We start from the raw sequence: 53276 nt of genomic DNA, 5'->3' as shown, positions 1-53276 counted from the left end.
GACCGCCCTGCTCGAAGGCGGCACTGGCAGCGCCGCCCGCCAAAAGCTGATCGAGAAGCTCATTCGGTATGGCAGGTTCTTTGCGTCGTGACATAGTGGGACTCCTTGTTGCCCATTATGCCCGGCCGCACACGGAAATCCTGACAGTCCCTGCCTCGATAAGGTTCTGCGGCTGTGGAATGTCAACGATGCTGACGACGCGCCCCATGTCAGCGAGCGCCAACGGACTACGCGTCAGCGTATCGCCACCGATCGCGTCGAACACGACGTCGACGCCGCGACTGCCCGTCAGCCGCGTTGCGGCACCGACATAATCCTCTGTGCCATGGTCGATCGCCTCGTCGGCGCCGAGCGACCGCACAAACGCATGGTCTGCGGCACGCGCGGTGGTCAGCACGCGGGCGCCTATCGCCTTGGCAACCTGGATCGCGATCGTTCCCACGCCGCCGGCACCGCCGTGGATGAGAACGGTTTCACCGACAGCAAGGCGCGCACGCGTCACGAACGCTTCCACGACGGTGCCCCCGACCGCTGCAACTGTCGGGGCAGGCAAGGCTGGCTGCTCGCTGATCTGCACCTCCGCAAATGCCGGCTCGGCCAACTTGCGAACCCCGGCAAGCTCACCGGACATCGCCTGGCGCCGCCAAGTGTAGATCGAGCCGCTGCCGACATCATGGCGTTCACAGGCCGCGCGCACGCAGCCCTCCGGCCCGAATGCATCCCGCAGCACGGCCAGCTTCTGCTCTACCGTCCACCGCCGCCGGCCTGACACACGGCTAACGATCTCTATCCGACTACTCATACGACCGCTCGTATGAGCAGTCGCTGCGCCGCTCGCTGAATCCTCAATCTCGTCCGACACCGGCCGCCCCGCTCAAAGAGCGGCAATCATCCCCGCGAATGGGCGCCGTGCAAGGCGGCCGTCAGACCTCGCTTACGGCGTACCATCCACGCTATGCCCTCAATCGCGCGTAACCTTGGCCTGGGAAAAAATCGTCGCCACAATCATCGGACGTGCGAGACAGGACTGCGCCCCTGAACACGAAATAGTCAGACTGGCCGTAAACGCGGTTGGCAGCGCTAGACGCCTGTATAAAGTTCACTCGGGCGGGAAGTTTCCCGCATCAGCTTCATCCATGCAACTGTCGCGTCAGAAAGATAGGCATTACGCCGCCATGCATGACCCATCACCCAGGCCAGCTCCGCTTCGTCGAGGGGTACTGAAACGATACCTTGCAGGTGTTTTTCATCGACGATCTCGCTTGGCAGGAACGCTACTCCGACATTGGTTGAAACCAGTTCGATCATGAAATCGATCTGGCTGCTCGTAACGGCAACGGTCGGCTCGAAGCCTGCTTTACGACTGGCATTGAGGATCATGCCGTGCAGACGGAAGCCGAGGTCGAAGAGGACGAAAGGGACATCGCGCAAATCCGTCAACTTGAGACTGCCGCAGCGGCTGAGGGGATGGACTGACGAAAGTAAGGCAACGATCGGTTTGCTCCGTATCGGCTCCCATTCAAAGTCAGGAGACTGCGGCTCCAGAATGCCGGCGATATCGATGTCACCAGCCCGCAAGTGCTTTTCGAGCTGGTTGCTTCCATGTTCGATCAGACGTAATTCGATTTGTGGATAACGCTCGCGGTAGGTGCATACCACGGGCGCGAATAATTTAATATTGCCAACGGAGGGGATGCCAAGTCGTAAAACGCCCCGTTGCAAGCCTCGTATTTCATCGAGTTCGGCCAGTACGTCGTCGCGATCGGCCAGCAACTTGATCCCGCGGCGATATACCACTTCTCCCGCAGGGGTCATCACGCAGCGGTGCCCGGAACGGTCGAGCAATATTGTTCCCAGCTCATTCTCGAGTTGCTTGACTGCTTTGCTGATCGTGGACTGCGTGGAAGCGAGCGAACGCGCTGCTTGCGAGAAACCGCCGCAACGCACGACTTCAGTGAACGAGCGTAATAGCCGGAACTCCATGGCCATTCGTTACTGGAATATTCACAATTCCGCAAATTCATTTCCTTCATACACAAAAGCGAAATAAAGGACCGCGCATGAATGCGGCACCCAGGTCTAACGACCGCGCTTCCGATTGATAGATATGAATTAGTGCCATTTTGCGCGTATTTCACAATATAGACCGCGTGCAGAATCCAAAAATAAAATGGGATAATATACCAGCGCCGCCGGATTTCTTGTGAAAATCCAGTATAAATATGGAAAGGCAACTAAGTGAACAACCGTCAAATGCCGTTGGACAGATTGGCTGATGTAGATTCGTTGAGCAGCCGTCATGAATGACTACTCTTCACTTCATCGCTTGAACGGCCGCAGCATTTTTCGCGTTCTGTTCTCCGCCCTAACCCTCGCCGTTGGCCTTGTCCTTGCCGCAGGCGGATTGAGGCTGATCACACTTGGAGGGTCATCCTATTATGCCCTGGCAGGTGTGGCATATGTTATTCTCGCGTTTCTTTACCTTAAAAGGCACCCCGCTGCTTTACATCTGACGATCGCCATTTTTGGTGCGACGGTCATCTGGGCCCTTTTCGACACGCCCGAGTTCGGCTTCTGGGCGCTGCTGCCACGTCTGGTGGTTCCCGCCCTGATGTTTGGTCTCGGGCTTTGGGCGAGTGCGACGCTGGAAGCCGTGCCGGCGAAACTGCGCAGTGCCAGCTTCTGGGGTGGTGCAGCAACCGCCGGTGCGCTGATATTGACGCTCATTTCGGCTTTCTTCCCGCACGGCGCCATTTACGAGCCGGGCAATCTGTCCGCACAAACGCCCCTCGCGCTCGACAAGATCGACGCGCCGGGCAACTGGGCGATGTTCGGGCGCAACGCCAACGGGACGCGCTTTGCGCCATTCAACGACATCAATCTCGAAAATGTGAGCGATTTGCAGGTTGCGTGGACCTATCGCACCGGGCGCCGCACGACCGGGCCCGGGATTGGCGTCGACGAGAACACGCCGCTGCAGATCGGCAACATACTCTACTCATGCACGCCTGAAAACATGGTCACGGCGCTCGATGCAGACACCGGCAAGGCGCTGTGGAAATTCGATCCACATGCTCATTCCGCCGAACACGTCACATGCCGGGGTGTTGGCTATTACGACGTCGACGCCGATACCCGCTTGACGCCCTCGCAGAAAGCTGCGCTCCCCGACGGTATATGCAGGCAGCGGCTGCTCATCTCCACGGTCGATGCACGTCTGATCGCCATCGATGCGGCCACCGGCAAGCCTTGCGCCGATTTCGGCAAGGGGGGCACAGTCGACCTGGCCCCAGGCATGGGCCCGGTCGAGCGGGGCAAGCGCTATCATCCGACATCGGTTCCGGTGCTGATGGGGCATGTCGCCGTTGTCGGTGGCTGGGTCCGTGACATCGTCCACGGCGAACCCTCGGGCGCGGTGCGCGCCTATGATGCCCTGACCGGCAAGCTGGCCTGGGTCTGGGACGTGGGTAGTCCCGACAATGCTGTCGCCGCGCAGCAGAATCCGCAATTCTCTCTCGAAACCCCCAATGTCTGGACGGTCCCGACTTACGACCGTGACCTCAACCTCGTCTACCTCCCCACCGGGGCTGGTCCGCCCGATTATTGGGGGGGTGACCGCAACCAGGCCAAGGAAAAGTTCGGCGCCGCCATTGTCGCGGTCGACGCCTCGACCGGTCGGACACGGTGGGTCTATCAGACCGTACACCACGACGTGTGGGACTATGACGTGCCCTCACAACCCGTTCTCTATGATATGACGAACGACAAGGGCCTGAAGGTTCCCGCGCTCATCCAAACCACCAAGACGGGCAATATCTTCGTTCTCGACCGTCGGACCGGCAAGCCGGTTACTCGCGTCGTCGAACGGGCCGTCACCAACAATCCGGCTGCCGAAGGCGATCGGCTATCGCCGACACAGCCATTTTCGGTAGGCATGCCAATCATTGGCAATGATCGCCTGAGCGAACGCAAGATGTGGGGCGTCAGCACCTTCGACCAGCTGTACTGCCGCATCATGTTCAAGGACTCGGTTTATACCGGTGCCTTCACGCCTCCGGGTGAGAAACCCTATATCGAATATCCGAGCCTGCTCGGCGGTATGAACTGGGGCGGTGTCTCGATCGACGAAACGCGGGACCTGATGTTTGTGAACGACATGCGCGTGCCGCTACGCATGATGCTGGTCAACGAGAAAAACGCCGGCAAGTACAAGATCTCGATGGACGAAGTTCCCGGCTTCATGGGCACGCTTCGTCCGCAGGTCGCTGGACCCTATCGCGGAGTCCGGATCGACGTTCTCCAGTCGCCGCTGGCCGTACCTTGCAATACGCCTCCCTTCGGCACGATGACCGCGATCGACCTCAAGACCAAGAAAATCGTCTGGCAGGTACCGCTTGGCACGGTGCGCGATACTGGGCCGATGGGTATCAAAACCCACCTGCCGATCCCGCTTGGCATGCCTACTTTGGGTGGACCGACCGCAACGGCCTCTGGTCTGGTTTTCTTTGCCGGGACCCAGGACAATTACCTGCGCGCGCTGGATTCGCTCACGGGCAAAGAAGTGTGGAAGGCCCGGCTGCCCGCCGGTGCCCCGGCCGCTCCTTTGATCTACCGCTCGCCGCGTACCGGACGTCAGTATGTCGTGATCTCGGTAGGCGGTATGAGCCACGCGGCTGACGTAGGCGACTATATCATTGCCTACGCCCTCCCACAAAAAGGCTTGGCTGCCCGCTAGGGATGACATCGCCACGTCGGAGCGGCCTTTCGGCTTTACCCCGAACAGCCGCTCCGGCCTCTTATTTGATCGCGGATTCCTGGCGCTTCTATGGATCGACCCGGCCTGGAGAAACGCGCCTAGCTGGTCAGGGCTTCATAATGCAAAAATTTCCCCGGCCGTTTTCGCACAGTCGCGCTTCTTTGCCGATGCTGACAACTTTGTCTGCAACCTTGATCTCCTGCGCCAGCCCAGTGATGGCCCATTCCGAAGACAGCGTTCTTCAAGCCAGCGGTTCTCAGGACGGTGCCCCCCTTGAACGGGAGATCGTATCGCCGCTGACGTCGTCCAAGTTTTTGTCCGCAGCGTCGCCCCATGAAACGGCGTCCGTTGTCACCGCCGTGTCGGTGGGGGCAAATGCAGCACCCACGCCATCAGATGATGACGATGCTGAGGGTGATCATGACACTCCTGCCACCGATACGGCCCCTCTCATGCCCGACACCGCAGAAGGCCTTCGCCGCAATATTGGCGGCAGCAGCCTGCGTCCTCTGACTGACAGTGAGGCTATATCCTGGCTGTTGCCATCCGAACTCGACTCGCTGCGCCGTACCGACATTCCCGATGCCTATTATGTGCCGACCACTGTGGGCGGCCATCTGATCACGCCGCTCGATCGGTTCCGTGCCAGCCTGAAGCAGAAGGGATTGACATTCTCCCTCTCCTATAAGGCGGAAGCGATGGACAACCTTGATGGCGGCGTGGAACGCGGCGCAGACTATGTTCACGAACTCACCCTGCAAATGCATTTCGATCTCGACAAGCTGGTCGGGCTGCGAGGCTGGACGCTGCACGCCTTGGTAATGAACCGAGTGGGGCACCAGGTGTCGACCGATCGACTGGGCGAGCGTTATATCAACTTGATGGAAGTGTATGGACTAACGGGAGGCGTCGCCGCTCATCTTGTCGACTTCTACCTGCAAAAAACCATGTTAGACGGGCGCCTTGATGTGGCGGTGGGACGCATGTCGCTGACCCACGTGTTTGCGACATCGCCGCTACTATGTTCGTTCATGGTGACGTGCTCGGCGCCGGTTATACTCAAGCGGGCACCCGGGTTCGCCGTTTATCCCAAGGCTACGATGGGTGGGCGTGTACGCTTGCGCCCCACGCGTGATACCAGCGTACAGTTGGGTGTTTATCAGGTCACGCCGCTGGCGAGCAATCCATCGGGCTGGGCCTGGGGCAGCGAGCGAACCACCGGGGTCATGCTGCCGATTGAATTCACGTGGCAGCCGTTTCTCACCGACAAAAAGCTACCGGGCCATTATGTGTTCGGCTATGCCCGCGACACCTCACGTTATGCCGACCTGATGACAACCGGCGCAGCCAACGCGATTAAGCGGGATAGTACGCCGCCTAGCGCACCGATGAATATGTACTGGTTCGAAGGTGATCAGATGATCTACCGCAAGGGCGGATCGGACCAGATGTCGGGTGGTTACCTGATGTTCGGCTATGTCCACAACACCCCGCGCGTGGCGGCGTTGTCAGACCAATATTATGCGGGCTTTTCATTCAACGGGGTGGTCCCGCATCGCGATACCGATCGTTTTGGCGTGCTATGGTCGTGGTATCATGTCAGCGACCGATTGCGCCTCAACCAGATGTACTTGATCGATAGCGGTCAGTCGCTTGGGGCTTCGGTGCTGGCACCGCAGACCAGCTCTCACGTGATCGAGGCTTATTATAGCATTGATGTCATGCCCGGCCTTCAGCTTCAGCCCGAATTTGACTATATGATCCGTCCGGGTGAAACCACCAAGACCTCGGACGCGACGCTACTAGGCATGAAGATCATCGCAAATTTCTGAAAACTACCATCAACTGCTTGCTTCTAACGTTCGGTGCCCCGCCCAATCGCGGCGATGATCTGGCCCTTAAGCCAGTTGGATGCAGCGAGTCGAAACGAGTCCGGATGCCAGCATACCCTATTGGGTATGTACGATCTATTTGCATGTGCCACGCGGAGAATGTCTCTGGACGGGCGCTAGGCGCCGAGGAAGAACGATGACGATGGACAGGACCATGGCATCATGGGCGATGGGGTGGGTATCCCGACGCACCGCACCGACCACCGTCAGACTAGCTGCGCGATGGCTGGAACTACGCTCCATTGGGCTGGCGCCGGAACATTTCAGCCTTGCGGAGGGGTTCCGCGCCGCGCTGGCTGTCGGCGTACCGCTGGCGATCGCGGTTTCCTTCGGGCGGGCGGCGCTAGGCTGGGCGGTGTTCGCCGCCTTCTGGACCTGCCTATGCGACGCGCCTGGCCCGGACCGGCTGCGACGCCGTCTGCTCCTGCTGTTCGTCGTGTGTGGGACGCTGGTCACGCTCGCCGGAGCCTGGGGGGCGTCGGCAGGTGCTATGGCCGGCATGATAATCGGGCCGGCGCTGGTGTTCCTGTCGATTGTCGGAGGATCGCGCGTTGCCTGGAGCGGGCCGCTCGGCACTCTGCTGGCGGTTGTTGGGGTCGTCGCCGTCGGCTTTCCGCGCCCCTTGGATAATGCCCTTTTTCAGGCGGGCGCCTTCAGCGCGGGATCGGCCTGGGCCTATCTCCTGATAAATGCGCTGTGGCGGCTCGACCCTGCGGCTCCGCTGCGCCAGCTCGCCGATGCCGTCACCGCGCGGCTGCTGGACATGAGCGGCGATCTGGCGACGATCGGGGATAGCCGCCATCGCGACGAGCAATGGCACAGCGAGCATGCCGCACATCGCCGCGCCGTGCGCCTGTCGATCGAGCGGCTGCGCGGGTTGATCGCCCCTTACGCCCGCGATCCTGGTGTAACCGCGCCGCTTCTTCGCCTCCTTGACACGGCGGAAACCATATTCGGGGCATTGATCGCGCTCGACCAGGCGTTCATCGACCATATCGGCCCCGCCCCCCAGCGCGTTGCAACTGCGCGGGCGGTACGGGTGGCGCTGCTCGCCTGGCGATCGTCGATGCGCGCGGGGGAAGCCGGCCGGAAAACGAGACACCGCGCCGTCAAGCGGTTGCGGCGAACCGAAGGGCGTCTCTCGGACAACCTGTGCATCGGGTGCGTGCGCGCGATCGCGCAGGCGCTGGACGCTTTCGACGCCCACCCTACCGACCTGCCCATCATCACCAGGACCGCCGACCTGGCAACGGCCCCGGCGACCGGGTGGCGGCAGGCTTGCCGGCAGGCGCTACGCCAGTCCGCCGGGCTGATGGCGGTCTATTACACAGCGATCGTCTTTCGGCTGGGCTATCCTTATTGGGCGGCGATGGCGGTGGTGGTCGTATTGCAGGGCGGCGCACGCGTGACATGGACGCGCTGTCTGGAACGCATTCTCGGAAGTCTGCTGGGCGGGTGCATCGCGCTACTGGTGTTGCATGTCGCCACCGCGCCGGCAGTTTTGGCCGGCTTGGCGATCGGGCTGGCGGGAACGGCGGTGTCGCTGCGGTCGGTGAACTACACCGTGTTCGTGGCGTTCCTCACCATGCTGTTCATTCTGGTCACCGAACTGCTTCAGCCCGGTGCCGGGATCGCCTCCGCCAGGATGCTCGATAACGTCATCGGCAGCATCGCCGCGCTGCTCGCCGTGCTGCTGCTCTGGCCCGATTTTGGCGCCTCCCCCACCGAGCGCATCCGGTCCGGCATCGCGGCCAACCACGCCTATGTCGCGGCGGTCGAGGCCGCCCGCCCGATAGGAGAGATCGAGGCGGCGCGGCGCGCGGCCGGCCTGGCCAGCACGGAGGCCGAGGTCGCGCTGCACGACTTGGGCACAACGGTACGCCGCTTCCACGTGTCGTCGGAAGATCGCGCGTCGATAGCTGCACTGCGCCGCTTGGCAGGCGACGCGGCGATCGCCTGGCACCGGCGCCTCGCCGCAGCGAAGGCGCCACCGGAGGAATCCTGCTAAAGCACTTTGGTCAGACCAAGTCATTGCAAATTCTCGCGGACACCTTGACTCGCGCTGACCACTCACCCACGGAGAGGAAGAGAAACCGGGAGCTTGGTAGGACCATTGGTGCAGACAGCCACAACTTGGAGCCAGACTTATGATCCCTTGGGCAACCTCTGGCTGTCCGGCTTGGTCGCGGCGATACCGATCCTTTTCTTTTTCGCCGCGCTGACCGTGCTGAAGCTGAAGGGGCACGTCGCAGGCACGATCACCCTGTTGCTGGCTATGGCAGTGGCGGTCACGGTTTTCGGGATGCCGGCCGGCATGGCGCTCGCGGCCGCGATCTACGGCTTCTGCTATGGCCTGTGGCCCATCGCCTGGATCATCGTCGGCGCGGTCTTTCTTTATAAGGTGTCCGTGGAAACGGGCCAGTTCGCGATCATCCGGCGGTCGATCCTGGCCATCACCCAGGATCAGCGGTTGCAGCTGCTGCTGGTCGGCTTCGCCTTCGGCGCTTTCCTGGAAGGGGCGGCGGGATTCGGCGCCCCGATCGCGATCACCGCAGCGCTGCTTGTCGGCCTGGGGTTCAAGCCGCTTCACGCCGCGGGCCTGTGCCTGATCGCCAATGCCGCGCCGGTCGCCTATGGCGCGATGGGCATCCCGATCATCGTCGCCGGCGAGGTGACGGGGATCGGGCCGTTCGCGATCGGACAGATGGCGGGCCGTCAGCTGCCCCTGCTGGCGCTACTGATCCCGTTCTGGCTGGTTTTCGTCATGGACGGCATGCGCGGTGTGCGGGAGACATGGCCGGCCGTGCTGGTGGCAGGCGGATCGTTCGCGACCGTCCAGTCCCTGACCGCCAACCATGTCGGACCGGAACTGCCCGACATTCTCGCCGGCCTGGCGACCCTGATCTGTCTGCCGCTATTCCTGCGGTTCTGGAAACCCGCCCGCGTCTTCCGCTTTGAGGACGCCGGCGAAGCGGGAATGGCGCTACCCGCCCAAGACGCCGCGCCTGTGACGCGCGGTCAGGTGGTGCGCGCCTGGTCTCCCTTTCTGATCCTCACCGCCTTTGTGACCCTGTGGAGCATCGCACCGTTCAAGCGGCTCTTCGCGCCCGATGGCCCGTTGTCCTCGATGGTGGCGCATGTCAGCGTCCCGCTGCTCGACGGGCGGGTGCTGAAAGGACCGCCGATCGCCGCGCAGGCAACGCCGTTTCCGGCCGATTACAAGTTCGATTGGTTCTCCGGGACGGGCACTGCGATCTTCATCGCCGCGCTTGTCACATTGCTGGTGCTCGGCCTGCGCCCGCGCCGGGCTCTCGTCACCTTCGCCGCGACCGTCAGGGGCCTGCTGGTCCCGATCTACTCGATCGGCACCGTGCTGGCCTTCGCCTTTGTCGCCAACTATTCCGGGCTGTCCGCGACGCTGGCGCTGCCGCTGGCGCAGACGGGCCGCGCCTTTACCTTCTTTTCGCCGTTCCTTGGCTGGCTTGGCGTTTTCCTGACCGGCTCGGACACCTCGGCCAACGCGCTGTTCGGCGCGTTGCAGGCGACCACGGCGCGCCAGATCGGGATCAGCGACGTGCTGCTGGTCTCAGTCAACACCACTGGCGGGGGCACGGGCAAGATGATCTCGCCCCAGTCGATTGCGATCGCCTGCGGCGCGGTGGGGCTGGTGGGACGCGAATCGGCATTGTTCCGCTTCACAGTAAAGCACAGCCTGTTGTTCGCCGCGCTGATCGGCGTCCTGACCACCGTGCAGGCCTATATGCTGCCCTGGATGATCCCATGACGACGGTGCCCCCTGCCTCCTCGGCCCCCGGTCCCGCTTCCTCCAATCGCGTAGTCGACCGCGCCGTGGCGGCGATCGAGGCAATCATCGCGGAGCGTGGCCTGACCCCTGGCGCGCGCCTGCCCTCGGAACGCGCCATGGTGGCGATGATCGGCACGTCGCGCGGCAGCCTGCGCGAGGCGATCGGGCGGCTGAGCGCGGCGGGTCGTCTATCGGTCGGGCCGCGCGGCACCACCATCGCCGCTCCGCTGGCGGCGCGATGGGCGGAAGGCACTATCGCCGCACCGCTGGGCGCGCGGATCGCGGCCGATCCCGGCTATGGCCGCGATGTGCTGGAGGTGCGGCAGGGCCTGGAGCGGCAGGCCGCCTTTCACGCCGCGCGGCGCGCGCTGCCTGCGGATCGCGACCATATCCGCCGCTGCTTCGACGCGATGATAGATAGCCATGGATCGGGCGATGCGGGCGACGAGGCCCAGGCGGACGCCGCCTTTCACCTCGCCATAGCGCGCGCATCGCACAATGCGGTGCTCCATTCGGTAATGTCGAGCATGTTTGGGCTGCTGCGATCGAGCATCTCGGATAGCCTGGAAAAGCTCTACACCGTGCCTCGCACCTTTGAGCAGCTATCAGACCAGCATCGCCGGCTGATGGAGACGATCCTCGCTGGCGACGCGGAGGCGGCGCGCGATGCTTCCGACGCGCATATCCAGTTCGTGGAGACAACCATCCGTGGGATCGACGAGGAACGTGCACGCCAGGTGCGCGCGGCCGCGCTCCACGCCCCTTCTATTCCCCAAGACAGGCAAAAGAGCAGATCGTGATCATTTCCGCCCCCACCGACTATCGCGAGGCGGCGCGGCGCCGCCTGCCGCCCTTCCTGTTCCATTACATCGACGGGGGCGCCAATGCGGAGCATACGCTGCGGCGCAACGTCACCGACCTTGCCAATGTTGCGCTGCGCCAGCGCGTGCTGCGCGACGTGGCCGACCTTAGCCTCGAAACCGAACTGTTCGGTAGCCGGCTCGCTATGCCTGTCGCACTGGCGCCGGTAGGGCTGACGGGCATGTACGCGCGGCGAGGCGAGGTGCAGGCCGCGCGCGCGGCCGCCGCTGCGGGAGTACCCTTCACTCTGTCTACCGTCTCCGTCTGCGCCATCGACGAAGTGCAGCGCGCCTCCTCCGCGCCCATCTGGTTCCAGCTCTACGTGCTGAAAGATCGCGGCTTCATGCGCGACGCGCTGGAACGGGCGCAGGCCGCAGGGGTGACGACGCTCGTGTTCACCGTCGACATGCCGGTGCCGGGCTCGCGCTATCGCGATCGTCATTCAGGCATGTCGGGACCCGGCGCGCCCCTGCGCCGCGTCGCACAGGCGATCACGCATCCCCATTGGGCGTGGGACGTCGGGCTGCGCGGCCGGCCGCACGACCTGGGCAACATCTCCACTTATCGCGGGATGCCGACCAAGCTGGAGGATTATATTGGTTGGCTCGGAAACAATTTCGATCCATCGATCGCGTGGCAAGACCTGCAATGGATCCGTGATTTCTGGAAGGGGTCGATGGTCATCAAGGGCATCCTCGATCCCGACGATGCGCGCGACGCGGTGCGGTTCGGCGCGGACGGGATCGTCGTGTCCAACCATGGTGGACGCCAGTTGGACGGCGTGCTGTCCAGTACCCGCGCGCTGCCCGAGATCGCCGAGGCCGTGGGGGGCCAGATCAAGGTGCTTGCCGATTCGGGCATCAGGTCAGGTTTGGACGTAGTGCGGATGCTGGCACTGGGCGCCGATGCGGTGCTACTCGGCCGGGCCTTCATTTATGCCCTGGCTGCGGCGGGGGAAGCAGGGGTCGCCAACCTCCTGGCCCTGTTCGCCAGCGAGATGCGCGTGGCCATGGCGCTGACCGGTGCGCGATCGGTCGGCGAACTCGACCGTGGGGCGCTGGTCGCATGAGCGGAAACGGCAAGAGCCCGGCGCTGGTCGCGGCACTCGAAACGATCGTCGGTAGCGCGTACGTTCTCATCGATCCCCTTGAAACGCAGCGGCGCCGCGACGGCATTGCGCCTTGGCAACGGTCCGATTGCCGCGGCGGGCGAGCCGACCGACTGCGGTGGATTGGTAGTATTGGCGGTGCGGCGTAAAATAGCGTCGGCCACATAGACATCGCTTGAACCGAAGGGATCGATCTTGTCCAAATCTTCTCGTCCGACGTCATCCCGCGTCGCGATTATCGGTAGCGGAAACGTCGGCGCTACCGCCGCGTACGCGTTGATGCTGCGTGGCTTGTTCACCGAGATCGTGCTGATCGACGCGAGTAAAGAGCGAGCGATGGCAGAGGCAGCCGACATTGGCGATGCCAATGCCATTGCACGACCGACCCGCATTTGGGCAGGCGAATATGCCGATGTAGCGAAGGCGGATATTCTGGTCTTGACAGCGGGAGCCGCGACTCATGGCGACGAAACCCGTACGTCCATCGCGGGCAAAAGCGCCGAGATTGTGCGTGCCTGCATCGATGAGGTGAAAGCGGTCGGGTTCGACGGAGTGATCGTCGTCGCCTCCAACCCGGCGGATGCGATGGCACAAGTAGCGCAGCAGGCGTCCGGTCTCCCACCCGAACGTGTGATCGGCACCGGCACCCTCCTTGACAGCAATAGATTCCGGCAGCGAATCGCGGAAGAGCTCGGCATCGCTCCCGCTACTGTTGAAGCATTGGTCTTAGGGGAGCATGGCGATAGCGAGGTCGCCGCCTTTTCTACCGTGCGCATCGGTGGGGTAGCGCTCGATGCTTTTCTTGATGGGCGTATGATCGACCGAGCCGCAATAGCGCGCGACGTGATGCGTGCCGGTTACACAATCAACCATGGCAAGGGCTTTACCTCCTATGGCGTAGCTACTGCGATCGTGCGCATCTGCGAGGCGGTCCACCGCGATGAACGTGTGGTGCTGCCCATCTCCGCACGACTAACCGGAGCGTTCGGTCTGAACGACCTCTACCTGAGCCTACCATGCCTTATCGGCGCACAAGGTGTGCTGCGCGTGCTGGAACCCGATCTCCGGCCTGATGAGCGCTTGGCGCTGCTCGCGTCCGCAGAGGTGTTGCGCAGCACCCTTGACTCGATCGCTTGAGATGCTCCCGCAATAGCAAAGGTCGTAGCTTCCTTCCTTGGGCGTAGCCTCTCGTCCAAGAGCAGCAGCCCACCGGCCGAATGGCAGTCCGAGTACCATCGTATCGAGATGGCTAGTCGCGTAAATCAGCGGCGGCTACTTGCGCTTTCAGTTCTGGACACGCGCGACCGGAGACTCCCTCGGTAACAGCATGGGTCATAAAATGCTTTCCGATAAACGCCGCCAGCAGCAATCCAAAAGTCGGCCCTTTGCACCATTCGACTGTCGACACCCTGCGCTGGAAGGCGCGATCGGACAATTCCTGCCCAATCATGAATGTTGAACATAGCTGCTACTGTCCGGTCGGCCCGGCACATGACGGATCGGATATGCGCGCATGTCCACCGCCGACCAGGACCTCGCTCGCCAGCTCGATGTGCTGCGCGCGGATGGACGCGAGTAGCTCTATTGGGACCAGGCATACGGCAATCACGCGGATCGGCCTGAACTGGCGAGCCCAATCCGCTGTCGCTTACTGTCCCCGGTTGGCGCTAGCGGCGCTATTCCCACCGGAGCACATCAAAACGGTTAGAATTGGGTCTTTGCTGCATGGGGGCGGTGATACCCGTTTGTTCGCGTGAGAACGCTTAACAGGTTGCGGAAAAAGGCTTGGCAGAGCCGGCCATTGGCCCCGTTTTCGCGGTTTTCTAGCCCACGGCGTCAGTCATTCCGGGAGGTAACTTCCCGAAGCCGGTCGTTTTTGACCGGCCTCGGGCGTTGTGAGGCGCAGGCCTAGGTGGCGGCTAGCAGTTTCGGCAGTCTGATGAGGTTATAGGCGGCAGCGGTGAGCGTGAAGGACCATCCGACGCGATGTTGCCCACGGTGTCGGGTTTTTCGCATCGTGCCGCAGGTTTTTGCCCATCCGAACACTTCCTCGATCCGCTTGCGGATTTTCTGGGAGAGGCCGTAGCCGGGATGGCGTGTCGTACGCCCGTCGATTGCCGAGCGCCGGTTGCTGTTGTTCTGAGCCACATGCGGGGTGACGTCCATCTCGCGCAATGCTTCGACGAAGGCGGCGGTGTCGTAGTTCTTGTCCGCGCCCAGCGTGATCCGATGGCGCCCTTCCATCCGGCCCAGCATGGTCAGTGCGGCATCGCGTTCGGCGGTGCCGGTCGCTTGGGTGAGGATCGCATCGACGACGAGGCCATTGCGGTTCTCCATGAGAACATGGGCCATATGGCACAACCTGGCTGCCTGGCCCCGCGCTTTCTTGAACAGGCGGGCATCGGGGTCAGTGGTTGATGCATGGGTCGCATTGCTGCGCTTCTCGCCCCGGAAATCGCGTCCGGCATTGCTCGGCGCTGTTTTCTGCTCGCCATGGCCGGAGACTGAACCACCGTCATCGTCATTCCCGGGGCCGCCTTCATCCTTGGGCCTGAAGCTCTTCACGCTGGCCCAGGCTTCGATCAACGTGCCGTCCACCGAGAAATGATCGTCGGACAGAAGAGCCTGCACGCGTGCCTGGTTGATGATGGCGGACAGGAACTTGGCGGCAACGTCCCCGGGCAGCAGCCTCTCACGGTTCTTGGTGAAGACCGTGACATCCCAGATCGGCGCATCCATCGCCAGGCCAACGAACCAGCGGAAGAGCAGGTTGTAATCCATCTGCTCCATGAGTTGGCGCTCCGAGCGGATCGTATAGAAAGCTTGCAGGAGCAATGCGCGCAGCAGCTTCTCGGGCGGGATCGATGGCCTGCCAATGCGCGAATACATCGCATCGAAATCAGCCGACATCACCTCGAGAGCTTCGTCGACGATCGCGCGGATCGCCCGAAGTGGGTGGTTGGCCGGAACCCGAGCTTCGCAGCTCACGTAGGAAAACAACCCTTCGCTCCGGTAATCGCCGCCCCGCATCTCAAATCCTTCAACCTCAGTTGAAGGCGTCTGAATCACCTCAAGCGGCTCAAGGAAAGAGCCTTTTTCCGCAACCTGTTATATGGTCACGAACTTGCTTCCCTATTTGCTGTTCATTCCGGTGGTGCTCGTGGTCACCCTGGTCATGGCGCGCGCGACGGGCCTGTTTTCCGTCTGGTTTTCTGCTTTCCTTGCGGGGCTCACTATCGCTGATGTCTCGCAGCCCGGTTGGTTGACCGTCACGCAGTGGGCAGCAACGCTCCTCTATGCCGTCGTAATGACCGCAGTGACCCTGGTCGCTTCAGAGCTACGCGCAGCCTTACAACGGTCCAGGGTTCTCACAGCAGAACTGACTGAGGCAAACCAACGGCTATCCGAGCATGAGGATCAGCTCCGTCTCGTAAATCAGGAACTTGCTCACCGCCTTAAAAACCAGCTGGCCGTCGTTCAGACCGTTGCCAGCCAGACTTTGAGGCAATCGAGCAGCATGGGTGCCGCAAGCGAGGCTCTCAGCTTTCGGCTCGCTGCCTTGGCCCAGGCTACCGATACACTGACCGCCGCTGAATGGCGCGGCGCTGATTTGAAAGATCTGGCTGCGACAGTGCTGGGAAGCAATGGAGGTCTTTCGGAGCGTATCCATATTTCCGGTCCCGCTGTCCATTTCGATGCCCAAGTCTCACTGGGCTTCACGCTAACGCTGCATGAGCTCATGACGAATGCGACCAAATACGGTGCGCTATCGAACGATAGCGGTCACGTAGAGCTCCATTGGTCGCTAAAACCGGGCAATTCCAGAAAGGTGCCCATAAGCCGGGTAGTGCCGCCCCGGGCGGCTCGCGCGAAGATGTCGCGATGCCCAACCGTGTGACGATGCGGAATGATGAGTTCAACATTTTGCCCGAGAGCTTCCTCGACGCTCCAACCGAACAATTTTTCCGCGGCGGCATTCCAGTAAACGAGATTGCCGTCACGATCGGCAGCCAGCACCGCATCCGAGGTTGCCTCAACGACCTTTGCGGCGATTTCGCCCATTTGACGAAATTGACAGGTCTCGATCAGCTCTGTTGCAAGTCGCGCCAGATCGCGCAAGACATTGCGTTCGTTTGCCGTCAGCCCGTCGCGCGGCTCTGGATCGAACACACACAATGTGCCAAGGCATTGACCGGATGCCAGGATCAGCGGCAACCCAGCATAGAAGCGGATCCCCTGGGGCACGGTCACCAAGGGATTTTGCGCAAACCTCTCGTCCTGCGAGGCGTCACAGACCACAAATGGCTCGCCGGATGCTAGAGGGTAGTTGCAGAACGCCACCTCCTGCGTCGTCTCGCTGAACGGTATGCCGTGCCGCGACTTGAACCACTGCCGCCTGTCATCAAGAAGGCTGATGGCCGCGCTGCGAACGCCCAATGCAGTCGCCGCAAGCCGGGTCAGTTCATCAAACTCACGCTCCGGGGAAGAATCCATCAGCCCCGATTGCTCCAGCGCCTTCAACCGGGCTAATTCGTCCGCGCGCAGAGAGGTGTGTTTCATGGCCTGAGTATAGGCAGGACAGGGTTAATAATTGGCCACCAGCCAGGCAAAGGCTTGGATCGCTTGCAGCCGATCAAGCGAACAGTGTCGTCTCCCCGAACAATTTGCCAGTGCCTTTAGCTTGGCGCTTCGCTTCGTAAAGCGCGATGTCCGCCCTGCGAAGTGCATCATGGGAACTTGCATCGCCAGGCTCGAGAAATGCCGCCCCGATGGTTGCCGATACAGATCGCTCTTGGCCGTCACGCTCTATGGTGTGGCGCAGGGCATGCAGCGTCTCGGTAATATAGGCCTCCGCCCGCGCGCAGTCACGGGGGCGGGTGAGCAGTATCACGAATTCGTCCCCGCCAAGGCGCGCTGCGAAAATACCGTTATTTGCCTTTTGGCGTAGCCTATCTGCCATCACCCGCAGCACTTCGTCGCCTGCGGCATGACCGAAGGTATCGTTGACCGCCTTGAAGCCATCTAGATCGAGGAGCAGTATGAGGGCCGGCGCCCCGTGATCCTGCGTTCGGGCCAGGACATGGGCAAGTTCCTGCTCGAAACAGGCCCGATTGGGCAGTCCTGTCAAGGCATCGGTATCGGCCGTTTGGCGAAGGAACAACTCGCGCTCGTGACGATCGGTGATGTCCTGAAACACGCCGATCAGTGCGACAGGCCGACCATCAAGTACAATCGGTTCACCGATGCTGCGAACGCGCCGCATGCGGCCGTCTGCGGTGATAAAGTCGCTTTCAAAGTCAAAAGATTCCCCCAGTGTCGCTCCGCGCTCTAGAAGCTTGGCCACCTCTTCCCGGCGTTCTGGCGGATAGAAGCTCAGAGCCTCATCGACGGACGGCATCTTGCCGCTCGGCAAGCCATGAATGACGTAGACCTGATCGGACCAATGGACACTGTTGTCCGCAAGATCGAGGCGCCAGGAACCGATCTGCGCCATACGTTCGGCTTGACGAAGCTGCAGATGCTGTCGTTCGAGCACCTCGGCCTGTGCGTGAGCCTCTCTGCTCAAGGCTATGGCTTCCGAGGCAGCCGTTCTGCACGCGATGAGGGAACTGACCATCGCCGCACTGGCGACCAGAAGCGCCCTCGAACGCTCATCGAGAGTGCGGGGCTTGGTGTCGATAATGCACGCTGTGCCGATACCTGATATATCCTTGCCAGGCTTTGGGTTGATCCATGGACGCAGCGGAACCCCAGCGTAGAAGCGAATGTAGGGCGGCCCGGTGACAAGTGGATTATCGACGAAGCGCGGATCTTTGGCGGCATCCTCAACAACGAGAATCTCAGAGACATGGATAGCATGCGCACAGAAGGCCATGTCCCGCGGGGTCTGGTCGACTTCAATCCCGCACTTGGCCTTGAACCACTGCCGGCTCTCATCGATCATTGACACTAGCGCGATGGGCGCATCGAACGCATTTCTCAGCAGCTCGACAGCGGTATTGAAGTCCTGCTCCGGAGCGGAATCCAGAATAGCGAACTCGTGAAGGCGTTCAAGGCGAACGATCTCGCGAGCAATATGGGCTTGCGGCGTGGGCATCGTTTACGATGTCGCTACAAGGTCGGTATTGAGAACTTCATCGCAGGGGGAAGGCGTAGGGCGACCGATGAGATATCCTTGCACCTGGTGGCATCCCAAATCCTCCATCAAATGAAATTGCGCCATCGTCTCCACTCCTTCCGCGACCGTAGCAACGCCCAGCCTGTTCCCCAGATCAATCACGGCCGCAACGATTGATGCACAATCGGCTCTGTCCAGCGCGTCACGCACGAAACTGCCATCTATCTTGATTTTATCGAAAGGAAAGAGGCGAAGATGCGCCAGTGAGGAATAGCCGGTACCGAAGTCGTCCAGCGAAATCCGGACACCAATCGCCCTGATCTGTTGCAGTTCGGCAATCGAGGCTGCCTCGTTTTTCAGCAAAGCGGTTTCGGTGATTTCCAGCTCTAGCCGGGTCGGTGGTAAGCCGGAATGCTCCAGGGCCGAGCACACCAAGGGGAACAATTCCGACCGCCCCATCTGTGATGCGGAGATATTGACGGCAACCGTCTCGTTGTCGCTCCACGTCATTGCCTCACGGCATGCCCCGTGAATGACATAGTGACCCAGTTTAAGGATCAGATCGCTTTGCTCAGCGACCGCAACGAAAGTGGAGGGAGACACCCAGCCCAGATCTTCGTGGTACCATCGCGCCAGTGCTTCTCTGGAAACGACCTTGCGTAGCTGCATGTCGATGATGGGCTGGTAGAATATGCTCAGCCCTATTCCCGACAAAAGAGCGATGCGAAGTTCGCCTTCCAACTGTTTGGCAGCGATAAACTCATCCTGCATTTCCGCAGAGAAATAGCGCACGCAGCCCTTCCCGGCACCTTTGGCGACGTACAGCGCCATGTCGGCGCGAACCATGACATCTTCTGCGGATGTCGCGTGCTTCGGGAAGAGTGCTACGCCGATTGATGCTCCAATCTGGGCAAGACGCTTACGTTCCAAGGCAATGGGTTCTGAGAGGCTCGCAAGAATGTCGGCTGTGACCGCATCGCATTGCGCCGCCGAAACATCGGTCAACACGATCGCGAATTCGTCGCCGCCTTGCCGGGCGACGACCGCCGAATAGCCTTCGCAAGCTGCAGACAGCCGCTTGGCAACGGCAACAAGCAGTTGGTCGCCGAAACTGTGCCCGAGCGTGTCGTTGATCTCCTTGAAGCCGTCCAGGTCGATAAACAGTAATGCTCCCGGGGTGCGATCATTTTTGGTCAACTTGAGCAGCGCTGCGTTCAAGGTCACCCGGTTCGCGAGGCCGGTAAGAGCATCGTGATGGGCGAGATAGCGGATCTGGTTTTCCGCTTTGACTTCACTGGTCACGATCGCCCAGGTCAACATCGGACCCAGGTAGGACCCGTCTTCGGCGTGTATGGCTGATGCCTTAACGTCGAGCACTTCGCTCCCGAGCTTTATGCGCACACTATGCGGCAGGAGCTTGGGGTCCGAAAGAAAGCGGCGCTGCCGATCAGGGACAAGGTGAAACACGTCAATGCTGGCGCCGATCATCGCCTCGACCTTGATCGGAAGAAGGTGCTCGATGCGCTTCACGAGCTTGCGAGACGTTTCGTTCAGATACGTGATCCTGAAATCGACTGGGTCCGCCGTCATCACCGCGACCGGCATATCGTCAATCATGCGCATCAATCGATTCTGCGCCGCCTGCTTCGCCAAAGCATCGGTTTCAGCGACAACCCTCTTTGCAAAATCATTGTAGTTGATTGTGAGAATGACCAGCATGCCTATGGACACGAGCGCTGTATTGAGCGCCATGGCAACGAATGTAGGTTGCCCCGCCCAAGCGAAGAATCCGATAAACGCGCCGTTGACAATCAAGGTCACGATCAGCGCTGCCTCGCGGACATGCATCAGGCAAAAGATGCACACAACGACGGTATTGGCCATATAAAAGGCCAGATAGGATTTGGTGTAAGGCGTGCCGTAGGAGAAGAGAAGGAACGACCAGACGGTGAAAGACAAGGCAATGAGCGGGGCCAGTAGCCTCGTCGCCTTGAATGCCCTGCTTGCTTCTTCTGGTGATGGTGCTGTTCCGTAGGCCTTTATCCATTGGAACATTCTAAATAGGCAGCCGACCGTGAAAATCGCCGGGATACCGACGGTCAGCCACAACGGCGCGATATCCATATGGACGTAGGCGACTATCCAGCTGCTCGAAAGCAGTATCGGATACATCATCGGCATTTGCCGCGAGTAGGCGCGATACTGCGCCCCCGCCAGGCTTGGGCTGGGCGTAAGAAACGACTTCATTACGGTCGACAGCATCTCGCGCGGCGCTTTCAAAAGACAAAAAGGCTCTGAAAGATCATTTCAGTCCTCGTTCCCATTTACAAGCGGCGGCGAAGCCCGATTGTTCCTTCGTGTAATAATCGGTTGCCTATGCCGGTAACCGCCCTTTTGCGGCGACGCTGGCAGGCTCGCCGTCAACAACACACCGACCGGATGGCCGACAAAATTTCGCGGTTGCCAAATTGAGGGCATAGCGTGGAAAGTACGCTAAACAACGCTAAGCGAGAACGCATGGCGAACGCTCGATGCTGATGAACGGTGAGGGGAACGCCACCTCGGTTGCATTCGGCGTTGGTTACGAGAGCGCGACGCAGTTCAGCCGTGAATATTCCCGCTTCTTTGGTCTACCGCCATCAAAAGACACATCGCGGATTGTACGGAGCGGCCATCTGGCGGAGCTCTGATCAGGTTTGGTCCGCCGAGGTGTTCATTAAACGGCCGTTTTCCGAACACCAGCATACGGGCCGCTCAGAGCCGGCCCTTGCCGCAGACCAACGTTCATCAACCTGTTCGGAAAACAATGTGCAGGAAAGGTCCGCCCGCGTCAGCTATCCTCATCGGTGCGCCCGATAGCTGCCTGACGGCAATGTCCCCATGTCCAGTCGTTCGGCAGCGACAGCCGTTGCTGAAAGCGGACGCTTGCAGCGACACCGTTGAACGACGTGGTTTGGTCGGCACGAGCCGAACAGCAAATCCTGAGCATCTCTATCGGCGAGCGTTCTGCAGATGGCCAATGTGGCCATAGGAGAGCGATCATGGAGATGTCTGAAACAAAAGTCACCGCCGCCAAGCGCCCGGTTTGGAATGCCGGAAGGACCGTGGGTGCAAAGCGGGCTCTCAAGCCGAAGCAGATTTGGGAAATCCGATTCTATCTCAATCAGCGCCGCCGCCTGCGAGATCGTGCACTGTTCGATCTGGCGATCGACAGCAAGCTTCGGGGTTGCGACCTGGTGCAGATAAAGATCGGCGACCTTGTCAGCGGGGGGCAGATCCGAACGCGGGCAATCGTGATGCAGCAGAAAACAGGCCGGCCCGTTCAGTTTGAGCTGCTCCCGGACGCCCGGGCCAGCTTGCTTGCATGGCTCGAGCGGCGCGGCGGCAATGTTGACGATTATGTCTTTCCCAGCAGGGTCGACCATCATGGACACCTCAGCACCCGCCAGTATGCCCGACTTGTCGATGAATGGGTGACAGGTGTCGGTTTAATGCGAAGCGAGTATGGCACGCACTCACTTCGCCGAACGAAGGCATCGATTATCTACAGGGCCACTGGCAACCTTCGCGCCGTTCAGATCCTGCTCGGCCATAGCAAGATCGAGAATACGGTACGCTATCTCGGGATCGACGTGGAAGACGCGCTCGCTCTCGCGGAAAATACCGAAATTTGAGTGTCGGCTCCTCGTCTATGGCGAGGGGCCATTTAGCGTAGCCACCAGCGGATCAAGGCTCCCACCAGCGCCAAACCAAAAACGCTCGCAGCCCAGATGCCAGCGAACCAACCAAGCCGGCTTAGCCACAACGGCATCAGTGGTAGCCCTCCGTACCGACCTTGCCACGGAACACCCAGTAGGACCATGCGGTGTACGCCAGAATGACAGGCACCATGACGGCGGCCCCCACCAGCATGAACACCTGACTGCGCACCGGCGCCGCCGCTTCCCAGATCGTCACGCGCGCCGGGACGACGTCCGGCCAGATCGAAACGCCCAGACCGGTCAGGCAAAGCCCGAACAGGGCGAGCGCCCAGAGAAACGGCTGCACATCGCGCTTCAGCCTGAGGCTGCGATAGAAGAGGAATGTCACGATGAGCGTGGCGAACGGCACTTGCGCAGTTGCGAGCACGCCGGGGAAGCTCAGCCAACGATGATAGTATTGCGTCTCGAGCCGCAGCGTCGCGAGACTGATGGCGCCGATCATAATGAGCAGGCCGATCCCGAGCCGCCCGGCGTAGGTCACCGCCTGCCGTTGCAATCCGCCTTCGGTCTTCCAGTTGAGCCAGCACGCCCCGAGCAGGGCATAGCCAACCAGCAGGCCCACGCCGGTCAGCAGGCTGAACGGCGACAGCCATTCCCACCAGCCCCCGGCATAGCTGCGACCCTCGACCGTGATGCCCTGTAGGAGCGCGCCGAGCGCAATGCCTTGCGCGAAGGTGGCGACGACCGACCCTGTCGTGAACGCATTGTCCCAGAAAGCACGGTGCGCCGGGTCGCGCCAGCGGAACTCGAATGCCACGCCGCGGAACACAAGGCCAAGCAGCATCGCGATCATCGGCGCGTAAAGCGCGGGAAGGATGATGGCATAGGCCAGCGGGAATGCGGCAAATAGGCCGCCCACGCCCATAACCAGCCAGGTTTCGTTTCCGTCCCAGACCGGAGCGATGCTGTTCATCGCGGTGTCGCGATCCTGCCCGACCTTGAAGAACGGAAACAGGATGCCGATGCCGAGATCGAAGCCGTCCATCACGACATAGGCGACGATGGCAAAGCCGATGATACAGGCCCAGACGACGGTGAGGTCGATCATGCCGAAGCTCCCTCGATAATGGCCGGCGCCGGGGTGATCCCCGCACTGCGAATGGGCGCATCGCTGGGCGGCGGTTCATGCGCTTCAGGCGGCTTCTTCATGAGGTGAAGCAGATACCAGATGCCCATCCCGAAGACGGCGAAATAGACGACTACGAAGGCCAGCAGCGACGAGGCGACCGCAGGGGCATCGAGCGGCGAAGCGCTCTGGGCGGTCCTCAGCAAGCCATAGATCGTAAAGGGTTGCCTCCCGACTTCCGTCACGATCCAGCCAGCCAGCACGGCAATCAGTCCTGACGGCCCCATGAGCACAGCGAAGCGATGAAGCAGCGGCCAGTCGTAGAGCGATTTACGCCAGCGCGCGATGAGGCTCAGGAGTCCGATCCCGAGAATTGCAAATCCGATACCGACCATCACGCGGAACGCCCAGAATACAATTCCGATGGGCGGTTGATCAGCTTGCGGCACAGTGTCGAGACCCTTCAAGGGCGCATTGAGTTCGTGCTTCAGGATCAATGACGACGCCTTGGGTATGTCGATGGCATAATCCACCCGCTGCTCAGCGCTGTTAGGGATGCCGAACAGGATCAAAGGCGCCCCGTTCGGATGGCTCTGAAAATGGCCTTCCATTGCCATCACCTTCACTGGCTGATGCTCAAGCGTGTTGAGCCCATGCATGTCGCCCGCAAAAATCTGGATGGGCGCGACGATCGCTGCCATCCACATCGCCATGGAGAACATCTTGCGTGCGCCGGGATTCCTGCGGTCCTTGAGCAGATGCCACGCGCCCACCGCACCGACGATGAAGGCGGTTGTCAGATAGGCGGCAAGGACTGTGTGGAAGAGGCGGTAGGGAAAGCTGGGATTGAAGATGATCGTCAGCCAGCTTGGCCCCGGCAGGAACTGGCCGTTGGCGCCGACCTCATACCCCACCGGCGGAGGTTGGGTTTGATGGACGTTGACCGGTGCGCGGCCCATGCAGTCCACGCTCTGGTTTATCGGCAATCCTTCGCCATACCGGGGATGGGCAACCAGCTCACATATATGGCGAGCAGGGTTCTACCTCGATCGTTGGTCAATCGGATTGCCGCCCTCCCATATCGGCGCCCGTAGGGCGGCACCACATAAAAGGGGCAGGAAAGCCTGCGAATAGCATCTGCTGGCATCGTACCGGATTTGTTCGCCCTTAGCGTGCAGATACGTCACTTTCGTGTAGTCACCCGAGATAGGAGGGCGATGCAAAGCAGCAAAAGCGATGCGGCGCGAGCCGGCGCGCCAGGAGCCGCGTGTCCGCGAGATCGCCGATCCGTACCGCGATATCGATCCCGGCCTCGACGAGGTCGACGAACTGATCGCTCAGGCGAAGCTCGACCATCACCTGGGGGTAGCGCTCCCGGAATGCGGGTAGCTTCGGAGCAAGCACATGGATGCCGATCGGCAGCGAGGCGGCGATCCTCAGCGTGCCAGCCGGCTCCGAGCGCGCCGTGATCGCCATCTGCTCGATCTCCTCCGCGTCGCGAAGAAGCAGGAGCGCCCGTTCATGCAAATCCCTGCCCTCGGGCGTCAGAGCCAACGAACGGGTGGTGCGCGTGATAAGCGGCACCCCAAGCGTCTGCTCGAGACGCTGGACGCTCTTGCTGACCGCCGATGGCGAAATCGACAGCGACCGGGCGGCGGCCGTGAAGCTGCCCAGCGACCCGACACGGGCGAAGGCGATCAACCCCGTGAGGCGCTCAAATGCTATTTGTTCCTTCATGGAAATACTAAAACGATTTCTACCAATATTATCAATCTTAATGCGCGTCGCCACATCTCCTTCAGTTTATAAGTTTCCGAAGGAGGCAATGATGAGCGAGACAATGAAAGCGGTTCGCCTGCACGCGTTCGGCGGCCCGGACGTGCTCCGCTACGAGGATGCGCCCCGCCCCACCTTGGCGGCTGGTGAGGTACTGGTCCGCGTCCACGCAGTCGGCCTCAATCCGCCGGACTGGTATCTCCGTGACGGCTACCGCTCGCTTCCCCCCGAGTGGCAACCGCATCCCGCCTTTCCGCTGATCCTCCGATCGGACGTGTCCGGCGTCGTCGCCGCGCTCGACGATGGCGTGGAGGGATTTAGCGTCGGCGACGAGGTCTACGCGATGGTCCGTTTCCCGCAAAACGTCATGGAAGGCAGCAAGGCCTATGCCGAATATGTCAGCGTGCCGGCATCGGACCTCGCGCGCAAACCGGGCATCGACCATGTTCACGCGGCGGCTGCGCCCATGTCGCTGCTGACGGCCTGGCAGTTCCTGATCGATCTGGGTCATGACGAACCCAACCCGTTCCAGTCATTTACCCATGCACCCGCGCAACTCGAAGTCCGAACGGTCCTTGTCAACGGCGCCGGCGGCGGTGTCGGGCACCTCGCCGTGCAACTGGCGAAGTGGAAGGGCGCGCGCGTCATCGCGGTCGCGTCGGGCAGGAACGAGGCGCTGATGCGCGAGCTCGGCGCCGATCAGTTCATCGATTACACCAGGACGGCGGCCGACGAGATCGTGCGCGACGTGGACGTCGTGCTCGACGCCGTGGGCGGACCGGATACCGGCCGCTTCTTCCGCACCCTGAAGCGTGGCGGTTCTCTATACCCGGTCTATCCGCTGGGCTTCACCGGACATGCCGAAGCCGAGACGCTGGGCATTACCGTCTCGACGACACAGGTCCGTTCGAGTGGCGCGCAACTGGCCGAGGAGGCCCGCCTGCTTGACGACGGCACCATCCGCATCGTCGTCGACAGCATCTTCCCGCTCGCCGACGCCGCCCGTGCCCACGAACGCGCCGCCCGTGGCAATATCCAGGGCAAGATCGTCCTCTCCGTCGCCTGACCAAACCACGGATAGTCTGGCCCTTGGCAACGCTGATGGCTGGAGACCATCAGGATGTTGGCGATCGCCGGTCTTTCCTTCGTCGCTCAGGGCTTGAGAAGAACCTTGCCTGCTTTGCCCGCTGTCAGCGATGCGCGAACGGCGTCAGCGACCTGATCCAGCCCGAATACCGCCCCTGCCGGCAGTTTCAGCTCGCCACTGGCGACGAGGCGGATAAGTTCTCCAAGCAGCCGGCGCTTGGCTTCGGCGGGCATGGCGGCACTCACCTTGGAGCCCCAGAAGCCCTTCACGACGGCCTGTTTGAAAATAAGATTGCCAGAGGAAATCTGCATCGGCTCTCCGGCCATGGTGCCGAAGGACACCAGCAGCCCATCCTCACCCAGAAGCGACAGGAGTTCAGCGCTGGCCTGTCCGCCGATCGAATCCACAGCCGCGCGTATCGGCGCATCGCCGGTGATCGCACGCACCCGATCCTGCCAACCATCGATCGCAGTCGAGACGGCATTGGCGATGCCGAGAGCCGCCAGCTCTTCCACGCCGGCATCGCGGCGCACGAGATTGACGATATGCACACCGCGCGCGGCCGCCAGCATTGCCAGCGTTTTGCCGACCGCGCCATTGGCGGTGTTCTGGATCACCCAGTCGCCACTTGCCACTTCGAGGAAGTCCAGAAGAGTGATCGCGCTGAACGGCATGGCGATAAGCTGCGCCGCCGCCTCATCGGAGATCGAATCCGGGACAGGGACCAACCCGGCAGCGGGCGCGAGGAAATATTCAGCCCATGAGCCATGAACCGAGGCGACCGAGACGCGCTGACCGATGGTGATGCCGGTCACGCCTTCACCGAGCGCATCGACCGTACCGACGGCTTCCGAACCGCCAATAGCGGGCAGTTCAGGCTTGTAGCCGTAGCTGCCGCGCACGGTCCAAAGATCGTGATTGTGGATCGGCGAAAGGATCGTCTTGATCCGCACCTGGCCCGGGCCGGGTTCGGGAACCGGGCTTTCTTCCAAAGCGAGAACGTCGGCTGGTTCGCCGAATGTGGTGTGAATGGCGCTACGCATGACGCCTCCTTAAACCGTGGTGACGTGCAGGCGAACGTCGATGTTGTTGCGTGTGGCGTTGGAATAGGGGCAGGCCCGATGCGTCGCCTCGACCAGTTCCTGCGCGGCGGCCTCATCGAGACCCGCGATTTCCACATGAATGTCGATGTCCAGCTTGAAGCCGCCCTCAGGCGTCTGCCCGATCCCGACCTCCGCGGACGTTTTGCTACCCATCAGCGCCAGCTTTTTCTGCTGGGCGACATGGTTGAGCGCACTGTCGAAACAAGCTGCATACCCCATCGCGAACAGCTGCTCCGGGTTGGCGCCCGGCTTGCCGGAGTTCGGCATGGCGAGATCGAGGCCGAGGCTGCCGTCGTCGAGCGCCGTGTGGCCTGAACGGCCACCGGTCGCCGTCGCGCGGGTCTTGTAGAAAATTTTCATTCTTCGGTTCCTTTCACGGATGGTTGGATTGCGGCGTGCAGACCAGAATCTGCTCGGTGGCGATCATCGCCCGTTGCATCGGCGCACGAGAACGGGTGAGTTTGGCGAGCAGCGCAGCGCCAAGCCACATCTGGTAGAGAACCTGCGCCAGCGCGGACGGCTCCGCCCCCGGTGGAAGCGATCCGTCCTCGCGCGCCTCGGCGATCATGGAGGCGATGCGTTGCAGCAATCGTGCGACGCCATCGCTCAGAACGGCGCGCATGGCCTCCGACAGGTCCGCGACTTCGGCGGACAGTTTGACGGCGAGGCAATCCTCGGCCCAGCCGTCTCCGGCTTGATCACCTTCCCCGGGATCATCGAGCCATGCTCGCCAATAGCTCATCAACCGCTCGCGACCGCTTATGGCTTCCGCGGATAGCAGCGAGTCCAGTTTCTTGCCGTAACCGTCCACGTAATCACGAAGAAGTGCGCAGCCGAACGCCTCCTTGGACGGGAAATAATGATAGAAAGACCCCTTCGGCACGCCGGAAACCTTCAAGATTTCCTGAAGGCCGAGCGCGGAGAAGCCCTTGCTCAACACAAGGCTGTAGCCCGTGTCGAGGATGTTTTGCCGGGTCGCTTCTGCTTTGGGTGTCAAATTCATGATCAGCATATATAACGAATAATAGACCAGTCGTCTATATGGCTATGGCGTCACCACCTACGCGGGCTCATCGGCATAGCCAATGGGAGGCATACATGAGCAACGTCGGGCGGCTCGCCGACAATATCGGCAACTTCAGCGCTGGCCGGCGCGGAGCGCCCCTGCGTGGCGCAGCGATGCTTCAAGGCATCGTGGTCTGCGGGATATGCGGACACCGCATGTGTCTTCACTCACTCTGCCCATAAGAAGACCCCCGTCTATCACTGCATCGATAGCGAGCAGAGCGGGCACTGCCAGAATGTGCGCGCAAACCAGGTTGATGCAGAGGTCGAGCGGCTGTTGATCGAAGCTCTGCAACCCGATCGCATCGACCTTGCGCTTGCGGCTCATGAACAGATGAACGGCGAAAACCGGCTGCTGGAACGTCAATGGGCGCTGAATCGGGAGAAGGCGCATTACGAAGCGGAGCGTGCACGCCGACAATATGATGCCGTGGAGTCGGAAAAGCGGCTCGTCGCACGTTCGCTGGAAACGTTGTGGGAAGAGAAAATACGCGAAGCCGACGCGTCGAACAGGATTACGCGCGGTGGCATGTCGAGCAGGTTAACGCCCTGGCCGCCGCCGCGCGAACGCGTATCCTGACCATTGCCGACCCTGTTGCCCGCGTTCTCGAAGCGGGCTGGCATCGACGAACGCAAAGAGATGATGCGGCTCGTGATCGACAGCGTGACGGTCGACAAGAGCCGTGCGCAAGGCCGTATCTGGTTCGCGATCCTGTGGCAGACCGGCGCGCGAACAGAGCATGTGATCATCCGCAATACCGCCAACTATGACGATCTGGCTCACTTCGCACGCATCGAGGAGATGGTGCGAACGCTCAATGCTGTGGGATCACTCGACCGTCAGATCGCGGACGCCCTGACAGCCGAGGGCATCATGAGAAGATCGGCGCTCTGATCTATGCCAACCTCTTCGACAACGAGGGCGAAGACACCTTCTCGCTGATCTGGTCCCGCCCCAACGGCAGGCGCGCCGACTAAGACCCCACGCAAGACCCCGCCACAAGGTCGGGGCCTTGGTCCGTCATGCCTTCACTGTCCGGAGCCGCAGCGAATTGCCGATGACGCTGACGGACGACAGCGCCATCGCGGCAGCAGCGATGATCGGCGACAGCAGCAGCCCAAACATGGGATAGAGCGCACCGGCCGCAATCGGTACGCCTGCCGCATTGTAGATGAACGCGAAGGCGAGGTTCTGGCGGATGTTGGCCATCGTCGCCTGCGACAGGCGTCGCGCGCGGACAATGCCGGTGAGATCGCCCTTGAGCAGCGTCACGCCCGCACTTTCGATCGCAACGTCGGTCCCCGATCCCATGGCGATACCAACATCGGCGGCGGCAAGCGCCGGCGCGTCATTTACGCCGTCACCGGCCATCGCCACCACCTTGCCCTGCGCCTTCAGGCGCTCGACGACCGCGGCTTTCTGGTCCGGCAGCACATCGGCCTCGACCTCATCGATGCCGAGCTTTCTCGCAACGGCTTCGGCTGTGGTGCGATTGTCACCGGTCAGCATGACGATGCGGATGCCTTCCGCATGCAGGGCCTTCAGTGCCTCAGGCGTGGTCGCCTTGATCGTGTCGGCGATGGCGAAGATGCCGCCGATGGCTTTATCGATGCCGATATAGATGGCGGTTGCGCCGTCGCGGCGTAGCTCATCGGCCTGTGCCGCGAGCGGCGCTGTATCAACCCCATGTTCGGCGAGGAAGGTGGTGCTGCCGAGCACCACATGCCGGCCCTCGACACGACCGATCGCCCCCTTGCCGGTCGGCGAGTCGAAGTCGGCGACATCGGGGATGGTGATCTTTCGCTCGTCGGCAGCCGCCACGATCGCCCGCGCAAGCGGATGCTCGGACGCCTTCTCCACGCCGGCTGCAAGCCGCAGGATGGTCTCCTCGACAAATCGCGGGGCCACGACGATCCGGGTAACGGCCGGTTTGCCTTCGGTAAGCGTCCCGGTTTTGTCGACCACCAGAGTATCGATCTTCTCCATCCGCTCGAGCGCCTCCGCGTTCTTGATCAGAACGCCGGCGGCCGCCCCCTTGCCGATACCCACCATGATCGACATCGGCGTCGCGAGCCCGAGCGCGCAGGGGCAGGCAATGATCAGCACGGAAACGGCCGCGATCAGGCCATGCGCCAGACGCGGCTCTAGCCCCCATACACCCCAGGCCGCGAAGGCGAGCAGCGCGACGGCGATGACGACCGGCACGAACCAGCCCGACACCTGATCAGCCATGCGCTGGATCGGCGCGCGCGAGCGCTGGGCATCCGCGACCATCTGGACGATGCGGGCGAGCATGGTGTCGCGCCCGACTTTTTCAGCCCGGATGACGAGCGCGCCGGTCTGGTTCAGCGTACCTCCTACGACCGCTTCGCCGACTACACGCGTCACCGGCATGGATTCGCCGGTCACCATCGATTCATCGATCGATGAGCGCCCCTGCTCGACCACGCCATCCACCGGCACGGTTTCCCCGGGCCGGACCCTGAGCCGCTCGCCGATCGCAATCGCCTCGACCGGCACATCTTCTTCCACACCGTCTGCCCCGATGCGTCGTGCGGTCTTCGGCGCGAGATTGAGAAGCGCGCGGATCGCGCCGGACGTCTGTTCCCGGGCGCGCAACTCCATAACCTGACCAAGCAGCACCAGCACGGTGATGACGGCGGCCGCCTCATAATAGACCGCGACCGCGCCATCAGCGTCACGGAAAGCCTGCGGGAAGAGCTGCGGCGCGAATGTCGCGACGATGCTGTATCCCCAGGCGACGCCGGTCCCCATCGCGATCAGCGTGAACATGTTGAGGCTGCGGTTGACGATCGACGCCCAGCCACGCGCGAAGAACGGCCATCCGGCCCACAGCACCACCGGCGTCGCCAGGGCGAACTGGATCCAGATCGAGATGTGCATCGGCACCAGATGGTGCAGCGCCGGGATCAGGTGGCCGCCCATCTCCAGCAGGAACACGGGCAAGGCGAGCGCGAGGCCGATCCAGAAGCGCCGGGTCATATCGGCAAGTTCGGGACTGGGTCCGGCATCCGCCGCCGCGATCAGCGGCTCCAGCGCCATGCCGCAGATCGGACAACTGCCCGGCGCGTCCCGGCGGATTTCCGGATGCATCGGGCAGGTCCAGATCGTGCCCTCCGTTACGGCTGCCGTTAACGCCGCAACGGGGTGATGCTCATGGCGATCAAGTCTATGGGTGTGGCTAGGGTGGGAATGATCGCCATGGGTAGCAGCACCCTCATGGTGCGGCTCGGCATGCGCTACCCGTGCTGCATAATGCACGGGGTCGGCGTCGAACTTCGCCTTACAGCCGGCCGAGCAGAAGGCGTAACGCTCGCCTTCATACTCAGCCTTGTGAGCGGTCCTGGCGGGATCGACCACCATGCCACAGACCGGATCATGGTCGACGTGACCGGACGGCGTTTCGCCGTCCGGCTCATGATGGTGATGATGGCCGTGCGCCCCAGTCACCTCGGCGGCGCGTTCGCTCTTCTGATCGTCGTCGGCCATTCATCACCTTTCACACGCCGCGCGTGCCTTCCGGTCTTTGTTCACTCCTCGATCAGATGGAACTCTTCGAGCAGCTTGGCGATCTCTGTGCCTTCGAGCTTCTTCATCAGCAGCTTGCGCAGGAAGGCCGGTCCGGGAAGATCGATGCCCTTGCCGTCCCGCAGCGGACCGATCGCAGCAAGAAGTGTACGAATATCATAGGTCGAGTTGAAGACCTCCGGCACGCCGCGCTCGACATTCATCAGCGTGTAGACGGCCTCCATCGGGGTTCTCACCGAATATTCCGTGGTGAAGATGCAGTCCCGCTGCTTCGATTCCGCGAACTGGCCGATGAAGGCGAAGTTGACCGCGCCCTCCGGCACCACGTCCGGCCGGTCACCCGCCTGGCGCGGCATGAAGAAGGCGGTAATATAGGGCATCATCGTGGGAACGGTGCTGGCGCCGGATGCCGCGAGTTCGGGAATGTCCTCGACCGGCACGCCGAGGTGATAGAGCCATTCCTGGGTGATCTCCTCACCGGTGCATTCCTGCATCGGCTTCTTCACGAAGTCGCCGGGGCAATCGACAAAGAGCGCGTAGAACCAGGCGATCATCTGATCTTTGGGCTGCTTCTTGAAATGCGGCTGGCGATGAACCGTCCAGCTCAGCAGCCACGCCGAGTCCTTCACCGTGACGATACCGGCGGAGACGATCTTGCCGGTAAAGGGGTTCCGCTTGGTGATCTTCTCGACATAGGCCGGAATGCGGGCGTCGAGGGCGGTGATGGAGGCGGAGGCCCATTTCGTCTCCGGGATATGGGCGCCGAACACGTCGGGGCGGCCGAAGGCCGGATCCTTCGCGGCGATGCGGCGCCACAGGTCCCAGGCCGGCGCCGGTCCTTCATTGAGCTTCGCCGGCGTCCTGTGGTCGCCATTGTCGGAATTCTCGGTCAGCGAGCCGATCGTGATGAAGACGAGATCGTCTGGCCCGAGATCGACGCCGCCTTCGACGCCGCGCTCTTTCCAGTGAATGCGGGTCGCTTGCTTGCGGCCGGGCTGGATGTCGAAATCGACATCGGTGACCTCGACGCCGTAGCGGAACGTGACGCCGTGATCGGTCAGCCACTTCACCAGCGGCAGGACCATCGATTCATACTGGTTATAGCGGTTGAACTTGAGCGAGGAGAAGTCGGCGAGACTGCCGATATGATGGATGAAGCGGTGCAGGTAGAGCTTCATCTCCAGCGCGGAATGCCATTCCTCGAAGGCGAACATGGTGCGCCAGTAGAGCCAGAAATTGCTTTTGAGGAAGTCTTCGCCGAAGACCTCGTTGATACGCTTGTTCTCCATCTCCTCGCGCGCCGCGAGGAAGACCGAGAGCAGGTCCTTCTGGGCCTTGTCGTTTAGCGTCAACAGCGCTTTGTCGGGCACGTCCTGGCCCTGGTTCTGCGTCGTGCGCTGGAGCGAAAAGTTGGGATCGTCCTTGTTGAGCCGGTAGAACTCGTCGAGCACGCTGGCGTCCTCGATCTCCAGCGAGGGGATCGAGCGATAAAGGTCCCACAGGCACTCGAAATGTTCTTCCATTTCGCGGCCGCCGCGAATGACGAAGCCCTTTTCGGGCACGTCCAGACCATCGAGCGCGCCACCAGGGATTTCCAGCTCTTCAAGGATGGTGATGCGGTCGCCGGAAACGCCGCCGTCGCGGATCAGGAAGGCCGCGCCGGCAAGCCCCGCCAGCCCCGAACCGACAAACCAAGCCGTCTTCTTGTCGGCGCCCTCGGGCTTGCGGGGACGCACGAAGGCTTCATAGTTTCCGCTGCTATAGTGCATGGCGAACTCCTGTTCTTCTTGTTGGGATCAGTCTGCGGAGGGCTTGTAGCTGTAGAAGCCTTCGCCCGAGGCGATGCCGAGCCTGCCCTTGTCGATGTAGTTTTCCTTCAGCCAGGCGGCGAGCGACTGAGCATGCTCGTCGCCATGCGAGAGGATGTTGTAGGGGGTGTTCAATCCGATGATGTCGTAGATCTGGAACGGCCCCATCGGCGCGCCGGTGGCGATCCGCCAGACCTTGTCGACATCTTCCGGCTCGGCATAGCCGCCGGCCGCCAGATCGGCGGCCGCGTTCAGGAGCGGCACCAAAAGCGAATTGAGGACGTAACCCGCTTTCTCCTTGCGCACCGGGATCGGCACCATGCCGATGGCGGAGGCGAAGGCGATCAGGGCATCGAACACGGCCGGATCGGTGTCGTCCGTGCCCATCACCTCGGCGGTGTTGAACTTCCAGATGCTGTTGGCGAAGTGCAGCGCCAGAAACCGGTCCGGTCGGCCGGTGTAAGCCTTCAGGTCGCTCGGCAGCAGGGTCGAGCTATTGGTGGCGAAGATCGTCCTGTCCGGCGCGAGCCCCGCCAGTTTCTCGTAGAGCGCCTGCTTGATCGAAAGAACCTCCGGAACCGCTTCGATGACCAGATCGGCATTCGCAACCGCAGCCTCAAGATCGGCGGTGAGCGTGATGCGTCTCGAAGCTTCGGCTGCCTTGCCGTCAGCCGCACCCGTCACCTCTTTCACGTAGGTTTCTACAAGCGTTTCGAACCGATGCCTCGCCTGGTCGAGTGCTTCGTCGCTGATCTCATAAGCGGTAACGTCAAAGCCACTATAGGCGGCCTGGAAGGCGATCTGGCTGCCGAGGACACCGGTGCCTAGCACCGTCACTTTCAGGATGTCGCTCATTCATTCTCTTCCTTGCGTCGGGTTTCATAGAGAAACGGCGCAGCGACTTCGGCGGGCACGCGAACCAGCTTGCCGGTAGCTTTCTCGATGAGCACCCATTGCGACAGGGCCGCGACGAGCGTCTGACCGTTACTGTCTTTGAACTCGACGCACCGGGCGTATCTCGCTCCGCGCGGCTTCCCTTCGACCCAGGTTATGGCAAAGGTCTCTTCGCCCGCCCGGATATTGCCGCGGTAATCGACCTCGTGCCTGAGCACCATAGCAACATAGGTGTCGGCATCCCTCGGACGCGCGGCTGTCAGCCAGTGCGCCACCGACACATCCTGAATCCAGGTCACCCAGACCGCATTGTTGACATGGCCGAGTTCATCGATGTCTTCTTCGGTTGCCTGGAAACGGATATGGAAGCGCCGACGTTCGTCCACTTTTCCAGCCAAGGGCACGCCTGAAGCATCGCAGCCGATCCTGCGGCGTCCTTCGCCAGGAAGGCTCATGACCGGGTGGATGGCGCATCGAGGCCTGCCATCGCGCGAAAGAAGCCGACAAGCATTTGCTCTCGGGGAATAGCGCCTTCGACATCGCCCTGGACCGCCAGTCCCATCCACAGTGCATAGAGGCCGATCCCGGTCTGCAGCGGCGGCAAGGCAGGCCGAAGCGCAAAGCGCCGCGTCAGATCCGCCACAAGTTCTCCGAACAAATGGTGGCAGGCGGCCTTTCCTTCGCGATGCCGTTCAGCGAACGCGGGGTCCCGCCGCGCATGAAGCTGCAATTCGATCGAAAGCAGCGACCAATGCTGTTCGTCAGCCAGCTTAGCCAGCCGCGCCGCAAGCACTTGCAGAGTCGCCTCGATATCATCGCCGGAGCAGTGGGCGACCAGATCGCGCAGAAGCACGACCTCGTCCTGGATATGAGCCTGCAGAATCTCGACCAGCAGATCGTCCTTGCTTGCAAAATTCGAATAGAAGGCCCCCTGCGAATGACCCGCTGCACTACAGATGTTGCGGATCGACATGGCCGCCACCCCTTCTTCCACAATGGACGAATGTGCTGCGGCGAGCAGCTTATCCCGCGTCTGGCGCTGCGTTTCCTTTCGCGTGAGGCGCATGAGCGATCGACCTCCAATTCAGCACGGCATGGAAACCTTTTACCCATGTCGGCGTTCACCGTAAAACCAGATATCACCTGATATCTCGAATGCAACGAAAATCCGGTTCGAAGGATCGCCCTTGGCTGAGACCTATATCCCCTACTCCACCAGCGTCGAAGTGCTCGGCGAAGACGAGGAGCGGCTCACCGCCGAAATCCTCGAAATCATGGCGAGCACCAACCGCAAGGCGTTCGAGCGCCATCGGCATGCGGTGCGCGACGCCCATGCCAAGAGCCACGGGTTCCTGAAGGGCGAACTCGTCGTCCCGGAACTGCCGGAGCATCTGCGCCAGGGGCTTTTCGCTCGCCCGGCCACCTATTCCGTGGTGATCCGCCTCTCATCAGCGCCCGGAGATATCCACTCGGACACCATCCCCGCCCCACGCGGCATGGCGATCAAGGTCATCGGCGTGGAGGGAGAGCGGCTTCTGCCCGACGACCAGGGCCGCAATCAGGATTTCCTGCTGGTCAACATACCGGTCTTGAGCTTCGGCACGATCGGCAAATATCGCCAGCTCATTGGCCTTCTGGAGAAGAATGCGCAGAACCCCGGCTTCCTCCAACGCGCCATGGCCGGGGTGGCGCGTGGCGTGGAAGCCGCGGTCGAAGCGGTCGGCGTCGAGCCCGGCGCGACGCTGCGCGGGCTCGCGCGCGACAACGACCATCTGCTCGGCGAGACCTATCACTCGATGGCGGCGATCCGCTTTGGCGATCACATCGCCAAGATCAGCGCCGCGCCGCTTTCCGACAATGTCCGCGCGCTCACCGGCAAGGACGTCGGCACAGTGGAGGATTCTACGATGCGCGATCTGGTTGTCGAGCATTTCCGCGACCAGGGTGCTGAGTATCAACTGCGCGCCCAACTTTGCGCTGATCTCGACAAGATGCCTGTCGAGGACGCGGCGGTGCTCTGGCCCGAAGAGCTGTCGCCACACCAGCCGATCGCCACGCTGCGCATCCCGCCGCAGGACGCCTATTCGCCGGCGCGGCGGGTCTATGGCGATGACGTGCTGTCGTTCAATCCCTGGCACGGTATCCGCGAGCACCAGCCGCTCGGATCGATCATGCGGGTGCGCATCGCCGCCTATGAGCGATCCACCCGCTACCGCCATGAGATGAACGCGCAGCCGCGTGTCGAGCCGACAAACATCGACGCCATCCCGGACTGACGCACCGATCGACACACGCAATCACGAAAGGAGGCCAGTCATGGCCGAGACCGAAGAAAACCCGCAGATCGACGAAACCCGCCTTCAGGCCATCCGGCGGCGGATCGAGGAAGTGGCCGGCGACGCGCCGCAGCTCGCCAAGCTCGCGCTCGAGCAGATGGTGACGAAGCACAATCCCGACCTCAAGGGCACGGCCGGCTCGGCCGGTCGCGTCGGCGCGCAGTCCGGCAATGTCTCCGAGCTCACCGCCATCGCCAACCTCAAGCCGGGCGGCGCGGACCGGCTGAAACGCATCTTCGGACTCGTGAACGGCAATTTCGACGGGGCGCAGAAGGTCGGCACCCTGCACAACATGCGGTTCGTCTTCTTCGACAACGACACCCGCATCCTGTTCGCCACCGCCTATGACGGCGACTGGGACACCTATATCAACGACTTCGCCACCAAGATCCCTGACCTGATGGATTTGCTCTTCGCCTCGGTCGAAGGCTGGCCGGGCATCGCGAGCCCGAAGGTCAAGGATTTCATCGCCGAACATCAGATCACCGCCGCCGGATGGTTCGTCGCCAACCCGCAGGTCACGGTCGTCGACGTGCGTCGGCTTCAGCGGATGGAACATGCCGTCAACGAATTCCTGGACAAGGTGGGCTGAGCGATGACGATCCTTCAAAAGCTGAAAGAGCGCTTCTCGAGGGACAGCGTTACGCTCGACCTGCACGATATCCAGGCGCTGATCCTGCGAAGCCGGCCGGAGCCCTATGTCGGCATCCATGCGATGCTCCATTTCGACGAGGCCGAGGGCGCGCGCGCTTTGCTGGGCCGGCTCGCGCCCCATATCGCATCCGCCGACAACTGGAACGAGGATCTCGATTTCTGGATAGGCGCTGCACTCAGCTTCGAGGGACTGAAGGCGCTCGGCGTTCCTGAAGCGCAGCTCAAGACATTCCCGCTCCCCTTTCAGCAGGGCATGGCGGCGCGCTCGGAGCAGCTCCGCGACTTCGGACCCAACGCGCCGGAAAACTGGGAGGACGTGTTCAAGCCGGGCAACTGCCATCTCGCGCTGACCATCTACGCGGTCGACGATGCGGCGCTCGACAAGGCGCTGGCGACCGCGCGATCCGAACTCGACCAGAGCAGCGGCGTCACCTTGATCGGCGAGCATCGCTTCGGCGCGCCGGACGGCGCGAAAAACCCGTTCGGCTTCCGGGATTCGATCTCCCAGCCCGCCGTCGAAGGCAGCGGCGTCGATCCGCTGCCCGGCGAGGAACGCGCGATCAAGGCGGGCGAGTTCATCCTTGGATACGAGAGCGAGAACGGCCAGCCGCTCGGCATGCCTGAACCTGCGGCGCTGGGAAAGAACGGCACCTTCGTCGTCCTGCGCAAGTACAACAGCCGGGTCGGCTGCTTCAACGCCTTCCTCAAGGCCCATGGCGAGACGGCGGAGGACCGCGAACGTCTTGCCGCCAAGATGTTCGGTCGCTGGCGGTCAGGCGCTCCACTGACGTTGTCGCAGGATCATGACGACCCGGACCTCGGCGCCGATCCGCAGCGCAACAACGACTTCAATTTCAAGGACGACCCCAAAGGCCGCGTCGTGCCGCTCGGCTGTCATATGCGCCGGCTCAATCCCCGCGATTCCGAGCTGACACTGCTCACCGACGTCAACATTCACCGCATCATCCGCCGTTCCTCGACCTTCGGGCCGGTTTATTCCGAGGATGTGGCGCCGAAAGACGATGCCAAAGGCGATCGCGGCCTGTTCTTCATCTTCATAAGCGCGCGCGCTTACGACACGATCGAGTTCATGCAGCAGGAATGGATCAACCGCGGCAATTTCGTCGACCTCGGCGAGGAGCGCGATCCAATCGTTGGTCTGCATGAGGAGGACGGCCGGTTCACGATCCCGCAGGCGCCTGCGCGCAAGCGCATCGACGGTGTGCAGACCTTCAATGTCATGAAGGGAGGCGAATATCTGTTCATGCCAAGCCTATCGGCGCTTAAGTGGTTGGCAGAACGACGCTAAAGCTATTCACCTGATTGTCGGTTGAGATTTGAAGTGTGCAGAGTGACCCGGAAAGTGCGGGGCTGTGCGGAAGGTTAAGTGAGTGGGAGTTGAGTTTCGGCAAGGCTGGGGATGGTTGGTCCTTGTGGCGCTTACGATTTCGACGACCGGCGATGAAATCACGTTGCTGACGTTGATGTTCCGCACTGCCGAGAACGCATCCGGCTATGCGGTGCCGACGCTGCTGACCGCGGAGCTGCTACCCGGTCTGATCGCCGCACCCTGGGCGGGCCGCTTGATCGACCGCCGGGAGGCGGCCCGCATTCTGGTCATGGTGTCAGTTCTGCAAGCGGGCGTGATAGCATTTATCGCCTATTATCCCATGTTCACGCTCGCCGGGGCCGCGCTGTTGAGCGTGCTGTTCACGATCAGCAGCGCCGCAACATTCGCGTTGATTGCAGTGCTGGCGAGCGGCTTGGAATGACCTCGCACTCGCCAATTCCCTTATGGAAATGGTTCGCAGCCTTGGAATGCTCGCTGGTCCAGTCGCTGGGGGCGTACTGGTGGGATGGATCGGATCGCGCAATGCGCTTTTAGCCGATGCCGCCAGTTATGCCCTTTTGGCCCTCGTCGTGATGGCGAGCAGGCTTCGCCGCAAGCCACAACGGGACGATCAGGAGGAAGAGACCCTGTTCGCGGACTACCTGCCGCTGCTCCGCAATCGACGGTTGATGGTGGTTACGGGTGCGCTCAGCCTCGAAGTGTTTGCGACCGCCATAGCCGACGTTGCTTTCGTGTTTCTCGTGATGGTGACGCTGGGAGCGGGCCGACCGCGTTTGGAATGCTGACGGCACTATGGGCGGTTGGGATGTTGATCGGCGCTGGGCTGGCCGAAAGGGTTATTGGCCATAGGGTCGGACTGGCGGCGTTCGGCACGGCCGCTGTCATGGGCGCGACCATGCTGTGGATCGGCCTTGCGCCGATCGGGCTGGCAATCGTTGCCGTCGCCTTCATCCTAGGCGGCGGCGCAAACAGCATCCACAACGTCGCTGTCCGAACCTTGTTCCAGTCGGAATGCCCGCCCGCCGATCATGGCAAGGTCGCCGCGATCTATGGTGCGGTGACACGCACCGCCGTAATCGGCGGCTATGTTGCTGGCGGCTTCTTTTTTGTGCCGAATGATGCGCCAACCGCCTATCTCGTGGGCGGCCTGCTGGGCGTTGTCGCGGGCTTAGTCGGATGGCGGATATTCAATCGTAGATGGAGCGCAGCACCAATCAAAGCATCGACGCGCCAAGATTGACCTGATTGTCGTGCCCCTCAGCTAACGGCTATACCAATCAGGTGGCGTGATTGAGGCGCGGTGCGGAACGGACACGATAGCGACGCCCTAATGATGTAAGGCAGAAAATATATGACCTTTCAGTTTGATCCATCATTCGATGCAGAATCACTCCACATGCCGGGAGATTCTTTGATCGAATTAGACCAGATAGAGAGTTCATTAAGAATATTGCTGCCGTCTGAGCTTCGTGATTTATTTATTGAATTCGGATCAGCGATAGTTTTCAATAAGGATGTTGAATTTCCTGCGGAAAAATGCGCCTATTCCGATGATTCAGGAAGAATTGGCGTTTCAGTTATATATGGCCCTGTTGACGGAAGCTTAGGAATAATTCGCATAGACGAACAATTATCCATGCAGATTCCAAAAACATCTGTGGTTTTTGCGGAAATCGGTCTGGGTAATATGCTGTTAATTGACAGAATTGATGGAAAGATATCCGTATGGCTGCACGATGAAGCTCTGCCTTCTAGGGCGATAACCCCCGTATACGACAGCTTTCATGACTTTATCGATGCACTGGTAGCCTTCGATCCTCCTCCCCTGCCCAGTTTAAAGGAATTGGGATTGGACTTGAAAGCGATGGGGATAGAAGAGGAGTAGCTAGATGTTACGGTTCGGCGCTGACGGAAACCACATCATTGGCGGCGGCTCGGCCGGCTGCGTCATGGCCAACCGCCTTTCTGCTGATTCGGATAAAGCTGTCTGCCTCATCGAGGCGGGGCCGCGCGATCGCAATCCCTTCATTCACATGCCGCTTGGCGTCGGCGTCATTGCCCGCACGGGATGGGTGAACTGGAACTGTGAGACCGAAGTCGAGCCTCACCTTAACAACCGGCGGCTCTATTGGCCGCGCGGCAAGACGCTGGGTGGCAGCAGCTCGATCAATGCAATGGTCTACATTCGCGGCGATCGGGCGGACTATGAGGGCTGGGGGGCGGCCGCCGGAGCTGACTGGGACTGGCCGCGCATGCGCGAGCTTTTTATCGCGCTCGAAAACAATCAGGCTGTCCACGACGAGCATCATGGCAATGCCGGGCCACTTTGCGTCTCCAATCTTGGGCGAGTGAACCCACTTACGGAAGACTTCGTCGAAGCTGGGGTGGAACTGCACTACCCGCGAAATCCCGACTTCAATGGCGTGAGCCAGGAAGGCTTTGGTGTCTATCAGGTGACCCAGAAAGACGGGCAACGGTTCAGCACGGCGCGAGCGTTTCTCGATCCGGCTCGCTCGCGCAAGAATCTCGCCATCGAAACGAACGGCCTCGTCGAACGGATACTGTTCAAGGACCGTCGCGCCATCGGGGTCCGCGTCGGCGGCCGGGACCTGCTGCTGCGCCCCGGTGGAGAGGTGATCCTTTCGGCTGGCGCGGTCAATTCGCCGCAGATTCTGATGCTGTCGGGCGTCGGCTCGGCGAGCGAACTCAGGCAGCATGGCATAGAGATCGTTCTGGATGCGCCCGAAGTCGGAGCCAATCTCGCCGATCACCTCGACTATACGGCTGTGGCAACCACGGCCGATCGCGAAGGATTTGGGGTGGCGCACAGTTTCCTGCCTCGTGCGATACGCGGCGCATGACGTCAAATGCCTCGGAGGGCGGCGCTTTCCTCAAATCCGACGCCGGCCGGGAGCGGCCCAATCTTCAATTCCATTTCCTGCCGGCGATCCTGCGTGACCATGGCCGCAAGACAGCCTTCGGCTACGGAATGACCGTGCATGTCTGCGACCTTCTACCGAAGAGCCGCGGCAGGATCGGGCTCAAGATCGCCGATCCCACGGCTCATCCGCGCATAGAGGGCAATTATCTCAGTCATCCCGATGATGTGGGCGTCTTGCTGAATGGCGCGAAGCTAGCCCGCAAGCTCCTTCATGCGCCGGCGCTCGCCCGTCACTTGCGCGAGGAGGTGCGACCGGGACCCGCGGTCCAGACCGACGAGGCTCTGATCGACGACATCCGCGCGCGCGCTGAAACAATCTATCATCCGGTAGGAACATGCCGCATGGGCAGTGACTCGGCATCCGTGGTCGATCCGGCAGCCCGTGTACGTGGCATTGACGGTTTGCGCGTGGTCGATGCATCGATCATGCCGTCGATCGTGTCGGGCAACACTAACGCGCCTACCATGGCGATCGCGGAAAATGTCGCGCAAATGATGATCCGGCCTTGAGGAAGAATGGCGATGAGGTTCAGTTTCGTATTGGCAGCCATGCTGCTACTTGCAGCATCTGCGTCCGTCGAGGCACAGCGCGCTTCTTTCGGAGTGTGGAAGAATCCGCAGGACAGCGTACATGTGCGAGCCCAGCCGTGCGGAAGCAGAATGTGCGGGGTCGTGGTCTGGGCAAGTGACAAAGCCAAGGCGGATGCGCGGCGCGGCGGGACAAACGATCTGGTAGGTCTGATCCTGTTTCGCGATTTTGTTCCTGAAAAGAAGGGCGTGTGGCGCGGCAGTGTTTTTGTACCCGACATCGGCCAAACCTTCTCTGGAACAATCACCACGCTCGACGATCGGCGGATGGAGGGAAAGGGGTGCCTGACAGGGCGGATCATGTGCAAATCGCAGATATGGACGAAAGTGAACTGAAATCCGTCCAATCATCGTCTGACCGAGAGCGGCAAGCCAAGGATTTTAATAAGACACATCAAAAGCTTCTACGATAAATTGAAGAGGCGCGGAGCAGGAAGCGGGCATGGCGACAGCGATGTGTGCAGCCGCCACGGGATCAATTCGGCGACGGGCATGCGACTTGGTCAGCGTAAGCAGGCGGATAATCCGTTATTGATCGTCGCGGCCAGAAGACGGTCCGCTGCGGCAGCGGCTGCACGAACAGATTAACCTAATGGAAATCACACGATAAGCGCCCCGCCTGATGCGCCCGACGACACATTCCGCCGCTAGCAGGCATCCCCCCGGAAATTCCAGCAATCTACGCACGCCCAAAATCCGTAGCGTCCGATAAACTCTGCCGGAAAGGAGGACTGTCCCACAACAAGCTATCAGGGGTTTTCCGACATGCTTATAGGCTACATGCGCGTCTCTTCCACAGATGACCGGCAATCGGTCGATCTTCAGCGCGATGCGCTGATCGCAGCCGGCGTCGATAGCCGGCATCTCTATTCCGACAAGGCATCCGGCGCTCGCGAGGACCGGGCGAGCCTGCGGGCCTGCCTCGAATATCTCGCAGCCGGCGATACGCTGGTCGTGTGGAAACTGGATCGGCTCGGCCGCTCCCTGCCGCATTTGCTGTCGATCCTGACCGATCTCAGGGAGCGTGACGTGTCATTCCGGTCATTGACCGAGCAGATGGACACGGGAACGCCGCATGGCGAGCTGCTGTTTTCGCTGTTCGGCGCGCTGGCCCAGTATGAACGGGCATTGACGCGCGAGCGCATCATGGCAGGCCTTGCGGCCGCCAGACGGCGTGGGCGCTACGGTGGCCGCCCGCGAACGATCGATGCGGAAAAGCTCGATCAGATCACCGCCGCCCTTGCCGGTGGCGCTAGCAAGTCGTCGATCAGCCGCACGTTCAACGTGCCCCGATCGACCCTCGCAGATACGCTCGCGCGGGCCGGATGGCTCAAACCGCCGCGCCTTGCGTAACGACAAAAACATAATTATATTTCCGTAATGCCATCCATGCGCTTCTCCTGGCATCCGGCCAAAGCCGAGAGCAATCTGAAGAAGCACGGCGTCAGCTTTGCGATCGCTACTCGTGCGTTCACAGATCCTTTCGCGCTGAGCGATCAGGATCGGATCGAAGGTGGCGAGCGACGATGACAAACCTTGGGCCTCGTGGAAGGGCATCTGCTCCTCCTCGTGGCCCACACTGTCGTCGAGCAAGACGATGACGGCGAGTATGTGGAGATCATTCATATCATTTCGGCTCGAAAGGCCGATCGAACGGAAAGGCGACGTTATGAAGAAGAAAGACGCTGATACCGTCCGTTTCCAACTCGATCCGGACAATCTGCCGCCGTTGACCGAAGCGCAACAGGCCGAACTGGATGCCCTGCAGGCGATGCCGGATAGCGGGATCGACTATAGCGACTCTCCGGCGCTGACAGAGGATTTCTGGCGGAACGGGCAGCGTGGGCGCTTCTATAAGCCCATCAAGCAGCAGGTGACGGCACGCCTTGATGCTGATGTGCTCGCCTGGCTCAAATCGCAGGGTAAGGGCTACCAAGCCCGCATGAACGCCATACTTCGCCGTGAGATGCTGGCGACCGCCAGAAGGCAGGAAAAGCCACGTTAATTTAGATAGTTAGGCTATCGGTTATCGTGATATAGTCGTACATGGATTTACCCCAGAAAGCGTTTGGCAAGTCGGATCAGACGCGCTGCCCGGCCCGAATAGGGAGGAAAGACGAGAGGCAGAGCGGAGAAGCGGTTCTGGAGAACGGCGCGCTCATGACTGAAAGTCCGGAACCCGTGATGGCCATGTGCCGCCCCGATCCCGGAATTGTTCACACCGCCGAACGGCAGATGATCGTGGACGTATTGGACGATGGTAAGGTTGACGCCTGCACTGCCGGAAGTCGTGGCCGCCAGGATATGATCCACTCTCGCCCGGTCACGATCGAACACATAAAGCGCCAGCGGCTTGGGTCTTGCGTTGATCCGACCGATCACGGTTTCAATGTCATCATAGGTCAGGACCGGCAGGACGGGACCGAATATCTCCTCATGGTCGATCGCCGCCTCGGGAGCGATCGCCTCCAGCACTGTGGGCGCCAGCGCCCTTCCCTGCCTTTCGCCGCCGACAATGATCCGCCCGCCCGTGGCCAGGGCATCCGCAATCAGGCCCCCCAGTCTGTCCGCATGGCGATCATTGACGATCCTTGCGAGATAGGGGCTCGTCATGCCCGAACCATAAGCGGCGGCGATCCGGCGGCGCAGCGCTTCCACGAACCGGTCGCGGATCGAAGCGTGGACGAACACATGATCGGGCGCGATGCAGGTTTGACCGGCATTGGAGAATTTGCCGAAGGCGATCCAACTGGCGGCCGTCTCTATGTCGGCATCCGGTCCCACGATCGTGGGCGACTTGCCACCCAGTTCCAGCGTAACGGAGGTCAGGTGGCGGGAGGCTGCCTGCATTACGACTTTCCCGACCTCGGGGCTGCCGGTGAAGAAGATATGATCGAAGGGCCGCGCGAGCAGGGCCTGAGACATCTCCTTCCCGCCGAGGGCGACGGTAACCAAGTCTGGCGGAAATGTGTCGGCGATCAGCCGCGCGATGACGCCCGAGGTAGCAGGTGTCATCTCCGAAGGCTTCAGGATAGCGCTGTTGCCGGCAGCAAGGCAGGACACAAGCGGCCCCAGGCAGAGATTGAATGGGTAATTCCAGGGCGCGATGATAAGGCACACGCCGCGTGGCTGCGGCACGATCCGTCCGGCCGTGCCGAAACCGATCAATGTCGGTCCGACATGGACTGGCCGCATCCATCGGCGCAGATTACGACGGCTGTGGCGGATTTCCTGCATGACCGGAAGAATTTCCGTCAGAAACACTTCGGCCTCCGGCTTGCCGAAGTCGGTCGCCATGGCCTGGACGATCTCCCCTTCGAACTTTCGTATGGCAGCCGCGAGGCGCGCCAGCGCAGCGCGTCTTTCAGCAAGGCCAAAGCGCATCCGGCGCTCGTCCGACATTGCCTTTTGCGCGGTGAAGAGCATTTCCACCGGGCGGCCATCACAGGGTTCCTGCGAAATCGAATGGCTCTCTTCAATCATTTCATTCTCGTCGAAAACATGACCTTCGCGCGAGTCTTACGAGCGCAAAAGCAATAGGGAACTACACGAACATGTAGTATCGACCCGACATGCCTGGGAACCGAATGGACTCCAACGCTGCTTTCGCGACTGGCGGAAACGGCACTTCGCCGTGTGGAATTGACCGCGCGCGTCAGCCTGCTGCGCGCACCTTGCGGCTACGGCAAATCGGCGACGCTCGCGGCCGGTTGGAAGGAGGCGGCGGACACTGGTCGCCCGGCGCTTTGGGCAAGTCTTGCAAGCGACGACACAAAGAAGGGCACCCTGCGTCGCCTCGCCTTTCAGGCCGGAACCGCCGCGGACATCGAGTCCATTCTCCAATGGATATGGCATCAGGACAGGCCCGGGATTATTTGCCTCGATGATGTTCAGGAAGCGCCGCATCTCGAAACGCTGACAAGAGACATGATGGATGCTCTTCCCGATGATTGGCGAGCGGTCCTTGCAACCTCCGCCCCCTGGGGATTTGGCGTCCTCAACGCTGACTGGCAGGAAGTCGGCCCCGATGCCCTGGCCTGCCGCGCCCAGGATCTGAAGGAATTGATCCGGGTCCCTTCAGCCCTCGACCGGATCATATCGGACACACAGGGTTGGCCCGCATTGTGCCGCATCGCGGGCCGTGTATCCTACCGGATGCAGCCACTGCATTTATGGCCCGAGATCATCTGTTATCTCGATCAGATGGTGTTGGCGCCCTTATCGCCCGCTCTGCGCACATGGCTGAAAAAGGCGGCATTAATCGCTCCCCTCGATGCCGAAAGCCACGATTTTGCCCTGCGCGTCCACGACGGCGCGCAATGGATCGCACGTGCGCAACGCGAATGCCTCCTATTGAGGCCGGACAGTGACGGAATGTTTGCGCTCAATCCGGCGCTGCGACACCATCTTGCCTTGAGCGGACAGTCGCAGCTTCGTTCCTCTCCAAGCCATCTTCTAAAACGTGCGGCTTTTCATCACTGGCGCGCCGGCCGGCCAGCGCAAACGATAGCGCTTTCGCTGCGGGCCGGCGATCCGGCCTGGGCGCGGGGGCTGGGCGGTGAGATCGTCATGGATGTCGCCCTGCGACAAGGCCGTATCGATGAGTTGGCCCATTGGCTCGAGGGCGTGCCCGACACAGCGTTGCTGACCAATCCCATGGCTGGCCTGGGAAAGATATGGGCCCTTTCCTTCCAGCAGCAGCATGCAGGGGCGACGCACCTTTTGAAGTTGCTGTCACGCACGGATGCGCATGAGGAATTGCTGACGCTGCTCGGTGCGACGACAGCGGCGCTGAGGGACGATGTCGTCCGGGCGGAAATGCTCTGCCGGCAATGGCTCGAGCTGCACGCCCGGGAAAATCCGATGATGAAGGCCTCCGCCCTGGCCTGCCTCGCGAGCATCGTGGCGAGCCAGTCGAACGCGGCCGAGTTCGCGGCACTACGTCCCCTACTGGATCAAGCCTGTGCCCTGGCCGATCAGGGCTTTTCCCGCGACTGGGCAAAGATTGCCGAAGTGCTGCTCCTGCTGACGCAGGGGCAGATCATTCCCGCACGAAATAGGATCGACGCGCATCTGACGGATATGGTCTCCCCGGTCGCCGAGCAGACGCTGAAAACATTGCGCCTCGCTGTGCTGGCCGAAAGCGGCGTGCCTCTGGCAGAACTGGAATGGCCGTTGCTTTTCTGCGACCAGATCGTCGACGTCCGCATTCATACGGCACGGGCCATATTACGGGCCGCTCGTCTGGCCGGAGATGCGGACCTCTGCGAAAAAATCCTGACCGAACTGGACGTGAAAGCCGTACGCGACCACATGCCGCGACTGCAACTCATGGCCGATATCCTGACTGCGGAACATGAAATCGCGTCGGGTCGATCGGTCACCATCCCCAATATTCCCAGGAACGACGCCATCACTTCGGCTCACCTCGCCATTGCGGACGTCGAGTGCATGCTTCTGTCTGCGACGCGGGCGCTTGCCGACGGGAAGGATCACCTCGCGCGCCAATTGACGGACCGTATCCTGGCCCGCATCCGCAGGGCAGGATGGCAACATATCATACTCAAAACCCTCATGCTGCGTTCGGTGCTGCATCTACGTAAAGAGGCGCTGCAACTTTCCATACGGTCAGCGGAAGAGGCCTCGGAAATTCGCGACAGCACAGGACTGAAGGAAACAGCGCGGGAGTTCCGGAATATCCTGGAGCATATTCACGCGGGATGGGCCGTAAAGGCGAGGTTTGATCGGTCCGCAGCACAACATCACTTGCCGAGTTCACAACATACCGAAGGATCCGACCTGTCTCGCCGCCAACTCCATATCCTCGGCCTGGCGCGGGATGGTCTTACGAGCGCGGAGATCGCCAACATATTGGGTATCGGCGAAGATGGCGTAAAATGGCATTTTCGCGCGATCTTCAAGTGTCTCGCTGTCAACAGGCGCACCCAGGCCGTCGCCACGGCGATACAGCGCGGTCTCCTTCACTAAACGATCTCCCACGTCACAAATAGAGGCAGGCATGCTGTTGCGCGGCCTCCCGCAAGGCAAGATCAGCAATCCATTCTTAGTCGACTCTCGTTGCCGCCCTCGCCAGCATGAGATCCACGAGAAAGTCCAGAAGCTCTCCGCTTGCGACCTCGTGCGGTTCGAGCAGGCCCTGGAACATGCTTCCCTCGTGGACAGCCAGGATCAGTCGCGCGATGCGCGGGAGGCCCCGGGCAACGATGCGGGAGTCCTCGCGAAGGATGTCGGCGAGCGCGCCCTCGATGATGGCGAGGATCCGTCCTTGCCGTTCGGCATAGTGGCTCGCCATGGCAGGATGGCGTAGGGCATAGAGGCCGAACTCGGCCTGGAGCAGATACCAGTCCCGATCGAACGGATAGCTGACGATAAAGGCCTTGAGGAAATTGTCGGCCGTCGAGCCGGGCATGGACAGGGCGCAAGCGGTCGCCTCCTCCAGCCTCGACTGCAAGCGCTCGATCACCCGGTCATAGAGGGCGAAGAACAATTCGTCCTTGGATCGGAAGCTGGAATTATAGGCCCCCCGGCTCAGACCGACGCGCTCGCAAATATCTTCCTGGGTGGAGCCATGGAAGCCACGTTCGGCGAAGGCCTCGAGAGCGCCATCCAGGATGCGCTCCCGGGTCTGCGCCCGGGTCGGGCGCGTTCGTGCCGGGCGGCGGCTCACGGGATCACGGGCGGGAGCATTTCGATACAAATATGTATTGAGTCGTTTGGATGTCAACGTTACCGTGCGGGAGCAGGAGACGTTCTTCATGACCTTGCGATGTTCGATGCTGGTTGCCGCGCTGGCGACTGCGGTCTGTCAGGGCGCGCAGGCGCAAACGATCGACAGGCTTGATCTCGATTATCGAAGCGCCCAGGCGAGGCTGCTCGAGCGGTCGGACGCGATCCAGGGCGCCGACGCCGATGTGCGCAGCAAGGAGGCCCAGAAAGGCTCCACGAGCACGTTGCGGCGTCCGACCGTCGAGTTCGAAGGACAGATGATCCGCTATCAGAAAACCCTCTATCTGCCGCTCGGCCCGCTGGCGGACGTGGCCCAGGATTATTCCATCTCTGACCCCCTGCGCTTCGAGATCGAGCGCACCAGCACCCGGCCGATCGTGACGGCGACGCTGCCGCTCTATTCCGGCGGCCAGATTCCCGCCGCCCAGGCGGGCGCCGCGGCGCAACTGGGACAGTCGCGCGCCGAACGCCAGATCGTCATCGACAACGGTCTGTTGCAGATGACCCAGCTCTATTTCGGCCAGCAGTTGCTCGAGCGCGTGCGCGATGTTCGCCGTGATGCGCTTGCGGGATTAGAGCGGCATGTCGCGGACGCCCTCAAGCTCGAACAGGAAGGGTTCATAAGCCGGGCCCAACGCCTCCAGGCGCAGGTAGCGCGCGACGACGCCGCGCGCGAACTGGAAAAGGCGCAGGCCGATCTCGCGAGTGCGCAGGTAGCGCTTGCCGGCGCGCTGCGGGCGCCGTCCGGCGTCGATCCCGTCTCCCCGATCTTCGTGATCCGTCAGCCGCTCCGTTCGCTCGACACCTATGTGGACGCGGCCCTGCGCGCCCATCCCCAACTGGATCGGCTCGGCGCGCTGGAAGACCAGGCTGAAGCGGGGGTGGCCCTTCAGCGCGCCAAGCTCCGGCCTACGATCTATGGCTTCGCCCAGTATAATTTCGATCGGCGCGACACGCTGTTGACCGATCCCGACTGGTCGGTGGGCGTCGGGCTGCGCTACACGCTCTTCTCCGGTGTGGGCCGCTCGCAAGCGGTGCAGGCCGCGCGGGAAACGGTGACGCAAGCCAATGCGGGCCTGCGCGAAGCCCGCACCCAGATCGAAATCGGCGTCACGCGGTCCTGGAACGATGCGGAAGCCGCGCGACGGCGGTTTGAGCTGACCGACACGGCCATCACTGCGGCGCAGGAGAATCTGCGGGTCCAGACCCTCGGCTATCAGGAGCAGCAGACAACCTCGCTCGACGTGATCGATGCGCAGCTCGGTCTTGCCCGCTCCCGGATCCAGCGCGCCCAGGCCGGATATGATTTCGTTGTCGCGCTCGCCCAGCTTCTCCACGTCAGCGGTCAGATCGCCACATTGCCGGACTATATCGACCAGGGTGAAAGGGTCACGCCATGACCGCCACATCGGAAACCCTGGTCACCCCGGACGAGACGGCTCCGCCGGTTCCGACCGGGCGGAAGCGCAAGTTGCTGCCGCTCATTGCTTTCCTCGTCGTGGTCATTCTCGGCCTCGGTCTCTGGCTGGCCTATCGCCCGGTTCCCGATCAGCTCCAGGGCATGGTCGAGGCCCGCGAACTGCGGATCACGAGCAAGGTCTCGGCTCGGATCACGGCCTTTCATGTCGAGGAAGGCCAGCCGGTGAAGACGGGACAGCTGCTCTATACGCTCGACAGTCCCGAGGTCGAAGCCCGCTCCGAACAGGCCGGCGGCGCGCTCGCCGCCGCGCAGGCGAATGCGGACAAGGCCGATGAAGGCGCACGGCCGGAGGATATCCGGGCTGCCGAGGCCCAGTGGCGACGCGCGCAGGCGGCGGCGGACCTCGCCCAGACCACCTATCAGCGCACCGAGCGCCTCTTTGAACAGGGTGTGCTGGCGGGGCAGAAACGCGACGAGAGCCGCGCAAACGCCCTGGCCTCCAATGAAGCGGCCCGAGCGGCGCGCGCGCAATATGATCTGGCGCTGGCCGGGGCGCGGCGACAGGATCGGCAGGCCGCGAGCGGACAGGTGCGCCAGGCGCGCGGCGCCCTGGCCGAAGTCGAGGCGGCCGAGAAGGAAACCCGGGTGTTCGCGCCGTCGGACGGTGAGATCGGACGCAGGCTGGCGCAGTCGGGCGAACTCGTGCCGCAGGGATTTCCCGTCTTCGTCCTGACCGACATCGATCATCCCTGGGTGACGCTCACCCTGAGAGAAGATCAGTTCAGTGCGATCCGCCGGGGACGGGTCCTGACCGGCCGCATACCTGCGCTCGGCGATCGTTGCGCCCAGTTTCGGGTCTTCTACATCGCGCCCGCCGGCGATTTCGCGACATGGCGCGCGACCCGCCAGTCGAGCGGCTTTGACGTGAAGAGCTTTGACGTGCGCCTGTCGCCCGTGTCGCGGGTCGATGGGCTGCGTCCCGGCATGACGGTCCTGTTCGACTGGCCGCAATGATCCGGGCCTTCGTCGATAGCGCCCGGCGCGAAACCGCCTTCCTGCGCGGCAGCGTCTGGGATCTGGCGCTGGTCACCTGGCTGCCTCTGCTGCTGCTGGCGATCGTCGCGGTCCAGTTGTCGGCAGGCGTCATGCGGAACCTGCCGATCGTCGTGGTCGACGAGGACGGCGGCGGCGTCGCGCGCGACCTCACCCGCAAGCTGGAGGCGTCACCCGGGCTCAAGGTCGCGGCGCGGCCACCGGACATGGCACAGGCCGAGCATCTGGTCCGCTCCAACGCCGCCTATGCCGTGGTCCTGATCCCGCGTGATCTCGAGCGCACCGTGCTGCGCGGCGAGACCGGCAAGATCCTCCTCTTCTACAATGCGAGCTATTCCACGCCCTCGGGTTCGGTGTTGCGTGAAGTCGGCACCGTGGTCCAGGCCCACGCAAAGGCCTTGGCCGGGGAGCAAAGCGCCGCGATCGCCGGTCCCGCGCGTGTGCGGCCGCAGCCGGTGAGCGTGCAGAGCCGGATCCTCTACAACCCGCAGACCAGTTACGAGCTGCAACTCGTCGCCCTGATCCACCCCGCACTCCTGCACCTGCTGTTCATGATCGCGGTCGTGAGCGCGCTCGGTCGCGAGCTGCGGGACGGGACCATCGGAGCATGGCTTGCAGGGCCTCGAGGCGAGGCGGTCGCCGCCGTCGCCGGCAAGATCGCGCCCTATATCCTCATCTTCCTGCTCTGGGGGGCGCTTGCGACCGGCTATCTCGCGGTCTACCGGGGCTGGCCCGTGCAAGGGAGCGTGGCGATGCTGATGGGCGGCTATCTCGCCCTCTATCTCGCCTATGCGGGCATGGCCTTGTTCATCGTCGGGGCCACCCTTTCCATGGGGCAGGCGCTGTCGATGACCGCCCTCTATGCGGGCGCTTCCTTCGCCTTCGCCGGGGCGATCTTCCCGATCGAGTCGGCCTCCGCCTTCGCCCGGCTATGGAGCGCGCTGCTGCCTTTTACCCGCTTCGCGCGGCTGGTCGCGGAGCAATGGATGATCGGCGCACCCGTGCTCGCATCTCTTGGATCGATCCTGGCGCTGTTTGCCTTTCTCGTCGTCGGCTCGGGCGCCGGGCTGCCGCGCTATGTCTCGGCGCGGATGAGCCCGGAGGTCTGGGGACGACGATGATCGGCCGCGCCTTCCTCGCTACCTTCCGCGCCGTTCTCTCCGACCGCTCCGCCTTCATGCTGATCGTCGTGTCGACGATCCTCTATTCCTTCTTCTACCCTTCAGCCTATTCCGGGGAGGTCGCGGTCCGCATTCCGGTGGCCGTCGTCGATCTCGACGACAGCGGCGCAAGCCGCAGTCTCGTGCGCCGGATCGCAGCGCTCCAGCAGGCCGATCTTGCCGCGCGCCCGGCCTCTCCAGGAGCCGCCCGGCTCTGGCTCGAGACGACCGGCGCAGGGGCCGTGGTCATCATCCCCGAGGGGTTCGAGCGACATATTCTGAACGGCGCCCAGGGCACGGTCGCGCTCTACGGCAACGGCGCCTATCTGCTGCGCAGCGGCACGGCTCTGTCAGGCATCGGGCTGGCGGTCACCAC

General features: G+C 61.8%; 48 protein-coding genes and 2 pseudogenes. 31 read left to right on the top strand and 19 right to left on the bottom strand.

Features of this window, described 5'->3' with window-relative positions; translation table 11 throughout:
- Window positions 1-115: 115 nt before the first annotated feature.
- Window positions 116-802 carry a zinc-binding dehydrogenase gene (locus CG471_RS31680; RefSeq protein WP_180275701.1) on the bottom strand — a complete coding sequence of 229 codons (687 nt, stop codon included), beginning with the start codon at window positions 800-802 and terminating at the stop codon, window positions 116-118.
- 278 nt (window positions 803-1080) lie between these two features.
- On the bottom strand, window positions 1081-1989 hold the full coding sequence (locus tag CG471_RS13315) for a LysR family transcriptional regulator (RefSeq protein WP_017503664.1): 909 nt from the start codon (window positions 1987-1989) through the stop codon (window positions 1081-1083).
- Window positions 1990-2299: 310 nt separating this feature from the next.
- Here CG471_RS13315 and CG471_RS13310 point away from each other — a divergent pair, with 310 nt between their 5' ends.
- The 7 genes from CG471_RS13310 to CG471_RS13280 all read left to right on the top strand — a co-directional run bounded on the left by CG471_RS13310 (window position 2300) and on the right by CG471_RS13280 (window position 13559).
- Window positions 2300-4735 carry a membrane-bound PQQ-dependent dehydrogenase, glucose/quinate/shikimate family gene (locus CG471_RS13310; protein WP_099232157.1) on the top strand — a complete coding sequence of 812 codons (2436 nt, stop codon included), beginning with the start codon at window positions 2300-2302 and terminating at the stop codon, window positions 4733-4735.
- A 140-nt stretch (window positions 4736-4875) separates the two neighbouring features.
- Window positions 4876-6588 (top strand): carbohydrate porin, encoded by a 1713-nt coding sequence (locus CG471_RS13305; protein WP_257211530.1) that lies wholly within the window; start codon window positions 4876-4878, stop codon window positions 6586-6588.
- Between the two features lie 196 nt (window positions 6589-6784).
- Complete coding sequence (locus CG471_RS13300; protein WP_099232155.1) at window positions 6785-8656, top strand: FUSC family protein; 1872 nt, start codon at window positions 6785-6787, stop codon at window positions 8654-8656.
- Between the two features lie 108 nt (window positions 8657-8764).
- Window positions 8765-10432, top strand: coding sequence for a lactate permease LctP family transporter (locus tag CG471_RS13295; protein ID WP_099232161.1), 1668 nt, complete (start codon window positions 8765-8767; stop codon window positions 10430-10432).
- Window positions 10429-11253: an FCD domain-containing protein gene (locus CG471_RS13290; RefSeq protein WP_234832059.1), complete on the top strand. Its 825-nt coding sequence runs from the start codon at window positions 10429-10431 to the stop codon at window positions 11251-11253. The genes CG471_RS13295 and CG471_RS13290 overlap by 4 nt, the downstream gene beginning before the upstream one ends.
- Entirely contained in the window at window positions 11250-12383 is a 1134-nt protein-coding gene (gene lldD / locus CG471_RS13285; protein ID WP_099232154.1) for an FMN-dependent L-lactate dehydrogenase LldD, read from the top strand. The genes CG471_RS13290 and lldD overlap by 4 nt, the downstream gene beginning before the upstream one ends.
- A gap of 234 nt (window positions 12384-12617) precedes the next feature.
- Complete coding sequence (locus CG471_RS13280) at window positions 12618-13559, top strand: L-lactate dehydrogenase (protein ID WP_036526759.1); 942 nt, start codon at window positions 12618-12620, stop codon at window positions 13557-13559.
- Window positions 13560-14330: 771 nt separating this feature from the next.
- Here the strand turns inward: CG471_RS13280 and CG471_RS13275 are convergent.
- Complete coding sequence (locus CG471_RS13275) at window positions 14331-15452, bottom strand: IS5 family transposase (RefSeq protein WP_099232153.1); 1122 nt, start codon at window positions 15450-15452, stop codon at window positions 14331-14333.
- Window positions 15453-15534: 82 nt separating this feature from the next.
- Between CG471_RS13275 and CG471_RS31795 the strand changes: the two genes are divergently transcribed.
- Window positions 15535-16320 carry a sensor histidine kinase gene (locus CG471_RS31795; protein ID WP_099232152.1) on the top strand — a complete coding sequence of 262 codons (786 nt, stop codon included), beginning with the start codon at window positions 15535-15537 and terminating at the stop codon, window positions 16318-16320.
- Here the strand turns inward: CG471_RS31795 and CG471_RS13265 are convergent.
- The 3 genes from CG471_RS13265 to CG471_RS13255 form a co-directional block, all read right to left on the bottom strand.
- Window positions 16206-16982 (bottom strand): GAF domain-containing protein, encoded by a 777-nt coding sequence (locus tag CG471_RS13265; protein WP_099232151.1) that lies wholly within the window; start codon window positions 16980-16982, stop codon window positions 16206-16208. The two genes, CG471_RS31795 and CG471_RS13265, sit on opposite strands and share 115 nt — an antisense overlap.
- Before the next feature lie 73 nt (window positions 16983-17055).
- Window positions 17056-18519 carry a diguanylate cyclase domain-containing protein gene (locus CG471_RS31670; protein ID WP_099232150.1) on the bottom strand — a complete coding sequence of 488 codons (1464 nt, stop codon included), beginning with the start codon at window positions 18517-18519 and terminating at the stop codon, window positions 17056-17058.
- Window positions 18520-18522: 3 nt separating this feature from the next.
- Window positions 18523-20802, bottom strand: coding sequence for a bifunctional diguanylate cyclase/phosphodiesterase (locus CG471_RS13255; protein WP_218964255.1), 2280 nt, complete (start codon window positions 20800-20802; stop codon window positions 18523-18525).
- 779 nt (window positions 20803-21581) lie between these two features.
- Here CG471_RS13255 and CG471_RS13245 point away from each other — a divergent pair.
- Window positions 21582-22214: a tyrosine-type recombinase/integrase gene (locus tag CG471_RS13245; protein ID WP_099232149.1), complete on the top strand. Its 633-nt coding sequence runs from the start codon at window positions 21582-21584 to the stop codon at window positions 22212-22214.
- Window positions 22215-22350: 136 nt separating this feature from the next.
- On the opposite strand, the gene cydB is transcribed toward CG471_RS13245, so the two are convergent.
- From cydB to CG471_RS13220, 3 genes and pseudogenes are all read right to left on the bottom strand, one after another.
- Window positions 22351-23349 (bottom strand): cytochrome d ubiquinol oxidase subunit II, encoded by a 999-nt coding sequence (cydB, locus tag CG471_RS13235; protein ID WP_099232147.1) that lies wholly within the window; start codon window positions 23347-23349, stop codon window positions 22351-22353.
- Window positions 23346-24284: pseudogene (locus tag CG471_RS13230) on the bottom strand (cytochrome ubiquinol oxidase subunit I); the annotation flags it as partial. The gene cydB and the pseudogene CG471_RS13230, both read right to left, overlap by 4 nt.
- Before the next feature lie 280 nt (window positions 24285-24564).
- Window positions 24565-25158 (bottom strand): LysR family transcriptional regulator, encoded by a 594-nt coding sequence (locus CG471_RS13220; protein WP_257211528.1) that lies wholly within the window; start codon window positions 25156-25158, stop codon window positions 24565-24567.
- Window positions 25159-25195: 37 nt separating this feature from the next.
- On the opposite strand from CG471_RS13220, the gene CG471_RS13215 reads away from it, so the two are divergent.
- A complete protein-coding gene (locus tag CG471_RS13215; protein WP_218964254.1) occupies window positions 25196-26209 on the top strand; it encodes an NADP-dependent oxidoreductase in 1014 nt (337 codons plus the stop codon).
- An 86-nt stretch (window positions 26210-26295) separates the two neighbouring features.
- Here the strand turns inward: CG471_RS13215 and CG471_RS13210 are convergent, their stop codons facing one another.
- From CG471_RS13210 to CG471_RS13200, 3 genes are read right to left on the bottom strand one after another with little or no spacing between them, the layout of a single operon-like run.
- Window positions 26296-27273 (bottom strand): zinc-binding dehydrogenase, encoded by a 978-nt coding sequence (locus CG471_RS13210; RefSeq protein WP_099232145.1) that lies wholly within the window; start codon window positions 27271-27273, stop codon window positions 26296-26298.
- 9 nt (window positions 27274-27282) lie between these two features.
- The gene (locus CG471_RS13205) at window positions 27283-27693 is read right to left on the bottom strand and encodes an organic hydroperoxide resistance protein (RefSeq protein WP_004207030.1); all 411 of its coding nucleotides are present in this window, start codon (window positions 27691-27693) and stop codon (window positions 27283-27285) included.
- Window positions 27694-27706: 13 nt separating this feature from the next.
- Window positions 27707-28345, bottom strand: coding sequence for a TetR/AcrR family transcriptional regulator (locus CG471_RS13200; protein WP_099232144.1), 639 nt, complete (start codon window positions 28343-28345; stop codon window positions 27707-27709).
- A 156-nt stretch (window positions 28346-28501) separates the two neighbouring features.
- Between CG471_RS13200 and CG471_RS13195 the strand changes: the two genes are divergently transcribed.
- From CG471_RS13195 to CG471_RS31665, 3 genes and pseudogenes are all read left to right on the top strand, one after another.
- On the top strand, window positions 28502-28978 hold the full coding sequence (locus CG471_RS13195; protein ID WP_234831538.1) for a hypothetical protein: 477 nt from the start codon (window positions 28502-28504) through the stop codon (window positions 28976-28978).
- 3 nt (window positions 28979-28981) lie between these two features.
- Window positions 28982-29293, top strand: coding sequence for a hypothetical protein (locus tag CG471_RS13190; RefSeq protein WP_099232143.1), 312 nt, complete (start codon window positions 28982-28984; stop codon window positions 29291-29293).
- Window positions 29287-29376, top strand: a pseudogene (locus CG471_RS31665) (DUF736 domain-containing protein); the annotation flags it as partial. The gene CG471_RS13190 and the pseudogene CG471_RS31665, both read left to right, overlap by 7 nt.
- A gap of 43 nt (window positions 29377-29419) precedes the next feature.
- On the opposite strand, the gene CG471_RS13180 reads toward CG471_RS31665, so the two are convergent.
- Genes CG471_RS13180 through CG471_RS13160 form a run of 5 tightly spaced genes read right to left on the bottom strand, consistent with a single transcriptional unit; the run spans window position 29420 to window position 35716 of the window.
- Window positions 29420-31909 carry a heavy metal translocating P-type ATPase gene (locus CG471_RS13180; RefSeq protein WP_099232142.1) on the bottom strand — a complete coding sequence of 830 codons (2490 nt, stop codon included), beginning with the start codon at window positions 31907-31909 and terminating at the stop codon, window positions 29420-29422.
- Window positions 31910-31950: 41 nt separating this feature from the next.
- Window positions 31951-33717 carry an oleate hydratase gene (locus CG471_RS13175; protein WP_099232141.1) on the bottom strand — a complete coding sequence of 589 codons (1767 nt, stop codon included), beginning with the start codon at window positions 33715-33717 and terminating at the stop codon, window positions 31951-31953.
- A 27-nt stretch (window positions 33718-33744) separates the two neighbouring features.
- Complete coding sequence (locus tag CG471_RS13170; RefSeq protein WP_099232140.1) at window positions 33745-34611, bottom strand: 3-hydroxyacyl-CoA dehydrogenase; 867 nt, start codon at window positions 34609-34611, stop codon at window positions 33745-33747.
- Window positions 34608-35105 carry a thioesterase family protein gene (locus CG471_RS13165; RefSeq protein WP_004207018.1) on the bottom strand — a complete coding sequence of 166 codons (498 nt, stop codon included), beginning with the start codon at window positions 35103-35105 and terminating at the stop codon, window positions 34608-34610. Before CG471_RS13165 ends, CG471_RS13170 begins: the two co-directional genes overlap by 4 nt.
- A complete protein-coding gene (locus CG471_RS13160) occupies window positions 35102-35716 on the bottom strand; it encodes a TetR/AcrR family transcriptional regulator (protein ID WP_004207015.1) in 615 nt (204 codons plus the stop codon). The genes CG471_RS13165 and CG471_RS13160 overlap by 4 nt, the downstream gene beginning before the upstream one ends.
- A gap of 121 nt (window positions 35717-35837) precedes the next feature.
- Between CG471_RS13160 and CG471_RS13155 the strand changes: the two genes are divergently transcribed.
- The 13 genes from CG471_RS13155 to CG471_RS13110 all read left to right on the top strand — a co-directional run bounded on the left by CG471_RS13155 (window position 35838) and on the right by CG471_RS13110 (window position 44525).
- A complete protein-coding gene (locus tag CG471_RS13155) occupies window positions 35838-36926 on the top strand; it encodes a catalase family protein (RefSeq protein ID WP_180275700.1) in 1089 nt (362 codons plus the stop codon).
- Window positions 36927-36966: 40 nt separating this feature from the next.
- Window positions 36967-37578, top strand: coding sequence for a hypothetical protein (locus CG471_RS13150; RefSeq protein WP_004207013.1), 612 nt, complete (start codon window positions 36967-36969; stop codon window positions 37576-37578).
- A gap of 123 nt (window positions 37579-37701) precedes the next feature.
- Window positions 37702-38949 carry a Dyp-type peroxidase gene (locus tag CG471_RS13145; RefSeq protein ID WP_257211527.1) on the top strand — a complete coding sequence of 416 codons (1248 nt, stop codon included), beginning with the start codon at window positions 37702-37704 and terminating at the stop codon, window positions 38947-38949.
- A 124-nt stretch (window positions 38950-39073) separates the two neighbouring features.
- Entirely contained in the window at window positions 39074-39412 is a 339-nt protein-coding gene (locus CG471_RS31300; protein ID WP_257211531.1) for a hypothetical protein, read from the top strand.
- 22 nt (window positions 39413-39434) lie between these two features.
- Window positions 39435-39776 carry an MFS transporter gene (locus CG471_RS31295; RefSeq protein WP_037490093.1) on the top strand — a complete coding sequence of 114 codons (342 nt, stop codon included), beginning with the start codon at window positions 39435-39437 and terminating at the stop codon, window positions 39774-39776.
- A gap of 20 nt (window positions 39777-39796) precedes the next feature.
- A complete protein-coding gene (locus CG471_RS31290; protein WP_025290603.1) occupies window positions 39797-40231 on the top strand; it encodes a hypothetical protein in 435 nt (144 codons plus the stop codon).
- A gap of 111 nt (window positions 40232-40342) precedes the next feature.
- Window positions 40343-40876 carry an SMI1/KNR4 family protein gene (locus tag CG471_RS13135; RefSeq protein ID WP_099232138.1) on the top strand — a complete coding sequence of 178 codons (534 nt, stop codon included), beginning with the start codon at window positions 40343-40345 and terminating at the stop codon, window positions 40874-40876.
- A gap of 4 nt (window positions 40877-40880) precedes the next feature.
- On the top strand, window positions 40881-41852 hold the full coding sequence (locus CG471_RS31285; protein WP_257211526.1) for a GMC family oxidoreductase: 972 nt from the start codon (window positions 40881-40883) through the stop codon (window positions 41850-41852).
- 128 nt (window positions 41853-41980) lie between these two features.
- Window positions 41981-42442, top strand: coding sequence for a GMC family oxidoreductase (locus tag CG471_RS31280; protein WP_235209570.1), 462 nt, complete (start codon window positions 41981-41983; stop codon window positions 42440-42442).
- A gap of 12 nt (window positions 42443-42454) precedes the next feature.
- On the top strand, window positions 42455-42856 hold the full coding sequence (locus CG471_RS13125) for a DUF2147 domain-containing protein (protein WP_004207001.1): 402 nt from the start codon (window positions 42455-42457) through the stop codon (window positions 42854-42856).
- 429 nt (window positions 42857-43285) lie between these two features.
- Window positions 43286-43873: a recombinase family protein gene (locus tag CG471_RS13120; protein WP_025290601.1), complete on the top strand. Its 588-nt coding sequence runs from the start codon at window positions 43286-43288 to the stop codon at window positions 43871-43873.
- 36 nt (window positions 43874-43909) lie between these two features.
- The gene (locus CG471_RS31275; RefSeq protein WP_257211525.1) at window positions 43910-44050 is read left to right on the top strand and encodes a BrnT family toxin; all 141 of its coding nucleotides are present in this window, start codon (window positions 43910-43912) and stop codon (window positions 44048-44050) included.
- Between the two features lie 139 nt (window positions 44051-44189).
- The gene (locus CG471_RS13110; RefSeq protein WP_004206995.1) at window positions 44190-44525 is read left to right on the top strand and encodes a BrnA antitoxin family protein; all 336 of its coding nucleotides are present in this window, start codon (window positions 44190-44192) and stop codon (window positions 44523-44525) included.
- A gap of 47 nt (window positions 44526-44572) precedes the next feature.
- Here the strand turns inward: CG471_RS13110 and CG471_RS13105 are convergent, their stop codons facing one another.
- Window positions 44573-46003 (bottom strand): aldehyde dehydrogenase family protein, encoded by a 1431-nt coding sequence (locus CG471_RS13105; protein ID WP_099232137.1) that lies wholly within the window; start codon window positions 46001-46003, stop codon window positions 44573-44575.
- A gap of 153 nt (window positions 46004-46156) precedes the next feature.
- Here CG471_RS13105 and CG471_RS13100 point away from each other — a divergent pair, with 153 nt between their 5' ends.
- Entirely contained in the window at window positions 46157-48508 is a 2352-nt protein-coding gene (locus CG471_RS13100; protein WP_099232136.1) for a LuxR C-terminal-related transcriptional regulator, read from the top strand.
- Between the two features lie 76 nt (window positions 48509-48584).
- Here CG471_RS13100 and CG471_RS13095 read toward each other — a convergent pair whose 3' ends face one another.
- Window positions 48585-49298 carry a TetR/AcrR family transcriptional regulator gene (locus CG471_RS13095; RefSeq protein ID WP_257211524.1) on the bottom strand — a complete coding sequence of 238 codons (714 nt, stop codon included), beginning with the start codon at window positions 49296-49298 and terminating at the stop codon, window positions 48585-48587.
- On the opposite strand from CG471_RS13095, the gene CG471_RS13090 reads away from it, so the two are divergent.
- The 4 genes from CG471_RS13090 to CG471_RS13075 form a co-directional block, all read left to right on the top strand.
- Window positions 49297-50667, top strand: a complete 1371-nt coding sequence (locus CG471_RS13090) for a TolC family protein (RefSeq protein WP_025290596.1) — start codon at window positions 49297-49299, stop codon at window positions 50665-50667. The genes CG471_RS13095 and CG471_RS13090 overlap by 2 nt on opposite strands.
- The gene (locus tag CG471_RS13085) at window positions 50664-51701 is read left to right on the top strand and encodes an HlyD family secretion protein (RefSeq protein ID WP_004206989.1); all 1038 of its coding nucleotides are present in this window, start codon (window positions 50664-50666) and stop codon (window positions 51699-51701) included. Before CG471_RS13090 ends, CG471_RS13085 begins: the two co-directional genes overlap by 4 nt.
- A complete protein-coding gene (locus CG471_RS13080; RefSeq protein WP_099232134.1) occupies window positions 51698-52861 on the top strand; it encodes an ABC transporter permease in 1164 nt (387 codons plus the stop codon). Before CG471_RS13085 ends, CG471_RS13080 begins: the two co-directional genes overlap by 4 nt.
- On the top strand, window positions 52858-53276 hold a 419-nt coding region (locus tag CG471_RS13075), incomplete at its 3' end, for an ABC transporter permease (protein WP_143560204.1). The genes CG471_RS13080 and CG471_RS13075, both read left to right, overlap by 4 nt.

It is taken from the genome of Sphingobium sp. IP1, from assembly GCF_002708645.1.
Taxonomy (GTDB): Bacteria; Pseudomonadota; Alphaproteobacteria; order Sphingomonadales; family Sphingomonadaceae; genus Sphingobium; species Sphingobium yanoikuyae.
Note: the sequence above shows the minus strand (reverse complement) of the source record. Positions and strands in the feature narration are given on the sequence as shown.

What these genes read in the sequence shown, in the direction of transcription:
- CG471_RS13090 (WP_025290596.1), top strand. Translation starts at nt 49,297, where the DNA reads ATGACCTTGCGATGTTCGATGCTGGTTGCCGCGCTGGCGACTGCGGTC.
- CG471_RS13085 (WP_004206989.1), top strand. Translation starts at nt 50,664, where the DNA reads ATGACCGCCACATCGGAAACCCTGGTCACCCCGGACGAGACGGCTCCG.
- CG471_RS13105 (WP_099232137.1), bottom strand. Translation starts at nt 46,003, where the DNA reads ATGATTGAAGAGAGCCATTCGATTTCGCAGGAACCCTGTGATGGCCGC.
- CG471_RS13110 (WP_004206995.1), top strand. Translation starts at nt 44,190, where the DNA reads ATGAAGAAGAAAGACGCTGATACCGTCCGTTTCCAACTCGATCCGGAC.
- CG471_RS13205 (WP_004207030.1), bottom strand. Translation starts at nt 27,693, where the DNA reads ATGAAAATTTTCTACAAGACCCGCGCGACGGCGACCGGTGGCCGTTCA.
- CG471_RS31275 (WP_257211525.1), top strand. Translation starts at nt 43,910, where the DNA reads ATGCGCTTCTCCTGGCATCCGGCCAAAGCCGAGAGCAATCTGAAGAAG.
- CG471_RS13310 (WP_099232157.1), top strand. Translation starts at nt 2,300, where the DNA reads ATGAATGACTACTCTTCACTTCATCGCTTGAACGGCCGCAGCATTTTT.
- CG471_RS13290 (WP_234832059.1), top strand. Translation starts at nt 10,429, where the DNA reads ATGACGACGGTGCCCCCTGCCTCCTCGGCCCCCGGTCCCGCTTCCTCC.
- CG471_RS13215 (WP_218964254.1), top strand. Translation starts at nt 25,196, where the DNA reads ATGAGCGAGACAATGAAAGCGGTTCGCCTGCACGCGTTCGGCGGCCCG.
- CG471_RS13095 (WP_257211524.1), bottom strand. Translation starts at nt 49,298, where the DNA reads ATGAAGAACGTCTCCTGCTCCCGCACGGTAACGTTGACATCCAAACGA.
- CG471_RS13080 (WP_099232134.1), top strand. Translation starts at nt 51,698, where the DNA reads ATGATCCGGGCCTTCGTCGATAGCGCCCGGCGCGAAACCGCCTTCCTG.
- CG471_RS13305 (WP_257211530.1), top strand. Translation starts at nt 4,876, where the DNA reads ATGCAAAAATTTCCCCGGCCGTTTTCGCACAGTCGCGCTTCTTTGCCG.
- CG471_RS31295 (WP_037490093.1), top strand. Translation starts at nt 39,435, where the DNA reads ATGGAAATGGTTCGCAGCCTTGGAATGCTCGCTGGTCCAGTCGCTGGG.
- CG471_RS13200 (WP_099232144.1), bottom strand. Translation starts at nt 28,345, where the DNA reads ATGCTGATCATGAATTTGACACCCAAAGCAGAAGCGACCCGGCAAAAC.
- CG471_RS13175 (WP_099232141.1), bottom strand. Translation starts at nt 33,717, where the DNA reads ATGCACTATAGCAGCGGAAACTATGAAGCCTTCGTGCGTCCCCGCAAG.
- CG471_RS31280 (WP_235209570.1), top strand. Translation starts at nt 41,981, where the DNA reads ATGACCGTGCATGTCTGCGACCTTCTACCGAAGAGCCGCGGCAGGATC.
- CG471_RS13150 (WP_004207013.1), top strand. Translation starts at nt 36,967, where the DNA reads ATGGCCGAGACCGAAGAAAACCCGCAGATCGACGAAACCCGCCTTCAG.
- CG471_RS13180 (WP_099232142.1), bottom strand. Translation starts at nt 31,909, where the DNA reads ATGGCCGACGACGATCAGAAGAGCGAACGCGCCGCCGAGGTGACTGGG.
- CG471_RS13265 (WP_099232151.1), bottom strand. Translation starts at nt 16,982, where the DNA reads ATGAAACACACCTCTCTGCGCGCGGACGAATTAGCCCGGTTGAAGGCG.
- CG471_RS13145 (WP_257211527.1), top strand. Translation starts at nt 37,702, where the DNA reads ATGCTCCATTTCGACGAGGCCGAGGGCGCGCGCGCTTTGCTGGGCCGG.
- cydB (WP_099232147.1), bottom strand. Translation starts at nt 23,349, where the DNA reads ATGATCGACCTCACCGTCGTCTGGGCCTGTATCATCGGCTTTGCCATC.
- CG471_RS31680 (WP_180275701.1), bottom strand. Translation starts at nt 802, where the DNA reads ATGAGTAGTCGGATAGAGATCGTTAGCCGTGTGTCAGGCCGGCGGCGG.
- CG471_RS31285 (WP_257211526.1), top strand. Translation starts at nt 40,881, where the DNA reads ATGTTACGGTTCGGCGCTGACGGAAACCACATCATTGGCGGCGGCTCG.
- CG471_RS13275 (WP_099232153.1), bottom strand. Translation starts at nt 15,452, where the DNA reads ATGCGGGGCGGCGATTACCGGAGCGAAGGGTTGTTTTCCTACGTGAGC.
- CG471_RS31290 (WP_025290603.1), top strand. Translation starts at nt 39,797, where the DNA reads ATGTTGATCGGCGCTGGGCTGGCCGAAAGGGTTATTGGCCATAGGGTC.
- CG471_RS13135 (WP_099232138.1), top strand. Translation starts at nt 40,343, where the DNA reads ATGACCTTTCAGTTTGATCCATCATTCGATGCAGAATCACTCCACATG.
- CG471_RS31795 (WP_099232152.1), top strand. Translation starts at nt 15,535, where the DNA reads ATGGTCACGAACTTGCTTCCCTATTTGCTGTTCATTCCGGTGGTGCTC.
- CG471_RS13255 (WP_218964255.1), bottom strand. Translation starts at nt 20,802, where the DNA reads ATGCTGTCGACCGTAATGAAGTCGTTTCTTACGCCCAGCCCAAGCCTG.
- CG471_RS13315 (WP_017503664.1), bottom strand. Translation starts at nt 1,989, where the DNA reads ATGGCCATGGAGTTCCGGCTATTACGCTCGTTCACTGAAGTCGTGCGT.
- CG471_RS13210 (WP_099232145.1), bottom strand. Translation starts at nt 27,273, where the DNA reads ATGCGTAGCGCCATTCACACCACATTCGGCGAACCAGCCGACGTTCTC.
- CG471_RS13170 (WP_099232140.1), bottom strand. Translation starts at nt 34,611, where the DNA reads ATGAGCGACATCCTGAAAGTGACGGTGCTAGGCACCGGTGTCCTCGGC.
- CG471_RS13300 (WP_099232155.1), top strand. Translation starts at nt 6,785, where the DNA reads ATGACGATGGACAGGACCATGGCATCATGGGCGATGGGGTGGGTATCC.
- CG471_RS13120 (WP_025290601.1), top strand. Translation starts at nt 43,286, where the DNA reads ATGCTTATAGGCTACATGCGCGTCTCTTCCACAGATGACCGGCAATCG.
- CG471_RS13125 (WP_004207001.1), top strand. Translation starts at nt 42,455, where the DNA reads ATGAGGTTCAGTTTCGTATTGGCAGCCATGCTGCTACTTGCAGCATCT.
- CG471_RS13165 (WP_004207018.1), bottom strand. Translation starts at nt 35,105, where the DNA reads ATGAGCCTTCCTGGCGAAGGACGCCGCAGGATCGGCTGCGATGCTTCA.
- CG471_RS31670 (WP_099232150.1), bottom strand. Translation starts at nt 18,519, where the DNA reads ATGCCCACGCCGCAAGCCCATATTGCTCGCGAGATCGTTCGCCTTGAA.
- CG471_RS13160 (WP_004207015.1), bottom strand. Translation starts at nt 35,716, where the DNA reads ATGCGCCTCACGCGAAAGGAAACGCAGCGCCAGACGCGGGATAAGCTG.
- CG471_RS13245 (WP_099232149.1), top strand. Translation starts at nt 21,582, where the DNA reads ATGGAGATGTCTGAAACAAAAGTCACCGCCGCCAAGCGCCCGGTTTGG.